The sequence below is a fragment of the Streptomyces specialis genome, from assembly GCF_001493375.1.
Taxonomy (GTDB): Bacteria; Actinomycetota; Actinomycetes; order Streptomycetales; family Streptomycetaceae; genus Streptomyces; species Streptomyces specialis.
On record NZ_LN929895.1, the window covers coordinates 692608 to 744660 of the forward strand.

Consider the following 52053-nt stretch of genomic DNA (forward strand, 5'->3'; position numbering starts at 1 on the left):
GCTGGGCCTGGCCCGCGGCTCGGGCACCCGGTCCCTCGCCGGTATGGCCGCCGTCTCCGGCGGGCTCTCCGGCGCCTCCGGCGCGGACCGCCGCTACCGGCGGCCGTTCCTCGCCATCGACCGCCAGACCACCCGCAAGGCGTGCCTCGTCCAGGCCCTCCCGGTCTGGGACGACCCGCACAACGCCGACCCGTCCTTCACCCGCTCCCGGGTGCGGCACGAGGCCCTGCCCGTGCTGGAGAAGGCCCTCGGCCGCGGCGTGGTGGAGGCCCTGGCCCGCACCGCCCGGCTCTCCCGGGACGACGCCGACGCGCTCGACACCTGGGCGCAGGAGGCGCAGCGGGCGGCGACCCGCCCCGACGGCACCCTGGACATCGCCGCGCTCCACGCGCTGCCCCCCGCGGTCCGCCGCCGCGTGCTGCGCCGCGCGGCGATCGCCGCCGGTGCCCCGGCGGGCTCGCTGTTCGCGCGGCACATCGAGGAGACCGACCGCCTGATCACCGCCTGGCGCGGCCAGCGCCCGCTGAACCTGCCGGGCCGCGTCGAGGTGAAGCGGCAGGGTGGCAGACTGGTCCTCCAGCAGGCGAACCAGTAGAGCCGGGCGCGTCCCGGCAGGGAGCAGTGGCACGGGTGCGAGAGACGGACCTGGGGGCCGACCTGGAGTCGGTGCTCATCACCAAGGAAGAGATCGACGCCAAGCTCGTGGAGCTGGCCGCGAAGATCGACGCTGAGTACGCGGGGAAGGACCTGCTCCTCGTCGGGGTCCTCAAGGGCGCGGTGATGGTCATGGCCGACCTCGCCCGTGCCCTCGCGTCGCCGGTCACCATGGACTGGATGGCGGTGTCCTCCTACGGCGCCGGCACCCAGTCCTCGGGTGTGGTGCGGATCCTCAAGGACCTCGACACCGACATCGCCGGCCGGCACGTGCTGATCGTCGAGGACATCATCGACTCCGGGCTGACCCTCTCCTGGCTGCTGTCGAACCTCGGGTCCCGGGAGCCCGCCTCGCTGCGGGTCTGCACCCTCCTGCGCAAGCCGGACGCCGCCAAGGTCGACATCCACGTCGAATGGGTCGGCTTCGACATCCCGAACGAATTCGTGGTCGGATACGGCCTCGACTACGCCGAGAAGTACCGCAACCTCCCCTTCGTCGGGACGCTCGCGCCGCACGTCTACAACGGGTAGCCGGGAACACCGGGCGATGCCCTACCGTTGACCCGGGGAGAGGCGGCGGCACCCCGCGCTGGGGTACCGTCGCGATAGGTCAAGCTGAGACAAGGCCGGGCGCGATTCGGCCGACACCGCGCGCACAGCGGATCCCTTCCGGGGGCTGTGCCTCTATGTGTGGCAGGAGGGACGGGGCCGCGCCGCCCCGTATGGATAGACGTGAAGCGCTATTTCCGTGGGCCAGTGATGTGGATCGTGCTGGCCGTCCTCGCCGTCATTCTGCTGATGCAGGTGTTCAGCTCGTCCGAGGGCTACAAGAAGGTGGACACCGGCGAGGTCGTCCAGGCGATCAGCCAGAACCGTGTGCGGTCCGCCGAGCTCACGACCGGTGACGAGCAGATGATCCGGGTCGAGCTCCGCGACGGCCAGAAGATCGAGGGAAGCAGCAAGGTCCAGGCCAGCTACATCGACGGCCAGGGCGAGCTTCTCGCCCGCGACCTCCAGGCCAAGTTCCAGGACGACCAGCTTCCCGACGGGTACACCGTCTCGCCCAAGTCGCAGAACCCCTTCGTGGGCATGCTGCTGTCGATTCTGCCGTTCCTCCTGATCATCATCGTGTTCCTCTTCCTGATGAACCAGATGCAGGGTGGCGGCTCCCGGGTGATGAACTTCGGGAAGTCCAAGGCCAAGCTCATCACCAAGGACACCCCCAAGACGACGTTCGCCGACGTGGCCGGCTCGGACGAGGCCGTGGAGGAGCTCCAGGAGATCAAGGAGTTCCTCCAGGAGCCCGCGAAGTTCCAGGCCGTCGGCGCCAAGATCCCCAAGGGCGTGCTGCTCTACGGCCCGCCCGGCACCGGCAAGACGCTGCTGGCCCGCGCGGTCGCGGGCGAGGCGGGCGTCCCGTTCTACTCGATCTCCGGCTCCGACTTCGTGGAGATGTTCGTCGGTGTCGGCGCCTCCCGCGTCCGCGACCTGTTCGAGCAGGCCAAGGCGAACGCCCCGGCGATCGTCTTCGTCGACGAGATCGACGCGGTCGGCCGCCACCGGGGCGCCGGTATGGGCGGCGGGCACGACGAGCGGGAGCAGACGCTCAACCAGCTCCTGGTGGAGATGGACGGCTTCGACGTCAAGGGCGGCGTGATCCTGATCGCGGCGACCAACCGGCCGGACATCCTCGACCCGGCGCTGTTGCGTCCCGGTCGCTTCGATCGGCAGATCGCCGTGGACCGCCCCGACATGAACGGCCGGCTGGAGATCCTCAAGGTCCACCAGCGGGGCAAGCCCGTCGCGCCCGATGTCGACCTGTCGGCCGTCGCCCGGCGGACCCCCGGCTTCACCGGCGCCGATCTGAACAACGTGCTGAACGAGGCGGCGCTGCTGGCCGCCCGGGGCAACGCCAAGCTGATCGACAACAAGTTCCTCGACGAGGCGATCGACCGCGTCGTGGCCGGTCCGCAGAAGCGCACCCGGATCATGAGCCAGAAGGAGAAGATGATCACCGCGTACCACGAGGGCGGACACGCCCTGGTCGCGGCGGCCTCTCCCAACAGCGACCCGGTGCACAAGGTGACGATCCTCTCCCGCGGCCGTGCCCTCGGTTACACGATGGTGCTGCCCGAGGAGGACAAGTACTCCACGACGCGGAACGAGATGCTCGACCGGCTGGCCTACATGATGGGCGGCCGGGCGGCCGAGGAGCTGGTCTTCCACGACCCGACCACGGGCGCCGGTGACGACATCGAGAAGGCCACGTCCACGGCGCGCGCCATGGTCACCCAGTTCGGCATGACCGAGCGGCTGGGCGCCATCAAGTTCGGCCAGGACACCTCCGAGCCGTTCCTCGGCAAGGACATGGGCCACCAGCGCGACTACTCGGAAGAGGTCGCCGGGCTGGTGGACGAGGAGGTCAAGAAGCTGATCGAGGGCGCGCACAACGAAGCCTGGGAAATCCTGGTGGAGAACCGCGACGTCCTGGACAACCTCGTCCTGGCGCTCCTGGAGAAGGAGACGCTGAACAAGGAGGAGCTGGCGGAAATCTTCCAGCCCGTCGTCAAGCGCCCGCCGCGCCCGGCGTGGACCGGCTCCACCCGCCGCACCCCCTCGACCAGGCCCCCGGTCACGTTCCCGACCAAGGGGATCAACCTGGCCAACGGCAGCCTGGAGAAGGGCAAGGCACCGCTCGAATCCGTGGACGAGAACGTGTCGGCCCCGGGCGGCGGCTCCGGCCAGGGATCCGGCTCCGAGGACTGACCACCCGCACCGGCGCCGACCGGTGGACCGGAATGCCCTCCGCGCCCCTCACGTTCTACTGTGAGGGGCGCGGCCGTGTGCGGAGCGGGCGCCGGGATGAGGAGTGATGATCACATGACCGACCCGTTGACCCTGACGGGCCACGGCCCTGGGACCAGACAGCAGCAGGTCGGCGAGTTCGACGAGAAGCGGGCCGAGGCGGCCGTCCGGGAGCTGCTGATCGCGGTCGGGGAGGACCCGGACCGCGAGGGGCTGCTGGACACCCCCGCCCGGGTGGCGCGCGCCTACCGGGAGATATTCGCCGGGCTGTGGCAGCGGCCGGAGGACGTGCTGACCACCACGTTCGACCTGGGCCACGACGAGATGGTGCTGGTGAAGGACATCGAGGTGATGTCGACCTGCGAGCACCACCTCGTGCCGTTCGTCGGCCAGGCCCACATCGGCTACATTCCGGCCGCCAGCGGGAAGATCACCGGCCTGTCGAAGCTGGCCCGGCTGGTGGACGTCTTCGCCCGCCGCCCGCAGGTGCAGGAGCGGCTGACCACGCAGATCGCGGACTCGCTGATGCGGATCCTGGAGCCGCGCGGGGTGATCGTGGTCGTGGAGTGCGAGCACATGTGCATGACGATGCGCGGGGTGCGCAAGCCGGGGGCCAAGACCACCACGTCGGCCGTCCGGGGCCAGCTCAGGGACGCGGCCACCCGCGCCGAGGCGATGAGCCTCATCCTCGCCCGCTGACGCCCCCGGGTGCCCCCGGCCCCGGCCCTAGCGCTGCTGGGCGCCCGTGCCGAAGAAGTCGAAGCCGCCCACCCGCCGCGAGGTCGGCGGGGCCGGGGAGCGCTGCGGGAGCCTGGGCTGCTCCCGGGCAGCCGCCGGGGCCGGCTGTGCCGGCAGCTCGGGTGCCGGGCGCTCCCGCGGCGGCTCCGTCGGGGTCGGCTCCGTCTCCCGCGCCCGGAGGGCCGCTTCCCGCTGGCGGGCCACGTTGCGGGAGAGACGGCCGAGCGCCTCGTACGCCTGCCGGTAGGTGAGCTGGGTCGGGGCGCCGCGCGGGGTGCGGTGGTCGGTGGCGTCGGCGGTGAGCGCCTTGGCCGGGGCCGCGGCCTCCAGGGCCAGCAGCCGCCGCCCCTCCAGCGCCTTGGCCCGCTCGCTCTCCGCCGTGGCGTAGCGGCGGAGCAGGTCGGCGTGCTCGGTGCGCAGCCCGGCCAGCTCCAGCCGTGCCGTGCCGAGGTCGGCCCGCTTGGCGCGGAGCTTGGCCTCCAGCACGGTGATCAGCTCCCGGGCCTCCTCCAGTTCGGTGTGCTTCTCCTCGACCTGCCAGGTCAGACCGGCCTTGGCGGCGCGTTCCCGCGCGACCTGCCGCCCCGCCTCCAGGTCCCAGCGGCGCAGCAGGGCCGCGCAGGTCGCGGCCGAGGCGGCGGCCACGGCGACCAGGACGCGCAGAACGGGCGCGTCCTCGTCGCCGAGCAGAAGGGCCCCTCCGGCGCACAACAGCGCCAGGCCGCCCAGAGTGGCCGGGGCCAGCACCTGATGAAGTGCCGATGAGCGGTGACGTCCACGTGCCATGGGCGAAACTTACCGTGACGTCGACAGCGGACGGGAGGGTGTCCAGTCGGTTGTGGCCTGGGAGTTATGCGCGGGTGGTGGACCGGCTCAGTTCTCCAGCAGGCCGTGCTCCTCCAGGTAGTCGCGGGCGACGTCCTCGGCCTGGCGGCGTTCGGAGTCCACCTGCCGGTTCAGCTCGATCAGGTCGTCGGTGGTCAGCTCGGCGGTCAGCCGGTTCAGGGCGGTGGCGATGCCCTCGTCGCTCGCGCTCCCGGTGTTCAGCACGGGCAGGAGGTTGTCGGCGAGCTGGAGGTTCTTGTCGTCCTCCAGCAGGACCAGGTCGAAGTCCTTCAGGGTGGCGTCGGTGGTGACCACCAAGGCCATGTCGTCGTCGCCGTTCTGGACGGCCTGCTTGCCCTGGACGGTGCCCACGCCCTGGGGATCGACCTCGGTGATGTCGATGCCGTACGTCTCCTCAAGACCCGGTTGGCAGAACGGCCGTTCGGGGCAGTCCTCACCGGCCGCCAGGCGGATCGGCAGGCCCGACTCGCCGAGGTCGGTCAGGGTCGTCAGGTCGTGCTCGTCGGCGAACTCCTCGGTGACGGCGAACGCGTTCTGGTCGACGGCCTCCCCGGCGTCCAGGACGGTCAGGCCCCGGGGCTCGGCCAGCTCCCGCAGCGCGGTGACGGTGGCCTCCACGTCGGAGGAGGCGACCGGCTCGGCGTCGGCGCCGTTGACCTGGGCGTTGAGGAACTCGGCGGCGGTCGCGGCGTATTCGGGGACGATGTCGATGCCGCCGCTCTCCAGCTCCGGCCAGTACAGCTCGCGGCCCTCGACCGTCTCGATCGTGGTGGAGTACCCGGCGTCCTCCAGGATCTGCGCGTAGAGCTGGGTCATGATCGTGGCCTCGGTGAAACCGGCGCCGCCGATCGTCAGCGAGCCGCCGCCGCCTTCCTCCCCGCTGCCGCCCTTCTCCTCCAGGTCGTCGCCGCCGCAGGCGGCCAGGGACAGGGACAGGGCGGTGAGGGCGCTCACGGCCAGGAGCGTGCGGCGTCTGTGGGAGGGGGAAGTCGCGGTCACGGGAGTCTCCGTCCATCGGGTCGGGGCTGCGTCGAGGGTCGCGTCGGGAGCTGTGTCGGGTGGTGGGTCGGTCGGGGCGGCGCGGCGTCGCCGGGCCGGGGGCGGCGGCGGTTGGGGTCGAACAGGCGCTGGGCCAGCACCAGCAGGCCCTCGACGGCCAGCGCGAGCAGCGCCACGACGACGGCTCCGGCGACGACCTGCTCGGTGTGGTAGCGGGCGAAGCCGGCGGTGATGACGCGGCCGAGCCCGCCGCCGCCGGCCAGCGCGGCGAGGGTGGCGGTGGCGACGATCTGCACTGCCGCGGTGCGGACGCCGGTCATGATCAGCGGGAACGCCAGCGGGAGTTCGACTCGCGCCAGCACCTGTCGGCGCGACATGCCCATGCCGCGGGCGGCCTCCACGACGCCTCGGTCGGCCTCGGAGACGCCGACGTAGGCGTTGGTCAGCAGGGGCGGGATCGCGAAGAGGACCAGCGCCAGGATGGTGGGCAGCTCGCCGTGGCGGCCGAGCGGGCTGAGGGTCAGCAGCACCAGGACGGCGAACGTGGGGATGGCGCGTCCGGCGTTGGAGATGTTGATGGCCAGGGCGCCGCCGAGCCGCCGTCCGCCGCCGTGGCCGAGCCAGAAGGCGACGGGGAGGGCGACGGCGCAGGAGATCAGCAGGCAGACGCCGGTGAGGTAGAGGTGCTCGCCCAGCCGGTGGGTGATCCCGGACTCGCCGGACCAGTGCGATCCGGTGGTCAGCCAGGTCCACGCTTCGCCGATCACGTCCATGTCACACCGTCCCCGGGACGTCCAGGACCGAGTCCCGGGGAACGGGCCCGCGCCGTTTCGCGCCGCCCGCGCGGGTCCACGGGGTGATCAGCCGCTGCACGGTCAGCAGCGCCACGTCGGCCAGCACGGCGAGGGCGACGCACAGCGCCGAGGCGGTGAGCACCTGAGCCTTGAAGTAGCTGTGCATGCCGCTGTAGATGAGGTTGCCGAGGCCGCCGTAGCCGACGATGGCGCCGACCGTGGTCAGGGAGACGGCGGAGACGGTCGCGATCCTTATGCCGGCCATCAGGGCGGGCAGCGCGAGGGGCAGCTCGATCGCGAACAGCATGCGCCCGCGGCCGTAGCCGAGTCCGACGGCGGCCTCGCGGGCCTCCTCGGGAACGGACTGGAGGCCGGTCAGCATGTTCCGCACCAGGATCGTCAGCGAGTAGAGCACCAGACCGCAGATGACGACCGACATCGAGATGCCGAAGACGGGGAGCAGCAGGGCGTACATCGCTAGCGTCGGCACGGTGTAGAGGACGGTGGTCAGGCCCAGGATGCCGCCGGCCGCGAACCGCCAGCGGCGGGCGAGGAGCGCGAGCGGCAGGGCGACGAGGACGGCGATGGCGACGGCGGTGACCGTGATCAGGACGTGCTCCACGGTGGCGTCGGTCAGTTCCTCGGCGCGGCTGCTCACATATTCACCGCAGATCCACTCGTTCGCCGTAAGACAGCTTTCGGCAGTGGCCGCACTCATGTTCCGACACCCTAGCCGCTGAATCTGACAACATGATGAACATGCTGCGCTTCGAGCACGTGTCCAAGCGGTACCCCGACGGGACCGTGGCCGTGGACGACCTCGACCTCGATGTGGCGGAGGGCGAGCTGGTCACCCTGGTCGGCCCCTCCGGCTGCGGCAAGACCACCACCATGAAGATGGTCAACCGCCTGGAGGAGCCCACCGAGGGCCGCGTCCTGCTCGACGGGCAGGACGTCGCCTCCTACGACCCGGTGAAGCTGCGCCGCCGCATCGGCTACGTGATCCAGCAGGTCGGCCTCTTCCCGCACCGGACCGTGCTCGACAACACCGCCACCGTCCCGCTGCTGCTCGGCCGGCGGCGCGCGGACGCCCGCAGGCGGGCGGCGGAACTGCTGGAACTGGTCGGCCTGGACCCGTCGGTGTACGGGAGCCGCTACCCGGACCAGCTCTCCGGCGGCCAGCGGCAACGGGTCGGCGTGGCGCGGGCGCGGGCGGCGGCCCCGCCGGTGCTGCTGATGGACGAGCCGTTCGGCGCGGTGGACCCGGTCACGCGGGAGCGGCTCCAGGACGAGTTCCTCGACCTCCAGGCCAAGATCCGCAAGACCATCGTGCTCGTCACCCACGACGTGACCGAGGCGGTCAAACTCGGCGACCGGATCGCCCTGTTCGGCGAGCAGGCCCGCATCGCGCAGTACGACACGCCCGCCGCGATCCTCGCCGCCCCCGCCGACGACTTCGTCGCGTCGTTCATCGGTTCGGGAGCCGCGATCCGCGGACTGCGCCTGGTGCCCGTCGGCACCCTCCCGCTGGACCCCGTCGACGTGGTCACCGAGGATCCGGCCCGCGACGACCCGGCCCGCGAGGACATGGCCCGCGAGGACCCGGCCGGGGCCGGAGCGGAGGACGCCGGCGGTGCCCCGCGCGCCGTCCTGGTCGGCGCGGACGGCAGGCCGCGCCGCTGGCTGCGCCCGCCCGCCCGGCCCGACGCCGGCACGGACCCGGCCGCCGCCCTCGTCCGGGAGGCCCCGAGCCCCTACGACGCGCTGGGAGCCATGCCTCCTCGCTGGCGTCGGACGGGCTGCGCGGCGGGGGCGGCCGCGGGGCCTTGTCGCTGGACGGGGACGACGGCCTGCACGGCTGGCTCCCGCTGCCGGAGCCCGGCGACGGCGGCGGGGGCGGCGCGGACGCGGGGGACGGGCGGGTCGCCGACCGCGCGCGGCGGATGGAGGCGTGGCTGCCGCTGGGCTCGTCGCTGAAACAGGCGTTCTCCACGATGCTCCAGTACGACGCGGGCTGGATCGCGGTGCTCGACGAGGACGACCGCTTCCTCGGCGTGCTGACCCCCGGCGGCCTGCACGAGGCGCTGCGGCGCTCGATCGAGGCGGACGCGCGGGCCGTGGACCGCGCGGCGGTCGAACTGGACATCGCCAAGGGCCCGTAGCCGGTGGCTCAGACGGGCGAGCCCACCGGGCCGTTCCCGCCCTCGTCGTTCTCGTCGCCGTCCGGCAGGCGGCAGACCCGTTCCAGCAGCAGGGCCGCCGCCACCACCGCGAAGCCCGCCAGCACCGCGAGCCCGGCGTACAGCGCCTGGTCCCGGCGGTTGGGCACGTCCAGCCGCTCCATCGCCAGATAGAGGCCGAACCCGCCGTACCCGCCGGCCATCAGCGCCGAGACCAGCGCGCTGGCCTGGCCGAAGACGACCGCGCGGGCCGCCATCAGCCGGTCCACCGGCCTGGCGCCCGGCCGCCGCTCGCGCTGCGCCCGCAGGCGCGCGCGCAGCGACAGGGCCGTCGCCAGCAGAGTGGCGGCGATCAGACCGAGGATGACGGGCGCGAGCAGCGGCACGGCGGGCAGCGTGTTGCCGAGGGAGTCCCACAGGCCGGCCCCCGCCCAGGCGAGCGCCGTCGCCGCCGCGAACAAGCCGGCCAGTGTCGCGATCCGCAGTTGGTTCACCGCTGTGCGCGCCCCTCGTCGTGAATGGTCCGAAGTCGTAGTCTGCCGCAGCCACCCGGCTCAGGACCCGGTCGGCCCCGGGGTCAGTCCGGGACGACGAGCCCGAGGTCCGACCGGAGCGTCACGCCCTGCCCCGCCACCTCCGACAGCAGCCCGGCGACCGTGCCCCGTCCGGGGACAACGGCGTCGGGCTGGACATCGTGCCACGGCGCCAGCACGAAAGCCCGTTCGTGGGCCCGTGGATGGGGCAGGGTGAGCGCCGGGTCGCCGGAGACGATGCCCTCGTACGCCACGATGTCCACGTCCAGGGTCCGCGGACCCCAGTGGCTGTGGCGGACCCGCTGGTACGCCTCCTCCACCGCGTGGGCCCGCTCCAGCAGCGAGGACGGCGGCAGCGTGGTCCGCAGCAGCACCACGGCGTTGAGGTACGCGCCCTGGGTGCCGGGCTCGACGCCCCACGGCTCGGTCTCGTAGACGGGGGAGACGGCCTTCACCTTCAGGCCCGGGGTGTCGGCGAGCGCGTCGACCGCGCCCTGAAGGGTCTCCAGGCGGTTGCCGAGGTTGCTGCCGAGGGACAGCACGGCGGTCCTGGGGTTGTGGAGCGTCGAGTCGGCGGCGTCCACCTGCCGCACGACGGACGCGGGCACCGGCTGGACGGTCGGATCGGGGGAGGACGGGGCATCGGGGGTCATGCTCGGCTCCGCGTGATGGTGAGGGACACGTCGTCGAAGGGAACGGTGATCGGCGCCTCCGGCTTGTGCACCGTCACCTCCACCTCCCGCACGGCGTCGTGCGTCAGGCAGCGGTCGGCGATGCGCTGGGCCAGCGTCTCCAGCAGGTCACAGGGCTCGCCCGCGATCAGGGCGGTGACCTCCTCGGCCACGACGCCGTAGTGCACGGTCCTGGCCAGGTCGTCGGTCTCGGCCGCGGGACGGGTGTCGAGGCCCAGGACGACATCGACGACGAACGGTTGTCCCTCGGCACGTTCCCTCGGGAGCACGCCGTGAAAGCCTCTGGCACGCAGTCCGCGCAAGGCGATTCTGTCCACGGCGGTCACTCCCTCGGTCGGGTGGCGGCGGCATGACGCCTCGGTCCGGTATTCGAATCTACCTGCGAGACCTCGACCCCCCTGTCAGCACCGTCCGCCCCGGCGGTGTTCCCGCGCGGCCCGGGGCCGGGACCGCTGCCCCTACCCTGGTGGCATGAGCATCTCGCACGGCCAGGTGACCGGTCTGCCCCGGTGGGACCGCTGCGCGGTCATGGGGGTGGTCAACGTCACACCGGACTCCTTCTCCGACGGCGGGCGGGGGTTCGACGTCGAGTCCGCGGTCAAGCGCGGCCTGGATCTGGTGGCCGAGGGCGCGGATCTCGTGGACGTCGGCGGGGAGTCGACGCGGCCCGGCGCGACGCGGGTGGACGAGGCGGAGGAGTTGCGGCGGGTCATCCCCGTGGTGCGGGAACTGGCCGGTGAGGGCGTCGTCGTCAGCGTGGACACCATGCGGGCCTCCGTCGCCGAGCGGTCGGTCGCGGCGGGCGCCCGGCTCGTCAACGACGTGAGCGGCGGACGCGCCGACGCCCGGATGGTGCCGGTGGTGGCGGACGCGGAGGTGCCGTTCGTCGTGATGCACTGGCGCGGCCAGAGCGTCGACATGAACGACCGCGCCGTATACGGAGACGTGGTGACCGAGGTGATCGGCGAACTGCGCGCGAGCCTGGACGCCGCGGTGGCGGGCGGGATCGCGGCGGACCGGATCGTCACCGACCCCGGCCTGGGGTTCGCCAAGCGGGCCGGGCACGACCTGGCGCTGGTGGCCGCCGTGGACCGGCTGCGCGCCGAACTGGGCCTGCCGCTGCTGATCGCGGCCTCCAGAAAGCGGTTCCTGGGCCGGGTGGTGGCCCGGCCCGACGGCACCCCGCCGCCCGCCCGCGAGCGGGACGCGGCGACCGCCGCCGTCACCGCGCTGGCCGCCCGCGCGGGCGCCTGGGCGGTGCGCGTGCACGAGGTGCGGGCCAGCGCCGACGCGGTACGGGTGGTGCGGGCCGTCACCGGCGCGGGCGGGGAGGGAGCCGCGTGAGCGGCGCCCCGAAGGACGTCGAGGCGGTGTCCGCCGCCAACACCGCGCTGTACGACGCGCTGGAGCGCGGCGACCTGGAGGCGATGTCCGAGCAGTGGCTCGACGACGGCGTCAGCGTCGTCCACCCCGGCTGGCCGGTGATCAGCGGGCGCGGCGAGGTGATCCGTTCCTACGCGCTGATCATGGCGAACACCGAGTACATCCAGTTCTTCCTGACCGATGTCGAGGTCTCCGTACTGGGCGACACCGCCCTGGTGACCTGCACCGAGAACATCCTCAGCGGCGGCCCCGCCGAGGCCGACGGCACCGCCGGGCCACTGGTCGGCGGGCTCGTCGTGGCGACCAACGTCTTCCGCCGCACCGGGGACGGCGCGTGGAAGCTCTGGTCGCACCACGGCTCACCGGTGCTGATCGACGACGACGAGGAGGAAACGGACGGCGACGAGGACGCCCTCGGCACCTCCCCGGACGAGGACCTCTGACCCGGCCCGGTGCGGCAGTTGCCGGGCGTGCCTCACCGCCGTCCTGACGTGCCCGGAGTGCCGGGCGGCAGACAGGGCGCGGCGGACGCCGCAGGGGGAACGGCCCGGCCCGCGTCGTCCCCGTGCGGCCTCGTCGTGCTGACCGTCGTCCGGGCCGCCCCGGCGAGCGGCGGCGTGACGACGCCGGGTGCGAGCGCGTACGCGGGGCACGGGTCAGGCCGTGTCGTTCGTGCCGTCCGTGGCCTCCGGCGCCGCCGGGGGGCCCGTCAGCCAGCGTTCCGGGGTGGCCCGGCGGCGGCTCAGGCGGGAGCGGGTGGCCTGGGCGGCGACCTCGCGGGTGGCGTGGTCGGCGTCCTGGAGGCGGGCGGTCGCCGTGCCGTTCGCGCCGTGGTCCACGTGGATGTGGGCCAGCCGCAGCTTCCGCGCCCACGGCCCCTGCGTCAGCCGCACGCTCTGCACCTTCGCGTGCGGCACGAGCGTGTGCCGCAGCCGCAGCCGGCCCTGGCGGGCCACGAACACCGCGTCCGTCACGCCGTGTCCGTAGCCGACGCGCCAGACCGGGACCGCCCAGCGGGCCCGGCGGGGCGCGCGGTGGACCGAGGCCAGGGCCTGTTCCAGGTCCACCGCGGGCAGGATGCGGCCGATCAGCGCGCCGGCCACCGCGCGGGGCGCGACCGGCAGCAGCAGGCCGCTCTCGTTGCCCGCGCCCGCGACCTCCAGCTCCACCCGGACCCAGCCGCGCGCCCGCCACAGCAGCGGCTCCACGATCCGCACCGACTGCACCCGGCCCGGCGGCACGGTGGCGTGGTCGCGCTGGAGCAGGCCGTGGTCCAGGCGCAGCCCGTCCGGTGATTCGCTGACCGTCCAGCCGTACTGCGTGAGGAAGGCGCCCAGGCTGCCCCGCCAGACCGCGGCCAGCATCGGCAGCACGACCACCAGCGCCGCGAAGAGGCTGCCGGTCGCCACCCACACCAGCGGCGCCAGGACCAGCGCCCCCAGCAGGAACCCCCACGCGCTGCCCAGCAGCGCCAGCGCCCACGCCAGGTCCTCGGTCCGCACCCGGTACAGCGCCCGCGCCGGCGCCTCGCCCGCCGTGGGCGCCGCCTCCGGGGCGATCCCGGCGGCGCGGGCCAGCAGCTCCGCGCGCAGGTCACGCGCCTCGTTCTCGTCGAGGAACGCCAGCTCGTCCGCCGAGCCGGAGCCGACCACGTCCATCTTCAGCTTGGCCACGCCCAGCGCCCTGGCCAGCAGCGGCCGGGTGATGTCCACGGACTGGATTCGGTCCAGGCGCAGGTGCGCGCTGCGGCGGAACAGCAGCCCGGTCCTGATGCGCAGTTCGGTGTCGGTCACCAGGTAGCGGGTGACGCGCCAGGACAGCCAGCCGTAGCCGGAGGCGCAGACCAGGACGGTGGCGACCAGCGCCAGCGACCGGCCGGTGCCGAGCGAGGCGGTCCAGGTGCGGAGCTGGTCGGCGTTCTGCGCGACGACCGCGAAGAGGCCCGCCAGCGGTGCCCATGCCCGCCGCCACGGGGTCAGCGGGTGGAGCCGCTTGCCGCTCCCGGCGGGGATGCCGTCCCCGGGCGCGGGGGGCACCGGGGTCACAGCCCCGCCGAGCGGGCCTCGCCCAGCTCGGTGAGCCGGTCGCGCAGCCGTTCCGCCTCGGCGGGGGCGAGGCCGGGGACGGTGGCGTCGGGGGCCGCCGCCGCGGGGTGGAGCTGGAGCCGGGCCAGGCCGAAGCGGCGCTCCAGCGGCCCCGACGTGACCTCCACCAGTTGCATCCGGCCGTAGGGGACGACCGTGAGCTGCCGCCACAGGACGCCCCGGCTGATGAGGAGGTCGTCGTCGCGTTCGAGATAGCGCCAGGACCGCCAGTTGCGGCCGAGCGCCGGCCAGCTCCCGGCCGCCACCGCCACCGGCGGCACCGCGAGGAGCGACCAGAGGCCGTCCGTGAAGAGCGGCGGCAGCACGGCGGCGGCCAGCGCGGGCGGGCCCAGCCACAGGACGAGGAGCAGCCGTCGCATGCGGAGCAGGCCGGGTTCGATCGCCCGCCAGCGCTCACCGCCCGCCGCCTCGGACCCCCCGTCCGGTGCCGGTCCCTGTGCCACCGTGTCCATGCCGGAAAGCTTAGAGCGGGGACGGGGGCTGGAAGAGGGCGGAGAAGGTGCGAGACTGGCGCGCATGGCGGAGACGGCGCACACGACGGTCGGGATCGGCGGGGCCGCCGAGAGCACCGACATGGTGCTGAACATCGGCCCCCAGCACCCGGCCACCCACGGTGTCCTGCGGTTGCGCCTCACGCTGGACGGGGAGCGCATCTCGCGCGCCGAGCCGGTCGTCGGCTACATGCACCGGGGCGTGGAGAAGCTTTTCGAGGCGCGTGACTACCGGCAGATCATCGTGCTGGCGAACCGGCACGACTGGCTGTCGGCGTTCTCCAACGAGCTGGGCGTGGTCCTCGCCGTCGAGCGGATGCTCGGCATGGAGGTCCCCGAGCGCGCGGTGTGGCTGCGCACGCTGCTCGCCGAGCTGAACCGGGTGCTGAACCACCTGATGTTCCTCGGCTCCTATCCGCTGGAACTGGGCGGCATCACACCGATCTTCTACTCCTTCACCGAGCGCGAGAGCCTCCAGCAGGTGATGGAGGAGGTGTCCGGCGGCCGGATGCACTACATGTTCAACCGCGTCGGCGGCCTGAAGGAGGACCTGCCGGCCGGCTGGACCGGCCGGGCCCGGCAGGCGGTCGCGGCGGTCCGCACGCGGCTCGCGCAACTGGACGATCTGGTGCTGGGCAACGAGGTGTTCCTCGCCCGCACCACCGGCGTCGGCGTGCTCAGCCCCGAACTGGCCTGCGCCTACGGGGTGTCCGGCCCCATCGCGCGGGCCCGCGGCGTCGACTTCGACCTGCGCCGCGACGAGCCGTACCTGGCGTACGGGGAGCTGCGGGACGTGCTGCGCGTCGCCACCCGGGAGGCCGGGGACTGCCGGGCCCGGATGGAGGTGCTGTTCGAGCAGACGGCGAACGCGCTGGATCTCGCCGACGCCTGCCTCGACCGGCTCGCCGAGCTGCCGCCGGGCCCGGTGAACCAGCGGCTGCCCAAGGTGCTGAAGGCGCCGGAGGGCGCCACGTACGCCTGGACGGAGAACCCGCTGGGCGTCAACGGCTACTACCTGGTGTCGAAGGGCGAGAAGACGCCGTACCGCCTGAAGCTCCGCACCGCCTCGTACAACAACATCTCGGTGCTGGGGGAGCTGCTGCCGGGGACGCTGGTGGCCGACATGGTCGCGATCCTCGGCTCGTTCTTCTTCATCGTCGGCGACATCGACAAGTAGCCGGCACGCGGCCGGCGCGGCCGGGCCGACTCAGAGCGGCGGGGCGCCGATGCCCACCGGCTGGATCAGCCAGGTGAAGCCGCCGAGCCCCGCCGGGTCGGTCAGCTCCGCCGCCTCGCCCGCTGCGGCCAGCGCCCGTACGTACCCGGCGGGGTCGGCCGTGGCCATCGCCAGCGGCGGGCGCCCCCCGGTCACGCCGAGGGCGCGCAGCGCCCGGCGCTGCGGCAGCAGCACCGCGCCGGGCCCGGCGCACGCGTCCAGCGCCACGTGCGCGGTCAGGTCCCGGGTGCCGTCCGGGACGGGCGGCACCGCGCGCCCGTGCCGGTAGCCGGTGAGCGTGCCGAACGGCGGCCGGTCCGCGCGCAGGTGCGCGTAGTCCACGGCCACCGCGAGACCCCGGGCCAGGCTGCCCACCGCCCGCGCCCACGCGAGGTCGCGCGGCAGCCCGATCTCCGCGCGGGCGCCCTCCTCGCGCGGCAGCGGCCACCAGCGGCGCAGCCCCGCCGCGTCCGGGCCGGTCACGGGCGCGCCGGGACGTTCCTCGCCGGTGGACGGGACCACCAGGACGTACCGGACCACGCCGTCACCGCCGCGCTCGGCGATGTCGAGCGGCACGTTGTCCAGCCACTCGTTGGCGAACAGCAGGCCCTCCGCGCCCGGCGGCGGCTCCGCCCGCCAGTCGATCCGGGGGTCGAGCCCCGCCGGGCGGGGGGCCCGTTCCACCGCGCACGGCCGCACCCGCGCCGCGACGGCGGGCGGCAGCGCGGCCAGCACCCCGGCGACCAGCTCGCCCCGGCCCGCACCGACGTCGGTGAACGCCAGCTCCGCCGGGCGGCCCAGCGCCTCGTCCACCCGCGTGAGCAGCTCGGCCACCGCCCGCGCGAACAGCGGCGAGGCGTGCACCGCCGTCCGGAAGTGCGCCGCCGGTGCCTCCCGCAGGAAGAACCCGTTCGGCCCGTACAGCGCCCGCTCGGCCGCCGCGCGCCAGCCGACGGCCTCGCCGGGCGTTTCCTCGGGCGCTTCGCCGTCCACGCGCCGTCCCGCCTCCCCGTTCGCCGTGTCACCGGCCTCGTCGCCCCTGACCGTCTCCACCCCACCGTCCACCTTGAGGAGTAGTTGAGCGCTTCACGTATCGGCCGTCCGGTTGACTCCCCAGCCGCACGCAGTGCCTACTCTGGGTGACGTGAACAGGCTCTACGATTTCCTGCGCCGGCACCCGACATGGGTCGACGGCTTCTGGGCCTTCGTATTGCTGATGTCATCCTTCCTGACAATCGCCGTGCAGGGCGAGACGGGGTACGAGGGGCCGGAGCTGCGCGGCATGGCCGTCTCCCTCGTCCACGCCGCCGTCGTCACCTGGCGCCGCGCGGCGCCGCGGAAGATGCTCGGACTCGCCTTCGCCGGCGGCCTGTTCCAGCTCGTCGCCGACGTGCCGCCGCTCCCGTCGAACTTCGCGTTCCTCATCATCACCTTCACCGTCGCCTGCGGCACCGACCGCGGCCTGTCGCGGCTGGCGCTGGCCGGTGCCCTGCTGGCGCCCACGGTCTCCACGCTCCGCTGGCCCGGCGAGGCCGAGGGTGAGACGCCGGTCGAGACGGTCGTCTCCGTGCTGTTCCTCACCATCGCGTTCTGCCTCGCCTGGGTGCTCGGGGACTCGCTGCGCACCCGCCGGGCGTACTACGCGGAGCTGGAGGAGCGCGCCGCCCGGCTGGAGCAGGAGCGGGAGACGCAGGCCCGGATGGCCGTCGCGGCCGAACGCGCCCGGATAGCCCGCGAGCTGCACGACGTCGTCGCGCACAACGTGTCGGTGATGGTCGTCCAGGCCGACGGCGCCGCCTACGTGCTGGACACCGCGCCGGAGCAGACCCGCAACGCGCTGCACACCATCTCCGGCACCGGCCGCCAGGCGCTCACGGAGATGCGCCGGCTGCTGGGCGTGCTGCGCGGCGAGGACCCCGCCGCCGGCTCCCTGGACTACGTGCCGCAGCCCGGCGTCGAGCAGCTCGCCGATCTCGTGGACCAGGTCAGGGACACCGGGCTGCCGGTGGACTTCCGCATCGACGGCACGCCCAGGCCGCTGCCCAGCGGCGTGGAGCTGACGGCGTACCGGATCGTCCAGGAGGCCCTGACGAACACCCGCAAGCACGGCGGCCCCGACGTCGGCGCGACGGTCCGGCTGGAGTACGGCAGCGACGCGCTGACCGTTCTCGCCGAGGACGACGGCCGCGGCGCGCAGCACGAGCTGTACGGGGAGCGCGGGGCCGACGGCCTCGGCCAGGGGCTGATCGGGATGCGGGAGCGGGTCGGTATGGTCGGCGGCGTCCTGAAGGCGGGCCCCCGGCCGGGCGGCGGTTTCCGGATCAGTGCCACGCTGCCGCTGGCAGCCAACGACTAACCGAGGGGGACCGGCCATGCCGATCCGGGTCATGCTCGTGGACGATCAGGTTCTGTTGCGAACCGGGTTCAAGATGGTGCTGGCCGCCCAGCCCGACATGGAGGTGGTGGCGGAGGCGGGGGACGGCCTGGAGGCGCTGGACGTGCTGCGGTCCACCTCCGTGGACGTCGTGCTGATGGACGTGCGCATGCCGCGCCTGGACGGCGTCGAGACCACGCGGCGCGTCTGCCAGGAGGGCGGCGGCGGCCCCGGCGACCCGAAGGTGCTCATCCTCACCACCTTCGACCTCGACGAGTACGCGTTCTCCGGGCTCAAGGCGGGCGCGGCCGGTTTCCTCCTCAAGGACGTGCCGCCGGACGAGCTGCTCGGCGCGATCCGGGCCGTGCACAGCGGCGACGCCGTCGTCGCCCCCTCCACCACCCGGCGCCTGCTGGACCGGTTCGTGACGCTGCTGCCGACGTCCGACGTCGCGGCCCACCCGGAGATCGACCAGCTCACGGACCGCGAGCGGGAGGTCCTGATGCTGATCGCGCAGGGCCTGTCCAACGGCGAGATCGCCAAACGGCTGTTCGTCTCGGAGGCCACGGTCAAGACCCATGTGGGGCGCATCCTGGCCAAGCTCGGCCTCCGGGACCGCGTGCAGGCGGTCGTCCTGGCGTATGAGACGGGCCTGGTGCGGGCCGGCGGGCGCTGACGCCGTACGCCCGGGGGCGGCGGGCGGCCGTAGCATGGAGCGACGTCCGGTACCGAAGACACGGACCGGAACGCCTGACCGAAAGAGGCACGAGCCGTCGTGAACGCCGCCAACGCCCCCCGGGGCACCGAGGCGCGTGACCGCCCCGCCCGGCTGCGCGTCGGCGTCGTGGGCGCCGGCCGCGTCGGGCCGGCGCTCGCCGCCGCGCTGCGCATGGCGGGCCCCCGGCCGGGGGCCGGGGCCGGCGTCTCCGACGCCGCCCGCCGCCGCGCCGAGGCGCTGCTGCCCGGCGTGCCGCTGGTCGCGCCCGACGAGGTGCTGGCCCGCGCCGATCTGGTGCTGCTCACCGTCCCCGACGACGCGCTGCCCGGGCTGGTCGCCGGGCTGGCCGAGACCGGCGCGGTCCGGCCCGGCCAGTTGGTGACGCACTGCTCCGGCCGGTACGGCACCGGCGTGCTGGACCCGGCACTGCGGGCGGGGGCGCTGCCGCTGGCGCTGCACCCGGTCATGACGTTCACCGGCACGCCCGTGGACGTGCAGCGGCTGGCGGGCTGCTCGTTCGGGGTGACCGCGCCGGCCGAGCTGCGGCTCGCCGCCGAGGCGCTGGTCATCGAGATGGGCGGCGAGCCCGAGTGGATCGAGGAGAGCGCCCGCCCGCTCTACCACGCGGCCCTCGCGCTGGGCGCCAACCACCTGGTCACCCTCGTCGCCCAGTCCCTCGAACTGCTGCGCACCGCGGGCGTGACCGCCCCCGACCGGATGCTCGGCCCGCTGCTGGGCGCCGCCCTGGACAACGCGCTGCGCTCCGGCGACGCCGCCCTGACCGGTCCGGTCGCCCGGGGCGACGCCCGCACGGTCGCGGCGCACGTCGCCGAGCTGCGCGCCCACGCCCCGCACGCCCTGGCGGGATACCTGGCGATGGCCCGCACCACCGCCGACCGGGCGCTGGACCACGGGCTGCTGAAGCCGGAGCTGGCCGAGGCGCTGCTCGGCGTCCTCGCCGACGGCGAGCGGGGCACGGGCGGCCCGGGCCCGGGCACGGACGGAGGAGAGCGATGACCCTGCCGGTGGCGCGCCGCGCCGAGGAACTGCGCGAGCTGTACGCGCCGGACGCGCCCGGCACGCGCCGGGCCGTCGTCATGACGATGGGCGCCCTCCACGAGGGCCACGCCGCGAACATCAGGGCCGCCCGGGAACGGGTCGGCCCCGGCGGCCGGGTCGTGGTGACGGTCTACGTGAACCCGCTCCAGTTCGGCGCGGGCGAGGACTTCGACCGGTACCCGCGCACGCTGGACGCCGACGTGCGGGTCGCTGCGGCGGCCGGCGCCGACGCGGTGTTCGCCCCGGCCGACTCCGCGATGTACCCGGGCGGCGCGCCGCAGGTGCGGCTCGCCGCCGGGCCGCTGGGGGAACGGCTGGAGGGCGCGTCCCGTCCCGGGCACTTCGACGGGATGCTGACCGTCGTCGCCAAGCTGCTCCACCTCACCCGGCCGGACGTCGCGCTGTTCGGCGAGAAGGACGCGCAGCAGCTCGCCCTGATCCGCCGCATGGTCGCCGACCTGGACTTCCCGGTCGAGATCGTCGGCGTTCCCACCGTGCGCGAGCCGGACGGCCTGGCCCTCTCCAGCCGCAACCGGTACCTGTCCGGGCCCGAGCGCCGCACCGCGCTGGCGCTGTCCCGGGCGCTGGCCGCCGCCGCGCGGCACAGCGACGCGACCGGCGCGCGGGCCGCGGCCCGCGCCGTGCTGGACGAGGCCGCCGCCGCCGAGCCGCCGCTCGCCCTGGACTCCCTGGCGCTCGTGGACCCCGCGGACTTCCCCGAGGCCCCCGCCGGCCACACCGGCGCGGCGATCCTGGCCGTCGCCGCCCGCGTCGGCACCACCCGCCTGATCGACAACGCGCGCCTCACCCTGGGAGCAGCCGCATGACCACCCCCGGGGCGATACCCGCTCTGCCGCTCCCGGCTGTCCCGGCCGCGCTGCCCGCGCCCGCCCCCGGCTGGGCCGTCGAGGCGGAGGTCGTCGTCGTCGGCTCCGGCGTGGCGGGCCTGACCGCCGCCCTGCGCTGCGCCGCCGCCGGCCGCCGGACCGTCATCGTCACCAAGGCGCGGCTGGACGACGGCTCCACCCGCTGGGCGCAGGGCGGCATCGCCGCCGCGCTCGGCGAGGGCGACACCCCCGCCCAGCACCTGGCGGACACGCTGGTCGCGGGCGCCGGGCTGTGCGACGAGACGGCCGTCGAGGCGCTGGTCACCGAAGGCCCGGCCGCGGTGCGGCGGCTGATCGCGCTCGGCGCGCGGTTCGACGCCGACCCGGACGGGGCGATCGCGCTGACCCGCGAGGGCGGCCACCACCGCCGCCGTATCGCGCACGCCGGGGGCGACGCGACCGGCGCGGAGATCTCCCGCGCGCTGGTGGCCGCGGTGCGCGCGGCCGGCATCGAGACGGTCGAGAACGCCCTCGTGCTCGACCTGCTCAAGGACGCCGCCGGCCGCGCCGCCGGGGTGACGCTGCACGTCATGGGCGAGGGTCGGCACGACGGCGTCGGCGCGGTCCACGCGCCGGCCGTCGTACTGGCGACCGGGGGCATGGGCCAGATCTTCTCCGCGACCACCAACCCGCCCGTCTCCACCGGCGACGGCGTCGCCCTGGCGCTACGGGCCGGGGCGGAGGTCTCCGACCTGGAGTTCGTCCAGTTCCACCCGACCGTCCTGTATCTCGGGCCGGACGCGGAGGGCCAGCAGCCGCTGATCTCGGAGGCCGTGCGCGGCGAGGGCGCGCACCTGGTGGACGCGGACGGCGTGCGGTTCATGGCCGGGCAGCACGAGCTGGCCGAACTGGCGCCGCGCGACATCGTCGCCAAGGCCATCACCCGGCGCATGCGCGAACGAGGCACCACGCACATGTTCCTCGACGCCCGGCACTTCGGCGCCGCGATGTGGGAGAGCCGTTTCCCCACCATCCTCGCCGCCTGCCGCGCCCACGGCATCGACCCGGTTGCCGCCCCGATCCCCATCGCCCCCGCCGCGCACTACGCCTCCGGCGGGGTCCGTACCGACCTGTCCGGCCGCACCACCGTGCCGGGCCTGTACGCCTGCGGCGAGACCGCCTGCACGGGCGTGCACCCGACTCTTTTACACATCTCCGCGCCCACGAGACAGGCAGCAATCTCCTATGCCGTATCCTCCTTGAAAAAAAAACAGCCCACGTTCTCCCCTCTTACTCCTCCTTACACGCTCTTCTCGTCTTTATCACCACGCACTTACATGGATCGTGGCGCGGGCCTCCGGCGGCAGCAGTCCCGGGCCGGGTCCGGCGGGGGCCCGCGCCACGATCCAGCGGGTCATGACCGAGGGCGCCGGAGTGCTGCGCTCCGCCGGGAGCCTGGCCGCCGCCGCCCGGGCGCTGGACGCGCTCGCGGGCGGCGAGGACCGCAAGCCGGCCGAGCCGGGCACCGACACCTGGGAGACGGCTAATCTGCATCTGGTCGCACGGGTGCTGGTCGCCGCCGCCGGGCACCGCGCGGAGACGCGCGGCTGTCACTGGCGCGAGGACCACCAGGGGCGGGACGATGCCCACTGGCGGCGCCACCTCGTCCTCACCCTGCGGCCCGGGGACGCGGGCCCGACCCTGCACGCCGCCCCAACCGAGACCACCGCGTTCCCGCCGACGGACGCCACCGCCACCGAGGAGACCCACCAGCCGTGACCAGCCCCGAATCCCACCGGGCCCTGCCCGTAGAGCTGACCCTGCTGCCCATCGGCAGCAGGCCGGGCGAGGACGAGCCGGCCGGTGGCTGCGGCGACGACTGCGGCTGCGGCGGCGAGGACTTCGCGGGCCACGACCCGCTGGAGTGCGGCCTCGACCCCGACCTGGTCGCGCTGCTGGCGGCCGGGGGACTCGACCCGGTACAGGTCGAGGACATCGCGCACCTCGCCGTCGAGGAGGATCTCGACAACGGCGTGGACGTGACCACCGTGGCCACCGTGCCGGAGGACTCGGTCGCGACCGGCGACTTCGTGGCCCGCCGGGCCGGTACCGTCGCCGGGCTGCACATCGCGGAGGCCGTGCTGTCGATCGTCTGCACCGACGAGTTCGAGGTGGAGCGGCACGTCGCGGACGGCGACCGCGTCGAGCCGGGACAGGTGCTGCTGTCCGTCACCACCCGCACCCGTGACCTGCTCACCGGCGAACGCAGCGCCCTCAACCTGCTGTGCCACCTCTCCGGCATCGCCACGGCCACCCGCGCCTGGGCCGACGCGCTGGAGGGCACCCGCACCCGGGTCCGCGACACCCGCAAGACGACGCCGGGCCTGCGCGCCCTGGAGAAGTACGCCGTCCGCTGCGGCGGCGGCGTCAACCACCGCATGTCCCTGTCGGACGCCGCGCTGGTCAAGGACAACCACGTGATCGCCGCCGGCGGGGTCGCGGCGGCGTTCCGCAAGGTCCGCGAGGAGTTCCCCGGCGTGCCGGTGGAGGTCGAGGTGGACCGCCTGGACCAGATCGAGCCCGTCCTCGCCGAGGGCGCGGACCTGATCCTGCTGGACAACTTCACGCCCGACGAGACCAGGCGGGCCGTGGCCCTCGTCGCCGGCCGCGCGGTCCTGGAGTCGTCCGGCCGCCTCACCCTGGACGACGCCCGCGCCTACGCCGAGACCGGGGTCGACTACGTGGCGGTCGGCGCGCTCACCCACTCCGCCCCGATCCTCGACATCGGGCTCGACCTCCGCCCCGAGAGGCGCGACTGACCATGCTGCTCACTATCGACGTCGGCAACACCCACACGGTCCTCGGTCTCTTCGACGGCGAGGAGATCGTGGAGCACTGGCGCATCTCCACCGAGTCCCGCCGTACCGCCGACGAGCTGGCCGTGCTCCTGCAGGGCCTGATGGGCATGCATCCGCTGCTCGGCGAGGAGCTGGGCGACGGCATCGACGGCATCGCCATCTGCTCCACGGTCCCCTCCGTGCTGCACGAGCTGCGCGAGGTGACCCGGCGGTACTACGGCGACATCCCGGCCGTGCTGGTCGAGCCTGGCGTCAAGACGGGGGTGCCGATCCTCACCGACAACCCCAAGGAGGTCGGCGCCGACCGCATCATCAACGCGGTCGCGGCGGTCGAGCTGTACGGCGGCCCCTGCATCGTCGTGGACTTCGGCACGGCCACCACCTACGACGCGGTCTCCGCGCGCGGCGAGTACGCGGGCGGGGCGATCGCACCCGGCATCGAGATCTCCGTCGAGGCCCTGGGCCTGCGCGGCGCCCAGTTGCGCAAGGTGGAGCTGGCCCGGCCGCGCCACGTCATCGGCAAGAACACCGTGGAGTCGATGCAGTCCGGCATCCTGTACGGATTCGCCGGACAGGTGGACGGCATGGTCGAGCGCATGTCGCGGGAGCTGGCCGACGACCCGGACGACGTGACGGTGATCGCGACGGGCGGGCTCGCCCCGATGGTCCTGCGCGAGTCCACGGTCATCGACGAGCACGAGCCCTGGCTGACCCTGGTGGGCCTCCGGCTGGTCTACGAGCGGAACGTCTCCCGTTCCTGACCCGGTTCCCCGCCGCCCGGCGCGCGGGGAGCCGGAACACGCCGCCGCCGACGCAATGGCGAGCGATTTGTCTGCTTACCACTTAATGTCGGTTTATGGTTACGTCCAACGGTTCCCAGGGTTCCCCCACCCCAGGCGGTGACGGGGACCAGAACGCCGAACAGCGCCCGCGCCGCCCCGTGCCGACCCCCGCGGAGGTCTTCCCGCCGCGCCGCAAGCGGCCGGCGGCCCCCGTCGCGCCGCCCGCGCCGCCCGGCGAGGGGCCGGGCGGAGGAAGCGAGGGACGCGGGGAGAACTCCGCCCAGAGCGGTCGGTAGTCTGTCGGACGGCTCAAACCGAGCGCGTCCAAGGAGGCCGACCGCTGTGGACTACGTCGCCGCACTCTTCCCGCCCACCGTGATGACCCGTGTATGGGAGTGGAACCGGCCCGTCACCGTGCGGGAAGTTCTCGAAGATCTGCGGCGTGAGCGTTCGATCGCCTATACGACGGTGATGACCGTCCTGGACAACCTCCATCAGAAGGGCTGGGTCCGCCGCGAGCAGGAGGGGCGGGCCTATCGCTATGAGGCGGGCTCCACTCGCGCCGCCTACTCGGCGGCTTTGATGAATGACGCATGGACCGAGAGCGACAAGGCCGCGGCGGCGCTCGTCGCTTTCTTCGGGATGATGTCGGCCGAGCAGACGGAGGCATTGCGCGACGCGCTGCGCGTCGTGGATGTCCCCGGTGTACAGGTCGCCGCCCCCGAAGGCGAAGGCGAAGCCACGCAGCGATAGCCTCCGGCTTGTGCCCGAAACCTCAACGGAAGTCACCGTCCGCCGCGCCAGGACCACGGATGTCCGCGCGGTGCGCCACCTCATCGATGTCTACTCACGCGACGGGTTCCTGCTCGACAAGGCGACGGTGACGCTTTACGAGGACATTCAGGAGTTCTGGGTGGCCGAGCGGGACCACGACGCCCGGGTGGTGGCCTGCGGCGCTCTGCACGTCATGTGGGAAGACCTGGCCGAGGTGCGCACGCTCGCGGTGGATCCGCTCCTGAAGGGCCAGGGAGTAGGGCATCGCGTGCTGGAGAAGTTGCTCCAGACGGCACGGTGGCTCGGTGTCCGGCGCATTTTCTGCCTCACCTTCGAAGTCGAGTTCTTCGCCCGGCACGGCTTCCGCGAGATCGGTGAGACCCCGGTGGACGGTGATGTGTACAGCGAGCTGCTGCGTTCCTATGACGAGGGAGTAGCCGAGTTCCTGGGGCTGGAACGGGTCAAGCCCAACACATTGGGTAACAGCAGGATGCTGCTGCATCTCTGACGGAAGCGACGCATGGCCGTTATGTCCGGATCGTCCGCCCGTGTCTTATCGGATGCCCGGTAATCCCGCACCTGGGGTTTGTGTTTTCCCAGCCCTAGCGGTTTGATTACGTCCGCAGTACAACAGCAGTGGTATTCGGCGACATGAATGAGGAGTAGCCCCGTGGCACAGAAGGTTCAGGTCCTTCTCCTCGATGACCTCAGCGGCGGCGAGGCGGACGAGACCGTAACGTTCGCGCTCGACGGCAAGACTTACGAGATCGACCTCAACTCCGATAACGCGGACAAGCTCCGTGAGGCCCTTGAGCCCTATGTCAAGGCCGGCCGCCGCGCCGGTGGGGCGCGGGCCGCCCGTGGCCGTACCCGTACCCCGGCGGCTCCCGCGGCCGGTGGCGGCGCGAGCCAGGACACCGCGAAAATCCGCGCCTGGGCCAAGGAAAACGGATACGAGGTCAATGACCGCGGCCGTGTTCCCGCCAACATTCGCGAGGCGTACGAGAAGGCAGGCGTCTGAAGTCGCACACCGGCCGGAGCGCGTCCGGCGAGTCCGGGCAGGCCGTTCGGCCGGGTCCCGGGTCCGGGGGGCCGCGATCATGTGAGCGGCCCCCCGAGGTGTGCCCGGGGGCCGAATCGCGAGTGTCCTGCGTGGGCGACCCGCTCCCGTACGGAAGAGTTACGCGGTGTCTGCGACCGACCGCGTCAGGTGTTCGCGTTCGCCTGTAGCGGATGTCCGTGGCTGATGCGGCATGGAGTGTCAGCCTGGAGGGGTAGGCAGTTCATAACGGACGATGGGCCACTCACGGATGAGGGGGCGGTAGCGGTGGGTCCGGGTGTGTCGCGCGGCGGCGTTCGCCGACGGCGTAGCCATCCGGAGTGCTGGTACTTGGCCTGCGGGAACATCGTCTCGCACCATCGGGTTGGAACTGTTGTCGCCTGTTCGGGGCACGCCGCCGGGGACAGGAGCAGACAGTTGGAATGAGCGGTCCCCCGTTGCGGGACTAAGCTGCGGAAGGACAGGGAGGGGACCGACCCCTTTACTGCCTGACCGCTCTGAGGAGCGATTAACGATGTTCGAGAGGTTCACCGACCGCGCGCGGCGGGTTGTCGTCCTGGCTCAGGAAGAAGCCCGGATGCTCAACCACAACTACATCGGCACCGAGCACATCCTCCTGGGCCTGATCCACGAGGGTGAGGGTGTCGCCGCTAAGGCCCTGGAGAGCCTCGGGATCTCGCTTGAGGCGGTCCGCCAGCAGGTCGAGGAGATCATCGGCCAGGGCCAGCAGGCCCCGTCCGGGCACATCCCCTTCACCCCCCGGGCCAAGAAGGTTCTGGAGCTCTCGCTCCGCGAGGCCCTCCAGCTCGGCCACAACTACATCGGCACCGAGCACATCCTGCTCGGCCTGATCCGCGAGGGCGAGGGCGTCGCCGCCCAGGTCCTGGTGAAGCTGGGTGCCGACCTCAACCGGGTGCGGCAGCAGGTCATCCAGCTCCTGTCCGGTTACTCGGGCGGCAAGGAGGCCGCGACCGCGGGCGCCCCCGCCGAGGGCACCCCGTCGACCTCCCTGGTGCTGGACCAGTTCGGCCGCAATCTCACCCAGGCCGCCCGCGAGACCAAGCTCGACCCGGTCATCGGGCGCGAGAAGGAAATCGAGCGGGTCATGCAGGTGCTCTCCCGGCGCACCAAGAACAACCCGGTCCTCATCGGCGAGCCCGGCGTCGGCAAGACGGCCGTCGTCGAGGGGCTGGCCCAGGCCATCGTCAAGGGCGAGGTGCCCGAGACCCTCAAGGACAAGCACCTCTACACCCTGGACCTCGGCGCCCTGGTCGCCGGCTCCCGGTACCGCGGTGACTTCGAGGAGCGCCTGAAGAAGGTCCTCAAGGAGATCCGCACCCGCGGCGACATCATCCTGTTCATCGACGAGCTGCACACCCTGGTGGGCGCGGGCGCGGCCGAGGGCGCGATCGACGCCGCCAGCATCCTGAAGCCGATGCTGGCCCGGGGCGAGCTGCAGACCATCGGTGCCACCACGCTGGACGAGTACCGCAAGTACCTGGAGAAGGACGCGGCCCTGGAGCGCCGCTTCCAGCCGATCCAGGTCGCCGAGCCGTCCCTGCCCCACACGATCGAGATCCTGAAGGGCCTGCGCGACCGGTACGAGGCGCACCACCGCGTCTCGATCACCGACGCCGCGCTGGTGGCCGCGGCCCAGCTCGCGGACCGGTACATCTCGGACCGGTTCCTGCCCGACAAGGCGATCGACCTCATCGACGAGGCGGGCTCCCGGATGCGCATCCGCCGGATGACCGCGCCGCCGGACCTGCGGGAGTTCGACGAGAAGATCGCCAACGTGCGCCGCGAGAAGGAGTCCGCGATCGACTCGCAGGACTTCGAGAAGGCCGCCTCGCTCCGCGACAACGAGAAGCAGCTCCTCGCCGCGAAGGCCCAGCGGGAGAAGGAGTGGAAGTCCGGCGACATGGACGTCGTGGCGGAGGTGGACGAGGAGCTGATCGCCGAGGTCCTGGCCGCTTCCACCGGCATCCCGGTCTTCAAGCTCACCGAGGAGGAGTCCTCGCGTCTGCTCCGCATGGAGGACGAGCTGCACAAGCGCGTCATCGGCCAGGAGGACGCCATCAAGGCGCTCTCCCAGGCCATCCGGCGGACCCGGGCCGGTCTGAAGGACCCCAAGCGCCCCGGTGGCTCGTTCATCTTCGCCGGCCCGTCCGGTGTCGGTAAGACCGAGCTGTCCAAGACGCTGGCGGAGTTCCTCTTCGGCGACGAGGACGCGCTGATCTCCCTCGACATGTCGGAGTTCGGCGAGAAGCACACCGTCTCCCGGCTGTTCGGCTCCCCCCCCGGCTACGTCGGGTACGAGGAGGGTGGCCAGCTCACGGAGAAGGTGCGCCGGAAGCCGTTCTCGGTGGTGCTGTTCGACGAGGTCGAGAAGGCCCACCCGGACATCTTCAACTCGCTGCTCCAGATCCTGGAGGACGGTCGTCTGACCGACTCCCAGGGCCGGGTCGTCGACTTCAAGAACACCGTCATCATCATGACGACGAACCTCGGCACCCGGGACATCTCCAAGGGCTTCAACATGGGCTTCGCGGTGGCCGGCGACGTGACCACCGGGTACGAGCGCATGAAGGCCAAGGTCAACGACGAGCTGAAGCAGCACTTCCGGCCCGAGTTCCTCAACCGTGTGGACGACACGGTCGTCTTCCACCAGCTCACCCAGGACGACATCATCAAGATCGTCGACCTGATGGTGGCGCAGGTGGACGACCGCCTGCGGGACCGGGACATGGGCATCGAGCTGAGCACCGAGGCCAAGCAGCTCCTCGCCAAGCGCGGCTACGACCCCGTGCTCGGCGCCCGGCCGCTGCGCAGGACGATCCAGCGGGACATCGAGGACATCCTGTCCGAGAAGATCCTCTTCGGTGAGCTGCGCCCGGGCCACATCGTGGTGGTGGACACCGAGGGCGAGGACAAGGACCAGGTCTTCACCTTCCGGGGTGAGGAGAAGTCCTCCCTGCCGGACGTGCCGCCGGTGGAGCAGGCGGCCAAGGGCGGTCCGAACCTCTCCAAGGGCGAGTGACCCCCCGCTGATCGGCTGAACGACACCGACGCCCCCGTGGCCCGCTTCAGGGTCACGGGGGCGTCGGCGCGTCCGGGCGCGGTGGGCGTCAGGGGCGGAACGGGTTCCGTACGCGGCAGCCCGTGTGTGCGACATCCTTCACGTTCCGCGTGACCAGGGTCAGGTCGTGGACCAGGGCCGTCGCCGCCAGCAGGCCGTCTATGGCGGGGACCCGGCGGGCGGCGCTCAGGCGGCCCCACGCTTCGGCGATGTCGGCCGTCACCGGCAGGACGCGGTCCGCGTAACGGTGGCGCAGGTCGTCCAGCCACAGGTCCAGCGCCGCGGCCCGGGCGGCGTCGCGGTGCCGGATGTTCTCCACACCCTTGCGGATCTCGCCGACGATCAGCGTGCTGAGATGGACGGAACGGTCGGGGACGCCACGGATCCACGCGGCGACCCGCGGATCGGGGCGGTGCCTGCGCAGCTCGGACACCACGTTCGTGTCGAGCAGGTACATCGCCCGCTCAGTCCTCTCCGAAGTCCACGGCGCGCGGCAGGTCGCGGGCGGCCACGGCGGCCTCCAGCTCGGCCGCCAGCTCGTCGTCATGGCCTTCCAGCAGGAAGTCCCGCAGGTCGAGGCGCTCGCCGCGCAGACGGTGATACTCCCGGATGTCGAGGATCACGGCGACCTCCTCGCCGTGCCGGGTGACGAGCTGGGGCTCCCCGGCGGTCGCCTGCCGGAGCACCTCGCTGAACCGCTGCTTGGCTTCCTGAACCTGCCAGTGCATCGCGTCCACGCCCTTCGCGCTCGCTTCTCACTCCCGATTCTGTCCAGTCTGGACAGAGCCGAACCCACGGTAGCAGGGTGCGGTCCCGGCGGACCGGACGGAGGATGGGGGGTGGGGGCGGGCCGGACGCTGGGACGCGGTGAGGACGGAGGTCGGTCGCCATGCGGCATCTGATGCGCGCCGAGTACGAGAACGCGGAGCCGGAGGCCGGCCGGCCGGGGCCGGTGAAGACCTGGCACATGGTGCGCGGGGAGGAGGCCGTCGCGATGTGCGGGCGGGCGCTGCGGCCCGGGGCGCGGTCGCTCTCGGACGAGGAGTGGGGCCGGACGGCGGAACCGTTCTGCCACACCTGCGGCGCCCTGTATCTGCGTGAGGTTCCCTGACTGTCAGACCCCTGCGGCAGACTGCGGGGTATGGAGACGACGCTGGCGTCGGCGGTGGCCGGGGCGGACGGGCTGCCGCGCTGCCCCTGGGGCGTGGCCCCGGAGGACTACCGGGAGTACCACGACACGGAGTGGGGGCGCGCGGTCCGGGGGGACGACGCGCTGTTCGAGCGGCTGTGCCTGGAGGCGTTCCAGTCCGGCCTTTCCTGGCTGACGATCCTGCGCCGCAGAGAGGGCTTCCGGGCGGCGTTCGACGGGTTCGTGGTCGCCAAGGTCGCGGCGTTCACCGAGGAGGACGTGGAGCGCCTCCTGGGCGATCCGGGGATCATCAGGAACCGGGCGAAGATCGAGGCGACCGTGGGCAACGCCCGGGTGGCCGCCGGGTGGGCCGAGGGCGAGCTGACGGACCTGATCTGGTCCTTCGCGCCGGAGGCGGAGGGCCGGCCCGCGCCGCGCGGCCCCGGGGAGATACCGGCGACGACGCCCGAGTCCGTGGCGCTGTCCAGGACGCTGAAGAAGCGCGGCTTCCGGTTCGTCGGGCCCACCACGGCGTATGCCCTGATGCAGGCGTGCGGGCTGGTCAACGACCATCTGGCCGAGTGTCATGTCAGGGAGCGGATATGAGCGACTGGCAGCGGCGGGCCGCGCGGCTGTGGGACGCCTTCGACGCGCACGACCCGGCCGGTTTCCGGGACGCCATGCGGCGGCTCGTCGCCGAGCTGCCCGTGGACGACCCGGTGGGGCTGTTCGAGCTGGCCTCCGCGCACGACGCCACGGACCGGGAGTCCGAGGCCGCCGTGCTGTACCGGCGGGCGCTGGCCGCCGGGCTGGGCGGCGCCCTGCGGCGGCAGGCGGTGATCCAGCTCGCCAGCACCCTGCGGAACCTGGGGGAGGCCGAGGAGAGCGTCGCGCTGCTGCGGCACGAGCGGGCGGAAGGCTCGGACGAGCTGGACGGCGCGGTGGACGCGTTCCTCGCCCTGGCGCTGACGGACACGGGCCGGGAGCGGGAGGCGGTGGCGCTGCTGCTGCGGGCCCTCGCGCCGCACCTGCCGAGGTACCGGGAGCCGGTGGAGAGCCGGGCGGCGGGACTGACGGGCTGACCGGGCCCGTGGGCCGGGCGGGCCGTCCCGCCGCTCAGTGCGGGGCGCCGCGCCGGTAGCGGCCGGGGGCCAGCCCGTAGGCGCGTTTGAACGCCTTGGCGAAGGCGAACTCCGAGGAGTACCCGACGCGCTGCGCCACCGCGCTGAGCGGCGCGTCCGACTCGCGCAGCAGCCGCCCGGCGATCGTCATCCGCCACCAGGTCAGATAGGCCAGCGGGGACTCGCCCACGAGCGTGGTGAAGCGCTGTGCGAAGACCGACCGCGACAGCCCGCCGCGCATGCCCAGCTCCTCCACCGTCCAGGGGCGGGCCGGCTCGGCGTGGATGCCCTCCTGGCTCTTATCAACATATTCGAGCCCCCGGGACAGGCCGGAAGCTCGCATGCCGCCTTCTGTTTCAAGAAAATAATCACTCAAATCATTGGTCTTCTCATAAAACACATCTAATCTGTCGTCCGCCACACTAAGCCTGTCACAAACGATTCACTAACCTGTATTCAGATTAACGCTAGAACCAACGTCATTACGTTGGTTGATGTTATGTAGTCAGCCAGAAGTCGGCATACGATATTTCTGCCTGTCTCGTGGGCTCGGGAATGTGTATAAGAGACAGGGATGTACAGCAGCATCGCGTCCACCAGGGCGGGCACCACGCCGTCGCGGCCGGGCCTGCGCTCGTCCAGCTCGGCGCCGAGCAGCCCGGTCATCGCGTGCAGCGCGCCGTGCCGCCCCGGCCGGGCGGGCAGGTGGACGACGCGGGGCAGCTCGCACAGCAGCGGGTGCGGGCGGCCGTTCCCCAACTGGTAGGCGCCGCACAGCAGCATGGTGCGGGCCCCGGGGCCGTCGATGCGGACCTGCCCGATCGGGGACGTCGGGTCCTGGCGGTCCGGCATGAAGTCGGCCAGCGGCGTGGCCGGGTCGTCGGCCAGCCCGTGGGCGCTTCCGTCCCGGAGGAACACGATGTCGCCCGTCGTCAGCGGCAGGGGAGCGCCGCCCTCGTGCGGCACCAGCCAGCAGGTGCCCTGGAGAACCACGTGGAAGGAGGCCCCGTCGATGGCCGGGAACCGCAGCCCCCAGGGTGCCCGCGCCTCGGTCCTGGCGGAGGTGGACGTGCCGACGCGCATCGCGGACAAGGCATCGGCCAGGACATCCATGGGGCTGATTCTACGGTCAACGATCCACCCTCGACGGAGGATCGGATATGAAACTAGGGTGTGGGGATATTCATCGTCCGTGAAGGTGCCCCCGGATGGGCCGCACGTTCTCCTCACACGATGAAGGGACCAGGCCATGACCACGCCGGTGACGGGGGCGGCGCTCCTCGCCCTTGGCGCGTGCCGGCGGATTCACGCCGGTCACCGGCGCGGTGGTACGGGTGACGGGCCGTCCGGTCCTGACCCTCGCGGCCCACGCGGCGGAGCGGGCGCCGCGCCGGAAGTTCACTCCCCGGTAAGAAATCCGGCCAGGAAGAGGGCGAAACGGGTTGGTCCGGGCAGGAGATGGCACACGTAAGGAGGTTGACGGCTGAGTAACTGAGGAGCACGGCATGTGCCTTGTCCCCGTGCGGTCCGGGACCGCCGACTTCGCCCTGCGCTTCCCGGCCCACCCCGTGTGGGTGCGCAACGCCCGCGACGCCATGCGCACGGCGCTGAGCACGGCCGTGCCGGGCAACGAAGAACTCATCGACACCGCCGTCCTGCTGACGTCGGAGGTCGTGAGCAACGCGATCAAGGCGTCCCGGCACTGCCCGACGCCGCCCCCCGTCGATGTCCACGCCTGCTGGTCCCCGGAGGGAGACCTCCAGGTGCACGTCTACGACCGCGCCCCCGGCGAACCCGACGTCCCCGACCGCTCGCCGTCAGACGACCGGGAGCACGGCCGCGGCCTGCTGCTCCTGACCCGCTGCGCCCGCAAGTGGGACGTCTGCCACCACGCCCCCGGGCCGGGGAAGATGGTCTGGTTCCAGTTGTAGGAGCGACGTCCCGCAAGTCCCGATCAGCGTGGGGCGCATGGTCGAGATCAGCAGGGTGACCAGGGTCGCCGGCGTCGTCGCCGCCGGGGGTCTGTTCGACGGGCCGGTGCGCGAGGAGTGGGCGGAGCGTTTCCTCGCCCTGCCGGGGCACCACCTGCTGGTCGCCCGTGAGCCGGCGACGGGCACCCCGGTCGGCATGATCACCGGGATCGGGATGAGCCACCCCGACAAGGGCACCGAGATGTGCCTCTACGAGCTGGGCGTCGAGGAGGACCACCGGCGCCGGGGGCATCGGCCGAGCCCTGGTCGAGGCCCTGGCGGAACTCGCCCGGGAGCGGGGCTGTTACGGGATGTGGGTGCCCGTGGACAGCGGCAACGCCGCGGCCCAGGCCACCTACCGCGCCGCGGGCGGTGTCACCGAGGGCCCGGTGACCGTCCAGGTCTGGGAGTTCGGCGAGCGATAGCCCCGCCTCTCGCCGTTCCCGCCATAGCCACCGTTGTCCGTCGTTGTCCACCGTTTCCGCTTCCGTTTCCGCGCCTCCCGGCGTGGCGTCAGCCGGTGCCCGGCAGCCGGTATCTGCCGTCGGGGAGGCGCTCCGCCAGGCCGTCGCCGACCAGTCCGTTGAGGGCGCGGATCCGCTGTTCCGGGTCGTGCCACACGCGGTCCAGGACGGAACGCGGCACCGGCGCGACCGCCTCGCGGAGCACGGCGAGCAGCTTGCCCCGCACCTGACGGTCCGTCCCGGCGTACGTCTGGCCGCGGCGGGGCGGACCCGCGTGGGCGGGGGACCCGGCCTGGCGCCAGGCGCACTGCTCGGCGATCGGGCAGCGCGCGCACTCGGGGCCGCGCGCCGTGCACAGCAGTGCGCCGAGTTCCATCGTGGCTGCCGCCCAGCGGGCCGCCGTGGCCGCCTCCTCGGGCAGGAGCATGCGGGCCAGCTTGCGTTCAGCGGCGGTGGTGGCGTTCGGCGGGTACTCGGTGCCGGTGACCGCGCGGGCGAAGACCCGCCGGACGTTGGTGTCCAGCACCGCGTGCCGCTGCCCGTAGGCGAACGAGGCGACCGCCGCCGCCGTGTACTCGCCGACGCCGGGCAGCGCGAGGAGCTGGTGATGGTCCGTGGGGACCTCGCCGCCGTGCCGTTCCGCTATGGCGGCGGCGGCGCTGTGCAGGCGCAGCGCACGGCGGGGGTAGCCGAGGCGGCCCCAGGCGCGGACGGCCTCGCCCGGCGCCTCGGCGGCCAGGTCGGCGGGGCGCGGCCAGCGGCGCAGCCACTCCTCGTACACGGGGAGCACGCGGCTGACGGGGGTCTGCTGCAGCATGAACTCGCTGACCATGACGCCCCACGCGCCCGCCTCGGGACGGCGCCAGGGCAGGTCGCGGGCGTGCTGGTCGAACCACTCGATGACCGGGGCGTGCAGGGTGGTGTGGGCGGGGGCGCCGGCTTCCGGATCGGTGATCGCCGCCGCTGTCGCTGTCGTCGTCGCTGTCGTCGATGTCGTCGCAGTCATGGCAAGGGCGATCCTGGCACGGCCTGGGCACGGCACAAAGCGGCCCGCCCCTCCCGCGTGTTGACGCGTGTTGACGGCCGTTGATACAGAACGGTGCCCTGGGAAGCGGAGGGTAGGGGGCTTTCGGGTGACAGAAGTCTCGTAAGGTTTCCGCGTGGGATCTCTGCGCACACCGGTCGGCCCGCTGCCCTCCTCCATCTACTGGCGGCGGAGGGCCGTCGTGATCGCGTTGGTCGCGCTGATCGCGGTGCTCGTCCTCTGGGCGCTGCTCTCCGGAGGCGGTGACGACGAACCCGCCGGACACGACGACGGCGCGGGCGGTCCCGCCGAATCCATCACGCCGGGACCCACCCCCTCGGAGTCCCTGATCGACGAACGGCCCGGCGGCCGTGAGGAGTCGGACTCCTCGGGCGGCGGGGACGAGGAGAGCGACGGCACCGGCGACGACGAGACCGGCGACGGCGGTGAGCAGGACGGCGGCGAGCAGGCCGGGGACGGCGCGGGCGCCGAGGAGGACGAGGCGGCGGCCGACGGCGCCGGGAGCGGCGACGGCGGCGGCCTCGATCCGGCGGGGGTGCCCCTGTGCGAGACCTCCGACCTGGAGCTCTCCCTGGTCCCGGCCGTCAACGCCTATCCCCCCGGCGAGGAGCCGGAGCTGCTGCTCACCGTGGAGAACACCTCGGGCAGCGCCTGCCGCGTGGACTTCGGCCACGGCGAACTGACCGTCACCGTCGCGGACACCGCCGACGAGCGGGTCTGGACCTCGGACCACTGCCCCGAGGGGCCCGCCTCCGAGCCCGCGGTCGTCCCGGTCGGGGGTTCGGTGACGCACCCCGTGACGTGGGACCGCAGGCACAGCACCGACGACTGCGATACCAGGGGCGACGAGGCGGCGTTCGGGACCTACGTGGCCGAGGCGGAGCTGTCCGGCCTCCCGGCGGGGCCCACGTCGTTCCGCCTGGACGAGGACTGACCGGACGAGGACCGGGGCGCGCGCCGCTACACGTACCGTTCGAGGATCGAGGACTCGGCGAGGCGGGACAGGCCCTCGCGGACCGAGCGGGCCCGCGTCTCGCCGACGCCGTCCACCGTCTGGAGGTCGTCCACGCTGGCGGCCAGCAGCTTCTGCAACCCGCCGAAGTGGTCCACCAAGCGGTCGATGACCAGCCCCGGCAGGCGCGGCACCTTCGCCAGCAGCCGGAAGCCGCGCGGCGAGACGGACGTGTCCAGGGACTCGGGGGAGGCGCTGTACCCCAGGGATCTCGCCACCAGCGACAGCTCGATCAGCTCCGCGTGGCCGAGGCCGTCCAGCTCGGCCAGCGCCGTGCCGACCTTGCGGGACCGCTTGCCCCCGGCGCCCGTGTCCGGCAGGTAGTCCCGGACGACGAGCTGCCGCTCGGGCTCCACGCCCGCGATCAGCTCGTCCAGTTGGAGCGACAGCAGCCGCCCGTCCGTGCCCAGCTCCACCACGTACTCGGCGATCTCGGCGGCGATCCGCCGCACCATCTCCAGGCGCTGCGCCACCGCCGCGACGTCCCGGACGGTGACCAGGTCCTCGATCTCCAGCGCGGAGAGCGTGCCCGTCACCTCGTCCAGCCGCAGCTTGTACCGCTCCAGGGTGGCCAGCGCCTGGTTGGCCCGGGACAGGATGGCGCCCGAGTCCTCCAGAACCCGCCGCTGGCCGTCCACATAGAGCGCGACCAGCCGCATGGACTGGCTCACCGACACCACCGGGAACCCGGTCTGGATCGAGACGCGCTGCGCCGTGCGGTGCCGGGTGCCGGTCTCCTCGGTGGGGATGCTGGGGTCGGGCACGAGCTGCACACCGGCCCGCACGATCCGGGAGATGTCGCGGTCCACGATGACCGCGCCGTCCAGCTTGCACAGCTCACGCAGCCGGGTCGCGGTGAACTCGACGTCCAGGACGAAGCCGCCCGTGCACAGGGACTCCACGGTGCGGTCCACGCCCAGGACGATGAGACCCCCGGTGTTCCCCCGCAGGATCCGCTCCAGGCCGTCGCGCAACTGCGTCCCCGGGGCGACCGCGCTCAGCGTGGCCCGCAGCAGGCCGTCCCCTCCCCGTCCCTTATACCCATCTGACGCTGCCGACGCAGCGGCGCCTGCGTACCCCCCCGCCCGCCGCACCGCCGCCCGCCGGGCGCGCCCCCGCCCCCCGGGCCCCCCCCCCCCCCGCGCCCCCCCGGGGCCGCCCCCCGCCCTGCCCGGACCCGCCGGCCGGTCGCTGGCTGCCATGCAATCCTCCGGGGGACGAGTCCGCGCTGTGCGCGTCCGAGTCTACCGGCGCACCTCCTCCCGCCCGCTTGACTCGGGGGAGCGGCCGGGCAGCACCCTGAGCGCCTCCCCGATGTCCGCGACCTCCCGCACCCGCATGCCCGGCGGGGCCTCGCCCGAGTCGGCGGGCACCAGCGCCCGTGTGAAGCCGAGCCGCGCCGCCTCCGCCAGCCGCCGCTGCACGCCCGTCACCCGGCGGACCTCGCCCGCGAGCCCGACCTCGCCGATCGCCACCAGGTTCTTCGGGAGCGGGGTGTCGCTCGCCGCGCTGGACAGCGCCAGCGCCACGGCCAGGTCGGCGGCCGGCTCCGACAGCCGCACGCCGCCCACGGTCGCGGTGTAGATGTCGTTCTTCCCCAGGGCCGATATCTGGCCGCGCTGCTCCAGCACGGCGAGCATCATCGACACCCGGGACGTCTCCAGACCGGACGTGGTGCGCCTCGGTGACGGGATCTGGCTGGCCACCGTCAGCGACTGCACCTCGACCACCAGCGGTCGGCGCCCCTCCAGCGTCACCGTCAGGCAGGTCCCCGGCACGGCCTCGTCGCGCCGGGTCAGGAACAGGCCCGAGGGGTCGGCCAGCGACGTGATGCCCTCGTCGTGCAGCTCGAAGCAGCCCACCTCGTCGGTCGCGCCGTACCGGTTCTTCACGCCGCGCACCAGGCGCAGTCGCGCGTGCCGGTCGCCCTCGAACTGGAGCACCACGTCCACCAGGTGCTCCAGCAGACGCGGCCCCGCGATCGTGCCGTCCTTCGTCACATGGCCGACCAGCAGCGTGGACATCCCGCGCTCCTTGGACGCCCGGATCAGCGCCCCGGCCACCTCCCGCACCTGCGCCACCCCGCCCGGCGCGCCGTCCACCTCGGCCGAGGCGACCGTCTGCACCGAGTCCAGCACCAGCAGCGCCGGCTTCACCGCGTCCACCTGTCCGAGCACCGAGCCCAGGTCGGTCTCCGCCGCGAGATACAGGTGGTCGCTCAGCGCGCCGATCCGGTCGGCCCGCATCCGCACCTGCCCGGCGGACTCCTCGGCCGTCACATACAGCGTCCGGTGCGACTCCGACGCCGCCTTGGCCGCCACGTCCAGCAGCAGCGTCGACTTCCCCACGCCGGGCTCACCGGCCAGCAGCACCACCGCGCCCGGCACCAGACCGCCGCCCAGCACCCGGTCCAGCTCCGGCACGCCCGTGCCGCGCGCGGTCACCGCCCGGCCGTCCACCTGGCCGATCGGCAGGGCCGGCGACGCCACCCGCGCGACCGGCACCGTCCGCACGGCGGCGGTCGCCCCGACCTCCTCGACCGTGCCCCACGCGTGGCACTCGGGACAGCGGCCCAGCCACTTCCCTGTCGTCCAGCCACACTCGCCGCACCGGTACGCCGGACGGTCGGATTTACGCGCCATGCCGGGAACGTTATCGCCCGCCACTGACACCCAACGCCCGCGCCCGCCGCGCCGGATCACCCGATAGGGGGAACATCGCGGCGGCGGCCCGGGCGGGCCCGTCCCCTATACACATCTGACGCTGCCGACGAAGAGGGTAGGGTGGAACGAGGGGCGCGACGGGCCATCGACGAGCAAGTAGCACAGCGAAGACCGTGGGCGGCCCGGGCGGGCGGGCGATGGGCGCCTAACGCCCCCCGGTGATGCCCGGTTGCCGCGAACGCCCCGCCCACGCCGCCGCCCGCGCCCCGCGCGGCGCGGACACCGCGCACCCCGCCGGGGACCGCGCCGCGGCGGCGTGGGACGACGCCCATCTGGACGGCCTGTTCACGTACTGCCTGTCCCTGATGGGCGAGCACGCCGCGGCCCCCGCGGCGCTCGGCGAGGCCCTGGCCCAGGCCGAACGGCGGCACGAGCGGGGCCGCCCGCCCGCCGACCCGGCGCTGCTGCGCCCCTGGCTCTACGCGCTGGCCCGCTGGTCCTGCCTGCGCCGCCTCGGCGCGGGCGACGGCCGGGCGGCGGCCCGGACCGTGCCGCGCGCCGCCGGCGAGGACGCCGCGCAGCGCCGCCGCGAGCTGGCGGCCCTCGGCTGGCCCGAGGCGGCGGGGGCCACCGCCGGGCAGCGGGAGGCGCTGGAGCTGGCGGTGCGGCACCAGCTCACGCGCCGCGAGGTGGCCCGGGTGCTGCGGGTGCCCGAGCAGACCGCGCGGACGCTGCTGGCCGACGGCGCCCGCGAGGTGGAGCGGACCCGCGCGGCGCTCGCCGCCGTCTCCGCGGCGAGCTGCCCGGCCGCCGCCGCGCTCTCCGGGGACGATCCGGGCCTGCTGCTCGGCCCCGGGCTCCGCCGCGAACTGCTGCGGCATGTCGCGGAGTGCCCGTCGTGCCGGCTGATCGCCCAGCGTGCCCTCGCCGGCGCGGACGGCGCCGGTGCCGCCGCGGGGGCGTCCCGGCTCGCGGTCCTGCCCGCCCCGCGCGCCGCCGTGCACGCGGCGACGCTCGCCGTGCGGCGGGCCCGCGCGCAGCACGCGCCGCGCTACGACCGGTCCGGCTTCCCGGTCACCGACCGGGACCGTGCCGCGCGCCGGGAGCGGCTGCGCGGCCGGGTCGTGACGACGACGGTGGTGGCCGCCGCGCTGGCCGCGCCGGCGCTCGCGCTGTGGGCGGCGTACCGGGCGGCGCCGGTGATCGGCGAGGCGGCGGGCCGGGACGACCCGGCCGCGGCGGCGGCCGAGGACGGGGAGTACCGGGCGGATGTCGTCCGGGAGTACCCGTACGAGAACGCGGGCCGCGCCGAGCCGGATCCGTCCGGCGCGGACGACGCCCCGGGCGGCGAGGAGCGGGACGGGAGCGAGGAGGCGGACGGCGAGCGCGCCGGGGAGGACGGCGACCGGGACCGTTCCGGCGAGGGCCAGGACCAGGACGGGGCCGTCGCCGACGGCGTGGGCGTGGACTCCGGCGGCGCGGAGCGGCCCGCGCCGGGACGGCTCGCGGTGGACGCGGTGCCGACCGAGTCGGGCTCGCGGATCACGCTGACCGCGTCGGGCGACGAGCCCGTGCGGTGGTCGGCGGCCACGGACGCCGACTGGCTCACGCTCAACCAGACCTCCGGCACGCTGAACCCGGGCGAGACCGCCGTGATCATGGTCACCGTGGACCACGCGCGGGAGCCGTCCGGCCCGTGGCAGGGGCGGATCACCATCGACCCGGCCGCGGCGGTGATCCCCGCCGAGGGCCCCGGACCCGCCGACGCCGGGCCGTCCGAGCCGCCGCCGCCCGAGCCCGCGCCCCCCGACCCGCCGCCCGCGGGCGAGCCGCCCGCGCCAGGACCGGACCCGGCGGAGGTCTGAGAACCGCCGGGTCTCAGAGACCCGGGGCCTCCCCGGTGAGGTGCTGCTGCACGACGGGGGCGACGCGGCGGATCAGGTCCTCCGCGTCGGCGTCGGCGATCGGCTCGGCCTGGAAGACCCAGCGCAGGAACGCGACGCCGATGAGCTGGGCGGCGGCCAGCTCCGTCCGCAGCTCGGCGTCGGGGGCGTCGAGGCCGTCGGTGATCCGGCCGAGGAGCTGGCGGGCGACGAAGGTGCGGAAGATGGCGGCGGCGGTCTCGTTGCTCACGGCGGAGCGGACGACGGCGAGCAGCGGGCGGCGGGTCGCCGGGTTCTCCCAGACGCCGAAGAACACGCGGGTGAGGCGCTCGCCAAGCTCCTCGGGCGGGTAGCGGGTGGCGGCGGGCAGGTTCTGCGTGGCGGGCGCGGCGGCGGCGGCCACGGCGGCGGCGAACACCTGGTCCTTGGTGCCGAAGTAGTGGTGGACGAGCGCCGGGTTCACCCCGGCGCCGCGCGCGATGGCGCGGATCGACGCCTTGTCGTAGCCGCGTTCGGCGAACTCGGTGCGCGCCGACTCCAGGATCAGCTCCCGGGCGCCCGGCCCGCCCTCGGCGGTCTGGGCGCGCGAGGGGCGGCCCCGCCCCCGGGCGGGGCGACGGGGGGCGTCCGGGGTGGACGTCCTGCCGGCTCCCCGCCGCCGGCCGGCGCGGCGGGGGCGAGGGGGGGCCGGGGGGACGCCCGGGGCTCGGGGAGGGCGGCGCGGCGGGGCGGGGGGGGGCACGCGGGGGCGGGGCGACGGGGGGCGTCCGGGGTGGACGTCATGCCGTCTCCCCGCCGCCGGCCGGCGCGGCGGCGGCGAGGTGGAGCCGGGTGAACGCCAGGGCCTCGGCGAGGTCGGCGCGGCGGGCGGCGGCGGTCATGGCGCGGCGGGTGTTGACCTCGACCACGACGTGCCCGTCGTAGCCGGTGGCGGCGAGTTGTTCCAGCAGGGCGGCGCAGGGCTGGCCGCCGCGCCCGGGGACGAGGTGCTCGTCCTTCCCGGAGCCGCGCCCGTCGGCGATGTGCACGTGCCCGAGCCGGTCGCCCATCCGGGCCACCATCGCCAGGGCGTCGTTGCGGGCGGTCGCGGTGTGCGACAGGTCGATCGTGAAGTGCGGGAAGTCCTCTTCCGTCGGGTCCCAGCCGGGCGCGTAGGCGAGCATCTCGCGGTCGCGGTAGCGCCAGGGGTACATGTTCTCCACGGCGAACCTGATGTCGGTCTCGTCCCCGAGGCGCTGGATGCCCTTGACGAAGTCGCGGGCGTAGCCGCGCTGCCAGCGGAACGGCGGATGGACGACGACGGTGGTCGCGCCCAGCCGCGCGGCTGCGTCGCGGGTGCGGAGCAGCTTGCGCCACGGGTTGGTGCCCCAGACGCGCTGGGTGATCAACAGGCAGGGCGAGTGGATCGCGAGGATCGGGACGCCGTGGTCGTCGGAGAGGCGGCGCAGGGCGTCGAGGTCCTGGCTCACCGGGTCGGTCCACACCATGACCTCGACCCCGTCGTAGCCGAGGGATCCGGCTATCTCGAAGGCCGCCGCGGTGTTCTCCGGGTACACCGACGCGGTCGACAGCGCGACCTTGGCGTCCGGAACACGAACCTGATGTGCCACGGCGCCAAGCCTACGTGTCCCCGCTTGACCGGGGGCGGTGCGCGGGTGGATATTAAACGCATGATGAATAAAACTGGCGCGGGCGCCCCCGGACGGGAACCGGCGGTGCGGGCGAGCGGCCTGCGCGTCGCCCGCGGCGGCGCCGAGGTGCTCAGAGGGCTGGACTTCACGGTGGAACGCGGCACCGTCACCGGACTGCTCGGGCCCTCCGGCTGCGGCAAGACCACGCTGATGCGGGCGGTCGTCGGCGCCCAGGCGCGGGTCACCGGCTCGCTGGAGGCGCTCGGCCGCCCGGCGGGCAGCCCGGCGCTGCGGCGGCGGCTCGGCTATGTCACGCAGGCGCCGTCCGTCTACACGGACCTGACGATCCGGCAGAACCTCGACTACTACGCGGCCGTCCTCGGCGTCCCGCGCGCCGGGCGGCGCGACGCGGTCGACGCGGTGCTCGCCGACGTGGACCTCACGGCCCGCGCCGACGCCCTCGCCGCCGACCTCTCCGGCGGCCAGCGCTCCCGCGTCTCCCTCGCCGTCGCCCTGCTCGGCACGCCCGAGCTGCTGGTGCTGGACGAGCCGACCGTGGGCCTGGACCCGGTGCTGCGGCGGAGCCTGTGGGGGCTGTTCCACCGGCTCGCCGCCGAGCGCGGCACCACGCTGCTGATCTCCTCGCACGTGATGGACGAGGCCGACCGCTGCGATCGGCTGCTGCTGATGCGGGCCGGCCGCATCCTCGCCGAGGGCACCCCGGACGATCTGCGGGAACGGACGGGCGCGGCGTCGGTGGAGGAGGCGTTCCTGCGGCTGGTGGACGCCGACGAGAAGGAAGAGAACGAGAACGAAGAGGGCGAGCGGAAGGCGAAGGTGACCCCGTGAACGCGACCCGGACCCTGGCGACGGCACGGCGCGTGCTGCTCCAGCTCCGCCACGACCCGCGCACCATCGCGCTGCTGCTGCTGGTGCCCGTGCTGCTCCTGGTCCTCCTCCACTACGTCTACGACGCCGACCGCGGCGCGTTCGACTTCATCGGCTCCTCGCTGCTGGGCATCTTCCCGATGGTGACGATGTTCCTGGTCACGTCGATCGCCACGCTCCGCGAGCGCACCTCCGGCACGCTGGAGCGGCTGATGACCATGCCGCTGGGACGCGGCGACCTCATCGCCGGATACGCGCTGGCCTTCGGCGTCCTCGCCGTCGCCCAGGCCGGGCTGGCGACGGGCGTGGCGCTGTGGTTCCTCGACCTGGACATCGCGGGCTCGCCGTGGCTGCTGCTCCTGGTGGCGCTGCTCAACGCGCTGCTGGGCACCGCGCTCGGCCTGTTCGTGTCGGCGTTCGCCGCCTCGGAGTTCCAGGCGGTGCAGTTCATGCCCGCGATGATCTTCCCGCAGTTGCTGCTGTGCGGCCTCTTCGCGCCGCGCGACAGCATGCAGCCGCTGCTGGAGTACGCGTCGAACGTGCTGCCCATGTCGTACGCGGTGGACGGGATGACCGAGGTCCTGCGCCACCCGGACGTCACCGGGGACTTCACGCGGGACGTGATCGTGGTGGCGTCGGTGGCCCTCGGCGTGCTGGCGCTCGGCGCGGCGACCCTCCGCCGCCGCACGGCATGAGCCGCACGGCATGACCGGCCGGGCGGTCAGGCGGAGCGCATGTGGTCCAGGTTGCGGAGGATCACGCCCTCGCGCAGGGCCCACGGACAGATCTCGACGCTCTCCACGCCGAACAGGTCCAGCGCCGCCTCCGCCACCAGCGCCCCCGCCGCGAGCTGATGGGCGCGGCCCTCCGAGACGCCGGGCAGCGCCAGGCGCTCCCGTCCCGGCATCTCCGCCAGCTTCTGGCCCCACGTGCGCAGGTCCTCGCGGCTCAGCACCCGCCGCACGTACAGACCGTCGGCGGTGCGGGCCGCGCCCGCGAGGCGCGCGAGCTGCTTGAACGTCTTCGACGTCGCCACCACCCGGTCCGGCGTCCCGAAGCGGGTGAAGTCGCCGACGACGCCCGCGATCCCGGTACGGATGTCCCGCCGCAGCGACCTGACGTCCGCCGGCGACGGCGGGTCGCCGGGAAGCCGGGCCGCCGTCAGACGGCCCGCGCCCAGCGGCAACGAGGCCGCCACGTCCGGCGCCTCGTCCACACCGAGGGCGATCTCCAGCGAGCCGCCGCCGATGTCGAACATCAGCAACCGCCCCGCCGACCAGCCCAGCCACCGCCGCGCCGCCAGGAACGTCAGCCGCGCCTCCTCGGCGCCCGACAGCACCTGGAGCTCCACCCCGGTCTCCTGGGCGACCCGCGTCAGCACGGCGTCCGCGTTGGTCGCCTCCCGCACCGCCGACGTCGCGAACGGCAGCAGATCCGCGACCCCTTGCTCCTCCGCGACCTCCAACGCCTCGCGCACCGTGGCCACCAGCCGGTCCACGCCCTCGGCGCCGATCGCGCCGTCCGCCTCCAGCAGCTCGGCGAGCCGCAGCTCCGCCTTGTGCGAGTACGCGGGCAGCGGGCGCGCGCCGGAATGCGCGTCCACGACCAGCAGGTGGACCGTGTTGGAACCCACGTCGAGAACACCGAGCCTCATGAACGTCAACGCTACCCCGCCCTCTACCCTGTCGGTGTGGCGAAGACGAAGAGGGCGAAGCCGGGCAGAACAGCCAGCACGGCCACGGCGTCCACGGCGGTCACGGCCGTCGAGCCGCTCGACGGCGCGCGGCGCAGGGCCGCCGGGGACGAGGTCCCGCTCGATCACCCCAGGGCGTGGGTCGAGTTCCCCGACCCCGCCGACGCGGAGCAGGTCTTCCGCTGCGACCTCACCTGGCTCACCTCCCGCTGGCAGTGCGTCTTCGGCCGAGGCTGCCAGGGCATCGAGGCGGGCCGCACCGCCGACGGCTGCTGCACCCTCGGCGCGCACTTCTCCGACGAGGACGACGAGCGCCGGGTCGCCGGGCACGCGGCCCGGCTGACGCCCGCCACCTGGCAGTTCCACGCCGAGGGAACCGGCGACGGCGGCTGGGTCGAGCTGGACGACGAGGGCGACCGGCGCACCCGCCGCCACCAGGGCGCCTGCATCTTCCTCAACCGCCCCGGATTCCCCGGCGGCACGGGCTGCGCGCTGCACACGCTCGCCCTCGGCGAGGGCCGCGAGCCGCTGGAGACCAAGCCGGATGTCTGCTGGCAGCTTCCTGTCCGCCGGACCTACGAGTGGGTCGAACAGCCGGACGGCGAGCAGCTCCTGTACGTGTCGATCGGCGAGTACGACCGGCGCGGCTGGGGCCCTGGCGGCCACGACCTGCACTGGTGGTGCACGGGCGCGCCCGCCGCGCACGGCGCGGCAGAGCCGCTGTACGTCACCTACCGCCCCGAGCTGATCGAGCTGATGGGCGAGCAGGGGTACGACCGGCTCGCCGACCTGTGCGCCGTCCGCCTCGCCGCCGGGGCCGCCGTACTCCCGCCCGGCGCGAAGCCGTTGCCGCTGCTCGCGCCGCACCCGGCCGACCCGGTGTGCGGGGCGTCACACCCCGCCGGGGAACCCGCACGGTGAGCGGCGTCTCGCATCCCGGTATCCGCGTCCCGGACGCCGGGCCGGAGGCGTAGCCTCGACAAGGTAGCTCCAGCCTCCTTCGAGAGAGGACGAAAGACCATGGCGACGCTGAGGTCCCGCACAGTCACCCACGGCCGCAACATGGCGGGGGCCCGCGCCCTCCTGCGGGCCGCCGGCGTAGCGCGCGAGGACTTCGGCAAGCCGATCATCGCCGTGGCCAACAGCTTCACCGAGTTCGTCCCGGGCCACACCCACCTCCAGCCGGTCGGCCGGATCGTCTCCGAGGCGATCTCCGCGGCGGGCGGCATCCCCCGCGAGTTCAACACGATCGCCGTCGACGACGGCATCGCCATGGGCCACGGCGGCATGCTCTACTCCCTGCCGTCCCGCGACCTGATCGCCGACTCCGTGGAGTACATGGTGGAGGCGCACTGCGCCGACGCCCTGATCTGCATCTCCAACTGCGACAAGATCACCCCGGGCATGCTGATGGCCGCGCTGCGGCTGAACATCCCGACCGTCTTCGTCTCCGGCGGCCCGATGGAGGCCGGCAAGACCACCCTGGTCGACGGCACGGTCCGCTCCAACCTCGACCTCGTCCACGCGATGTCCGAGGCCGTCGCCGACACCACCTCGGACGAGGACCTGCTGCGCATCGAGGAGGCCGCCTGCCCGACCTGCGGCTCCTGTTCCGGCATGTTCACCGCCAACTCGATGAACTGCCTGGTCGAGGCCCTGGGCCTGGCCCTCCCCGGCAACGGCTCGGTGCTCGCCACCCACACCGCGCGCCGCGCGCTGTACGAGGCGGCGGGCCGCACCGTCGTCGAGGTCACCCGCCGGTACTACGAGCAGGACGACGCCACGGTCCTGCCGCGCGCCGTCGCCGGCCGCGCCGCGTTCGAGAACGCGATGGCCCTCGACGTCGCCATGGGCGGCTCCACCAACACGGTGCTGCACCTGCTGGCCGCCGCCCGGGAGGCCGGGCTGGACTACACGATGGCCGACATCGACGCCGTCTCGCGCCGTGTGCCCTGCGTCTGCAAGGTCGCCCCCAACGGCTCGTACCACATGGAGGACGTCCACCGGGCCGGCGGCATCCCCGCCATCCTGGGCGAGCTCCAGCGCGGCGGCCTGCTCAACGAGGACGTGCACTCCGTCCACTCCGACTCGCTCGGCGAGTGGCTCAAGCGGTGGGACATCCGCGGCGGCTCGCCGTCGCCCGAGGCGGTCGAGATGTTCCACGCGGCGCCCGGCTGCGTCCGGTCCGCCACCGCGTTCTCCCAGTCCGAGCGGTGGGAGACGCTGGACACCGACGCCGCGAAGGGCTGTATCCGCGACGTCGCGCACGCCTACTCCCAGGACGGCGGCCTCGCCGTCCTGTCCGGCAACCTCGCCGTGGACGGCTGCGTCGTGAAGACCGCCGGCGTGGACGAGTCGATCTGGACCTTCGAGGGGCCCGCGGTCGTCGTGGAGTCCCAGGAGGAGGCCGTCGACGCGATCCTCACCAAGCGCGTCACCGAGGGCGACGTGGTCGTCGTCCGCTACGAGGGCCCGCGCGGCGGCCCCGGCATGCAGGAGATGCTCTACCCCACGGCGTTCCTGAAGGGCCGCGGCCTGGGCGCGAAGTGCGCGCTGATCACCGACGGCCGGTTCTCCGGCGGCACCTCCGGCCTGTCCATCGGCCACGTCTCCCCGGAGGCGGCGGCCGGCGGCACGATCGCCCTCGTCCGCGACGGCGACCGCATCCGCATCGACATCCCCGGCCGCGCCATCGACCTGCTGGTGCCCGAGGAGGAGCTGGCGGCCCGCCGGGAGGCGCTCGGCGGCCGGTACGCGCCCGTCGCCCGTGAGCGCAAGGTGTCCCCGGCGCTGCGCGCCTACGCGGCGATGGCCACCAGCGCCGACAAGGGTGCCGTGCGGGACATCTCCAAGCTGGAGGGCTGACCGGCCGGGGGCCTCACAGCTCCCGCAGCGCGTCCAGCGGCGTGGCGTACAGCGTGTTCCCCAGGGTCACCACGTACGCCACGCCGTCCGCGATCAGCGGCGCCGGGGCCCAGGCGTCCGAGCCGGGGCCCGGGGTGCCCGGGTGCGGCTCCCCGCCGCGCAGCACCTCGCCGTCGGCCGCGTCCACCTCGTACAGCCGGCCGTCGCCGTCCGACAGGTACAGCCGCCCGTCCGTGAACGCCGGCTCGGAGGCCGTGCCGATGCCGGTCTCCGCCGTCCACAGCTCCTCGCCCGCCGCCGGGTCCACGGCCGTGATCGCGCCCGCCGTGTCCGAGGCGTAGACGATGCCGTCCGCGACGACCGTGCGCGGGTCGGCGGGCCGCGACAGCGGGGTCCTGGTCCACGTGCCGTCCGTCAGATCCAGCCGCAGCACGGCCGTGACCACCGGCAGCTCGGTGTCGAACTCCTGGAAGTACGCGGCGTCCCGGTCCATGCCGACCGACTCCAGGTAGCCGGCGGCGTCCTCCGGCGGACGCCGGGGCGCGCTCCACGCCTCCCGGCCGTCCGCGTCGATCAGCATCAGCTCCGGATCGGCGCCGGTCTCGTCCACGCGGGTCTCCACCAGGGCGTACGAGCCGCTGCTCACCGTCCGGGTGATGTACCGGCCCGGCGCCGACCACTCGCCGACCTGCGTCGGCGAGTCCACGTCGTAGAACCGCAGGGTGCTGTCGCCGTTCTGGAGGACCAGCGTGCCCCGGACGCGCAGCAGGTCACCGGTCAGCTCGGGGGCGTCGATCTCCCACAGCTCCTCGCCGTCCTCGGAGTACGTCACCACGCCCTTGTCCGAACGCGCCAGGACCGCTCCTCCCGTGCTGAACGCCGACGGCCCGCCGACCGCGTCGCGCGGACCGCTGTGCCGCCACAGCTCCGTCCCGTCCCGGCCCAGCACCACGGCCAGCGTGCCGCCCGCCGAGCAGAGCACGTGCGCCGTGGTCGGTACGCAGGAGAAGCCCTCGGTGGCCGCGTCGCGCACCCCGAGGTCCTGGAGGTCCAGCTCCCAGGGCCCGGACGGGCCGTCCACCCCGGTGGTGCTCCCGGCGGCGTCCCCGCCGGTGTCCACCGCGCTGTCCGCGGTGCCCTGGTCCGTACCGGCCGTCCGGGCCAGCCAGATCCCCACGCCGGCGGCGACCACGGCCAGCGCCGCCGCCGCGGCGGTCAGGCGCCGCCTGCGGCGTGCCCCCGGCGAGGCCCGGGTCTCCGCCGTGTCCGCCGTGCCCGCCGTGTCCGACGGGTCGCGCGGGCGCCGCGCCGCCAGGCCGTCGCGCCACACGGGGGACTCGCGGACCACCGCGGCCTGCGCGCGGGTGTCCGCCCACTCCGCCATCCGCAGCAGCGCCGACACCTCCGGCCGCCGCTCGGGGTCCTTCGCCAGGCACAGCCCCACCAGATCGCGCAGCGCCTCCGGCAGGTCGCCCAGATCGGGCTCCTCGTGCACCACCCGGTACGCCACCGCCAGCGGGTCGGCGCCCGGCGGCCCGCCGGCCTCGAACGGGCTGCGCCCGGTCACCGCGAACGCCACCACCGCGCCCAGCGCGAACACGTCCGCCGCCGCCGTCACCTCGCCGTCCCCGGTGAGCTGCTCGGGCGCCATGAACGGCGGCGACCCCAGCACCGCGCCGCGCTCCGTCAGCCGGTGGCTGTCGCTGAGCGCCCGGGAGATGCCGAAGTCGATGACGCGGACACCGTCGTCGGCCAGCAGCACGTTCGCCGGCTTCAGGTCCCGGTGCACCAGCCCGGAGCGGTGGATGTCCTGCAACGCCTCGGCGAGCTGCGCGCCGACGCGGGCCGCCTCGCGGGCGGTCAGCGGCCCCTCGCGCTCGACGCGGTCGGTGAGCGAGCCGCCCGGCACGTACAGCGTCGCCAGCCACGGCGGGTCGCCCTCGGGGTCGGCGTCGACGACGGGCGCGGTGAACGCGCCGCTCACGCGCCGGGCCGCCGCCACCTCACGCCGGAACCGGTCGCGGAAGCCGGGGTCCTCCGCGTACTCGCGGCGGATCATCTTGATGGCGAGCTGCCGGCCCGTGACCGTCCGGGCGAGGTGGACCACCCCCATGCCGCCGCTGCCCAGCCGCCGTTCCAGCACGTAGTCGCCCAGCCGCTCGGGCGGGGCGTTCCCGCCCGCCGTCCCGCGGTGGTCCGTCATGACGCCCCCCGAATGCCCGTCTGCCCGCAACAGCGTACGACGCGCGCCGGCCCGGCCACCGGCCCAGGTCCGGGCGGGCCGGCGTACGCCTGGGAAGGGTTGGCCATAATCGACCGCATGTCCACCTCACAGCCGCAAAGTCCCCAGAACCCGCACACCGGCGCCCCCGGCGACGCACCCCGGCCGGACCCGATCCGGTTCTACGGCACGTCGTGGGTCGAGCACACCGGCGGCTACGCCGCGCGCCGCGCCGGGCTGGCGGTCGCGACCGCGCTGCTGACGGCGGCGGGTGCCCTGGTGCTGTGGCTCGGCTACCTCGGGCTGCGGAACTCCGAGACGGCCGGCTGGCTGCGGGCCCTCGTCGTGCTGGCGTTCGTCATCTGCACGGTCATGGCGTTCATGCGGACCTGGGCCGGTTACGCCAGGCCCGCCGACGACACGGTGGACGAGTCGGCGTTCCGCAGCATCAAGGTGGTCGGCTTCGTCGGCGTGCTCCTGGCGTACCTGCTGCGCACGCTGGTGGAGGCGCCCGGCGAGAAGCTGCGGCGCATGGACTACGACGCCGCGCTCGACCGCCACCGGCGGCTGACCTCGAAGCGGTCCCGCAATCCCGCCCGGCGCAAGCGGCGCGGAGCCGCCTGACCGGGGAAGGCGTCCTAGGGGACATCCCTGAGCGGCCCCGGACATGTGTCAGACCGAATTGACACGTCACTCGCCGCGCTGCCAGCCTGAAGCCGCACCACCTGGGAACGGAAGGGTCGCCATGAGCGGGGACGAGCTGCTGAAAGTCCTTTCCGCGCTCGGCAATCCGCACCGGATGCGGATCATCGCCGCGCTCGCCGCCGAACGGAACTACGTCAGCAGACTGGCCCGCGAGATCGGCATGAGCCGCCCCCTGCTGCACATGCACCTCCAGCGTCTGGAGGCGGCCGGACTGGTCGTCGGCTCGCTCGAACTGTCGCCGGACGGCAAGGCCATGAAGTTCTTCGAGGTGGCGCCCTTCATGTACGAACTGACGCCGCGCACTGTCGCGGAGGCGGCCGGGACGCTCACGGTGGCGGACCCGCGGGGGAAGAAAGAGGACGCGCGGTGAACGACTCACTGACCACGATGGCGGACGACGCGGCCGGCGTCTGGGCGGCCGGCCTCGGCACGGCCGGCCTGTTCGCGCTGCTGATCGTGATCGTCTGGCAGATCGCCTCGACGTGGCGCGCCCGGATGCTGGCGACGCGCGAGGAGGAGTACAAGCGGCTGACCGTGAAGTACGCGGAGCTGCTGGAGGACAACACCGAGATCCTGCGCCGCTACACCGACGAACTCGGTGAGACCCGCAAGTCCGTGGCCGCGATGGAACGGATGCTGCGGGAGGTCGAGTGACGCCCGCCCCAGGGGAGGAACGAAGAACGATGCGTGGCCTGAACAGACTCGTCCCCCGCCTGCTGCCCGCGCCCCGCGGCGACTACGCCAACGACGGCTTCCCCGTCGAACACCCCCGGCCCCGCGTTCCCGCGCCACGCGACGCACGCGACCCTCGGCGCGAGCACCGGGCGGGCTGACCTCGAAGCCCGGCCGGGCCGGGTGGGAGGATGGCACGGACCCCCGTCCCTCCTCCCGCACGGACAAGGTGAGCCGCGTCATGACCCAGAAGATCGCCGTCCTCGGCACCGGAAAGATCGGCGAGGCGCTCCTCGGCGGCATGCTGCGCGCCGGCCGGGCGCCCGCGGCCCTGCTGGTCACCGCGCGCCGGGCCGAGCGCGCCCAGGCGCTGCGGGCCCGTTACGGCGTGGACGGCGTCGGCAACGCGGAGGCCGCCAAGACCGCCGACTTCCTCATCCTCGCCGTCAAGCCGCAGGACATGGGCACGCTGCTCGACGAACTGGCCGCGCACATCCCCGCCGACCGCCTGGTCATCTCGGCGGCGGCCGGGATCACCACGGACTTCGTGGAGTCCCGCCTCACACCCGGCACCCCCGTGGTGCGGGTGATGCCCAACACCCCGGCCCTGGTCGACCAGGCGATGTCCGTCATCTCCGGCGGCACGCACGCCACGCAGGACCATCTCGCGCACGCCGAGGCCATCTTCGGCGGCGTCGGCAAGACGCTGCGGCTGCCCGAGTCCCAGCAGGACGCGGCGACCGCGCTCTCCGGCTCGGGACCGGCCTACTTCTACTACCTCGTCGAGGCGATGACCGACGCCGGCATCCTCCTCGGCCTGCCGCGCGACAAGGCCCACGACCTCATCGTGCAGGCGGCGGTCGGCGCGTCCGTGATGCTGCGCGACAGCGGCGAACACCCCGTGACCCTCCGCGAGGCGGTCACCTCCCCGGGCGGCACGACGATCAGCGCGATCCGCGAGCTGGAGAACCACGGCGTCCGCGCCGCCCTGATCGCCGCCCTGGAAGCGGCCCGTGACCGCAGCCGCGAACTGGCCTCCGGCGCGTAACCCCGCCCCCACGGCGAACCCGTTCCCTCTACACCTCTGCTGCCTGCGCCGACGAGGACTAGCCGCCCCCCCTGCG

General features: G+C 73.7%; 53 protein-coding genes and 2 pseudogenes (1 of these 55 only partly in view). 35 read left to right on the forward strand and 20 right to left on the reverse strand.

All coding sequences use genetic code 11. From position 1 onward, the window contains the following. The 4 genes from tilS to folE all read left to right on the forward strand — a co-directional run. On the forward strand, nt 1-595 hold the 3' portion of the coding sequence (gene tilS, locus BN2279_RS17885; protein ID WP_059010749.1) for a tRNA lysidine(34) synthetase TilS. The gene continues 431 nt to the left of window position 1, outside the view; only the last 595 of its 1026 coding nucleotides appear in the window; its start codon lies beyond the left edge, outside the window; it ends in the stop codon at nt 593-595. 35 nt (nt 596-630) lie between these two features. Further along, nucleotides 631-1185: a hypoxanthine phosphoribosyltransferase gene (gene hpt, locus BN2279_RS17890; protein WP_059010752.1), complete on the forward strand. Its 555-nt coding sequence runs from the start codon at nt 631-633 to the stop codon at nt 1183-1185. Between the two features lie 195 nt (nt 1186-1380). Further along, nucleotides 1381-3420, forward strand: a complete 2040-nt coding sequence (ftsH, locus tag BN2279_RS17895; RefSeq protein WP_079032289.1) for an ATP-dependent zinc metalloprotease FtsH — start codon at nt 1381-1383, stop codon at nt 3418-3420. A 114-nt stretch (nt 3421-3534) separates the two neighbouring features. After that, a complete protein-coding gene (folE, locus tag BN2279_RS17900; protein WP_059010756.1) occupies nt 3535-4158 on the forward strand; it encodes a GTP cyclohydrolase I FolE in 624 nt (207 codons plus the stop codon). A gap of 27 nt (nt 4159-4185) precedes the next feature. Here folE and BN2279_RS17905 read toward each other — a convergent pair whose 3' ends face one another. From BN2279_RS17905 to BN2279_RS17920, 4 genes are all read right to left on the reverse strand, one after another. Beyond that, nucleotides 4186-4983: a hypothetical protein gene (locus tag BN2279_RS17905; RefSeq protein WP_159037260.1), complete on the reverse strand. Its 798-nt coding sequence runs from the start codon at nt 4981-4983 to the stop codon at nt 4186-4188. A gap of 87 nt (nt 4984-5070) precedes the next feature. Next, on the reverse strand, nt 5071-6003 hold the full coding sequence (locus BN2279_RS17910; RefSeq protein WP_407702266.1) for an ABC transporter substrate-binding protein: 933 nt from the start codon (nt 6001-6003) through the stop codon (nt 5071-5073). A gap of 35 nt (nt 6004-6038) precedes the next feature. Continuing rightward, the gene (locus BN2279_RS17915; RefSeq protein ID WP_079032255.1) at nt 6039-6815 is read right to left on the reverse strand and encodes an ABC transporter permease; all 777 of its coding nucleotides are present in this window, start codon (nt 6813-6815) and stop codon (nt 6039-6041) included. 1 nt (nt 6816) lies between these two features. Beyond that, nucleotides 6817-7554 carry an ABC transporter permease gene (locus BN2279_RS17920; protein WP_059010762.1) on the reverse strand — a complete coding sequence of 246 codons (738 nt, stop codon included), beginning with the start codon at nt 7552-7554 and terminating at the stop codon, nt 6817-6819. A gap of 41 nt (nt 7555-7595) precedes the next feature. Between BN2279_RS17920 and BN2279_RS17925 the strand changes: the two genes are divergently transcribed. After that, on the forward strand, nt 7596-8813 hold the full coding sequence (locus BN2279_RS17925) for an ABC transporter ATP-binding protein (protein WP_234347982.1): 1218 nt from the start codon (nt 7596-7598) through the stop codon (nt 8811-8813). Continuing rightward, the gene (locus tag BN2279_RS29975; RefSeq protein ID WP_059010764.1) at nt 8780-8998 is read left to right on the forward strand and encodes a CBS domain-containing protein; all 219 of its coding nucleotides are present in this window, start codon (nt 8780-8782) and stop codon (nt 8996-8998) included. The genes BN2279_RS17925 and BN2279_RS29975 overlap by 34 nt, the downstream gene beginning before the upstream one ends. An 8-nt stretch (nt 8999-9006) precedes the next feature. On the opposite strand, the gene BN2279_RS17935 is transcribed toward BN2279_RS29975, so the two are convergent. From BN2279_RS17935 to folB, 3 genes are all read right to left on the reverse strand, one after another. Further along, nucleotides 9007-9510 (reverse strand): DUF3180 domain-containing protein, encoded by a 504-nt coding sequence (locus tag BN2279_RS17935; protein ID WP_059010766.1) that lies wholly within the window; start codon nt 9508-9510, stop codon nt 9007-9009. An 83-nt stretch (nt 9511-9593) separates the two neighbouring features. Further along, nucleotides 9594-10202 carry a 2-amino-4-hydroxy-6-hydroxymethyldihydropteridine diphosphokinase gene (folK, locus tag BN2279_RS17940; protein ID WP_059010768.1) on the reverse strand — a complete coding sequence of 203 codons (609 nt, stop codon included), beginning with the start codon at nt 10200-10202 and terminating at the stop codon, nt 9594-9596. Next, a complete protein-coding gene (folB, locus tag BN2279_RS17945) occupies nt 10199-10558 on the reverse strand; it encodes a dihydroneopterin aldolase (protein ID WP_059010966.1) in 360 nt (119 codons plus the stop codon). Before folB ends, folK begins: the two co-directional genes overlap by 4 nt. A 154-nt stretch (nt 10559-10712) precedes the next feature. Here folB and folP point away from each other — a divergent pair, with 154 nt between their 5' ends. Then, nucleotides 10713-11585, forward strand: coding sequence for a dihydropteroate synthase (gene folP / locus BN2279_RS17950; protein WP_234347983.1), 873 nt, complete (start codon nt 10713-10715; stop codon nt 11583-11585). Further along, the gene (locus tag BN2279_RS17955) at nt 11582-12067 is read left to right on the forward strand and encodes a nuclear transport factor 2 family protein (RefSeq protein WP_059010771.1); all 486 of its coding nucleotides are present in this window, start codon (nt 11582-11584) and stop codon (nt 12065-12067) included. The genes folP and BN2279_RS17955 overlap by 4 nt, the downstream gene beginning before the upstream one ends. A gap of 213 nt (nt 12068-12280) precedes the next feature. Here the strand turns inward: BN2279_RS17955 and BN2279_RS17960 are convergent, their stop codons facing one another. Together BN2279_RS17960 and BN2279_RS17965 are read right to left on the reverse strand one after the other, a co-directional pair. Next, a complete protein-coding gene (locus BN2279_RS17960; RefSeq protein ID WP_059010773.1) occupies nt 12281-13669 on the reverse strand; it encodes a PH domain-containing protein in 1389 nt (462 codons plus the stop codon). Then, a complete protein-coding gene (locus tag BN2279_RS17965; protein WP_059010774.1) occupies nt 13666-14181 on the reverse strand; it encodes a PH domain-containing protein in 516 nt (171 codons plus the stop codon). Before BN2279_RS17965 ends, BN2279_RS17960 begins: the two co-directional genes overlap by 4 nt. Nucleotides 14182-14245: 64 nt before the next feature. On the opposite strand from BN2279_RS17965, the gene BN2279_RS17970 reads away from it, so the two are divergent. Continuing rightward, nucleotides 14246-15397, forward strand: a complete 1152-nt coding sequence (locus BN2279_RS17970) for an NADH-quinone oxidoreductase subunit D (RefSeq protein WP_059010776.1) — start codon at nt 14246-14248, stop codon at nt 15395-15397. Nucleotides 15398-15427: 30 nt separating this feature from the next. On the opposite strand, the gene BN2279_RS17975 is transcribed toward BN2279_RS17970, so the two are convergent. Then, nucleotides 15428-16489: an SAM-dependent methyltransferase gene (locus BN2279_RS17975; RefSeq protein WP_407702263.1), complete on the reverse strand. Its 1062-nt coding sequence runs from the start codon at nt 16487-16489 to the stop codon at nt 15428-15430. Nucleotides 16490-16580: 91 nt separating this feature from the next. On the opposite strand from BN2279_RS17975, the gene BN2279_RS17980 reads away from it, so the two are divergent. From BN2279_RS17980 to BN2279_RS18035, 11 genes and pseudogenes are all read left to right on the forward strand, one after another. Then, a complete protein-coding gene (locus BN2279_RS17980) occupies nt 16581-17792 on the forward strand; it encodes a sensor histidine kinase (protein WP_059010778.1) in 1212 nt (403 codons plus the stop codon). A gap of 16 nt (nt 17793-17808) precedes the next feature. Beyond that, nucleotides 17809-18486: a response regulator gene (locus tag BN2279_RS17985; protein ID WP_059010779.1), complete on the forward strand. Its 678-nt coding sequence runs from the start codon at nt 17809-17811 to the stop codon at nt 18484-18486. A gap of 99 nt (nt 18487-18585) precedes the next feature. Next, nucleotides 18586-19545, forward strand: a complete 960-nt coding sequence (locus BN2279_RS17990) for a Rossmann-like and DUF2520 domain-containing protein (protein WP_059010781.1) — start codon at nt 18586-18588, stop codon at nt 19543-19545. Then, on the forward strand, nt 19542-20414 hold the full coding sequence (gene panC / locus BN2279_RS17995; RefSeq protein WP_079032259.1) for a pantoate--beta-alanine ligase: 873 nt from the start codon (nt 19542-19544) through the stop codon (nt 20412-20414). Before BN2279_RS17990 ends, panC begins: the two co-directional genes overlap by 4 nt. Next, nucleotides 20411-22193 (forward strand): annotated as a pseudogene (locus BN2279_RS18000) (L-aspartate oxidase). Before panC ends, BN2279_RS18000 begins: the two are co-directional and overlap by 4 nt. Continuing rightward, complete coding sequence (gene nadC / locus BN2279_RS18010; protein WP_059010784.1) at nt 22190-23233, forward strand: carboxylating nicotinate-nucleotide diphosphorylase; 1044 nt, start codon at nt 22190-22192, stop codon at nt 23231-23233. The pseudogene BN2279_RS18000 and the gene nadC overlap by 4 nt, the downstream one beginning before the upstream one ends. A gap of 2 nt (nt 23234-23235) precedes the next feature. Beyond that, a complete protein-coding gene (locus BN2279_RS18015; RefSeq protein ID WP_059010786.1) occupies nt 23236-24033 on the forward strand; it encodes a type III pantothenate kinase in 798 nt (265 codons plus the stop codon). Between the two features lie 399 nt (nt 24034-24432). Next, on the forward strand, nt 24433-24807 hold the full coding sequence (locus BN2279_RS18020) for a BlaI/MecI/CopY family transcriptional regulator (protein ID WP_059010974.1): 375 nt from the start codon (nt 24433-24435) through the stop codon (nt 24805-24807). Nucleotides 24808-24817: 10 nt separating this feature from the next. Then, nucleotides 24818-25336, forward strand: coding sequence for an amino-acid N-acetyltransferase (locus BN2279_RS18025; protein ID WP_059010788.1), 519 nt, complete (start codon nt 24818-24820; stop codon nt 25334-25336). A 162-nt stretch (nt 25337-25498) separates the two neighbouring features. Beyond that, nucleotides 25499-25849, forward strand: a complete 351-nt coding sequence (locus BN2279_RS18030) for a histone-like nucleoid-structuring protein Lsr2 (protein ID WP_059010790.1) — start codon at nt 25499-25501, stop codon at nt 25847-25849. 553 nt (nt 25850-26402) lie between these two features. Then, complete coding sequence (locus BN2279_RS18035; protein WP_059010792.1) at nt 26403-28928, forward strand: ATP-dependent Clp protease ATP-binding subunit; 2526 nt, start codon at nt 26403-26405, stop codon at nt 28926-28928. A gap of 88 nt (nt 28929-29016) precedes the next feature. On the opposite strand, the gene BN2279_RS18040 is transcribed toward BN2279_RS18035, so the two are convergent. Further along, the gene (locus tag BN2279_RS18040) at nt 29017-29424 is read right to left on the reverse strand and encodes a type II toxin-antitoxin system VapC family toxin (protein ID WP_059010794.1); all 408 of its coding nucleotides are present in this window, start codon (nt 29422-29424) and stop codon (nt 29017-29019) included. A gap of 7 nt (nt 29425-29431) precedes the next feature. Continuing rightward, nucleotides 29432-29695 (reverse strand): type II toxin-antitoxin system Phd/YefM family antitoxin, encoded by a 264-nt coding sequence (locus BN2279_RS18045; protein WP_059010975.1) that lies wholly within the window; start codon nt 29693-29695, stop codon nt 29432-29434. A gap of 161 nt (nt 29696-29856) precedes the next feature. Between BN2279_RS18045 and BN2279_RS18050 the strand changes: the two genes are divergently transcribed. Genes BN2279_RS18050 through BN2279_RS18060 form a run of 3 tightly spaced genes read left to right on the forward strand, consistent with a single transcriptional unit; the run spans nt 29857 to nt 31178 of the window. Then, nucleotides 29857-30078 carry a hypothetical protein gene (locus BN2279_RS18050; RefSeq protein ID WP_059010796.1) on the forward strand — a complete coding sequence of 74 codons (222 nt, stop codon included), beginning with the start codon at nt 29857-29859 and terminating at the stop codon, nt 30076-30078. Between the two features lie 30 nt (nt 30079-30108). Further along, on the forward strand, nt 30109-30702 hold the full coding sequence (locus tag BN2279_RS18055) for a DNA-3-methyladenine glycosylase I (protein WP_059010797.1): 594 nt from the start codon (nt 30109-30111) through the stop codon (nt 30700-30702). Beyond that, nucleotides 30699-31178 carry a tetratricopeptide repeat protein gene (locus BN2279_RS18060; protein ID WP_059010799.1) on the forward strand — a complete coding sequence of 160 codons (480 nt, stop codon included), beginning with the start codon at nt 30699-30701 and terminating at the stop codon, nt 31176-31178. Before BN2279_RS18055 ends, BN2279_RS18060 begins: the two co-directional genes overlap by 4 nt. A gap of 34 nt (nt 31179-31212) precedes the next feature. Here the strand turns inward: BN2279_RS18060 and BN2279_RS18065 are convergent. Beyond that, nucleotides 31213-31503: pseudogene (locus tag BN2279_RS18065) on the reverse strand (helix-turn-helix transcriptional regulator); the annotation flags it as partial. 1219 nt (nt 31504-32722) lie between these two features. On the opposite strand from BN2279_RS18065, the gene BN2279_RS18075 reads away from it, so the two are divergent. Beyond that, nucleotides 32723-33148 carry an ATP-binding protein gene (locus BN2279_RS18075; protein ID WP_059010805.1) on the forward strand — a complete coding sequence of 142 codons (426 nt, stop codon included), beginning with the start codon at nt 32723-32725 and terminating at the stop codon, nt 33146-33148. 552 nt (nt 33149-33700) lie between these two features. Here BN2279_RS18075 and BN2279_RS18085 read toward each other — a convergent pair. Next, complete coding sequence (locus BN2279_RS18085; protein WP_059010807.1) at nt 33701-34657, reverse strand: HhH-GPD family protein; 957 nt, start codon at nt 34655-34657, stop codon at nt 33701-33703. A 154-nt stretch (nt 34658-34811) separates the two neighbouring features. On the opposite strand from BN2279_RS18085, the gene BN2279_RS18090 reads away from it, so the two are divergent. Beyond that, on the forward strand, nt 34812-35630 hold the full coding sequence (locus tag BN2279_RS18090; RefSeq protein ID WP_059010809.1) for a DUF4232 domain-containing protein: 819 nt from the start codon (nt 34812-34814) through the stop codon (nt 35628-35630). Between the two features lie 26 nt (nt 35631-35656). Here BN2279_RS18090 and disA read toward each other — a convergent pair whose 3' ends face one another. Together disA and radA are read right to left on the reverse strand one after the other, a co-directional pair. Beyond that, nucleotides 35657-36721 (reverse strand): DNA integrity scanning diadenylate cyclase DisA, encoded by a 1065-nt coding sequence (gene disA / locus BN2279_RS18095; protein ID WP_059010978.1) that lies wholly within the window; start codon nt 36719-36721, stop codon nt 35657-35659. Nucleotides 36722-36952: 231 nt separating this feature from the next. After that, entirely contained in the window at nt 36953-38350 is a 1398-nt protein-coding gene (radA, locus tag BN2279_RS18100; RefSeq protein WP_059010811.1) for a DNA repair protein RadA, read from the reverse strand. A 242-nt stretch (nt 38351-38592) separates the two neighbouring features. On the opposite strand from radA, the gene BN2279_RS18105 reads away from it, so the two are divergent. Further along, complete coding sequence (locus BN2279_RS18105) at nt 38593-40236, forward strand: BACON domain-containing protein (RefSeq protein WP_059010813.1); 1644 nt, start codon at nt 38593-38595, stop codon at nt 40234-40236. A 13-nt stretch (nt 40237-40249) separates the two neighbouring features. Here the strand turns inward: BN2279_RS18105 and BN2279_RS18110 are convergent, their stop codons facing one another. Both BN2279_RS18110 and BN2279_RS18115 read right to left on the reverse strand, forming a co-directional pair. Further along, complete coding sequence (locus BN2279_RS18110; RefSeq protein ID WP_079032264.1) at nt 40250-40996, reverse strand: TetR/AcrR family transcriptional regulator; 747 nt, start codon at nt 40994-40996, stop codon at nt 40250-40252. Between the two features lie 37 nt (nt 40997-41033). Then, a complete protein-coding gene (locus BN2279_RS18115; RefSeq protein WP_059010815.1) occupies nt 41034-41864 on the reverse strand; it encodes a sugar phosphate isomerase/epimerase family protein in 831 nt (276 codons plus the stop codon). 60 nt (nt 41865-41924) lie between these two features. On the opposite strand from BN2279_RS18115, the gene BN2279_RS18120 reads away from it, so the two are divergent. Continuing rightward, nucleotides 41925-42734 (forward strand): ABC transporter ATP-binding protein, encoded by an 810-nt coding sequence (locus tag BN2279_RS18120; protein ID WP_059010817.1) that lies wholly within the window; start codon nt 41925-41927, stop codon nt 42732-42734. Continuing rightward, nucleotides 42731-43468: an ABC transporter permease gene (locus BN2279_RS18125; RefSeq protein ID WP_059010819.1), complete on the forward strand. Its 738-nt coding sequence runs from the start codon at nt 42731-42733 to the stop codon at nt 43466-43468. The genes BN2279_RS18120 and BN2279_RS18125 overlap by 4 nt, the downstream gene beginning before the upstream one ends. A gap of 26 nt (nt 43469-43494) precedes the next feature. Here BN2279_RS18125 and BN2279_RS18130 read toward each other — a convergent pair whose 3' ends face one another. Then, entirely contained in the window at nt 43495-44427 is a 933-nt protein-coding gene (locus BN2279_RS18130; protein WP_059010820.1) for a Ppx/GppA family phosphatase, read from the reverse strand. Between the two features lie 36 nt (nt 44428-44463). On the opposite strand from BN2279_RS18130, the gene BN2279_RS18135 reads away from it, so the two are divergent. Then, on the forward strand, nt 44464-45387 hold the full coding sequence (locus BN2279_RS18135; RefSeq protein WP_059010822.1) for a DUF3109 family protein: 924 nt from the start codon (nt 44464-44466) through the stop codon (nt 45385-45387). 99 nt (nt 45388-45486) lie between these two features. Then, nucleotides 45487-47331 carry a dihydroxy-acid dehydratase gene (gene ilvD, locus BN2279_RS18140; RefSeq protein WP_059010824.1) on the forward strand — a complete coding sequence of 615 codons (1845 nt, stop codon included), beginning with the start codon at nt 45487-45489 and terminating at the stop codon, nt 47329-47331. Between the two features lie 13 nt (nt 47332-47344). Here ilvD and BN2279_RS18145 read toward each other — a convergent pair whose 3' ends face one another. Beyond that, complete coding sequence (locus tag BN2279_RS18145; RefSeq protein WP_059010826.1) at nt 47345-49534, reverse strand: protein kinase domain-containing protein; 2190 nt, start codon at nt 49532-49534, stop codon at nt 47345-47347. A 117-nt stretch (nt 49535-49651) separates the two neighbouring features. On the opposite strand from BN2279_RS18145, the gene BN2279_RS18150 reads away from it, so the two are divergent. The 5 genes from BN2279_RS18150 to proC all read left to right on the forward strand — a co-directional run bounded on the left by BN2279_RS18150 (nt 49652) and on the right by proC (nt 51977). Next, nucleotides 49652-50176, forward strand: coding sequence for a hypothetical protein (locus tag BN2279_RS18150; RefSeq protein ID WP_059010828.1), 525 nt, complete (start codon nt 49652-49654; stop codon nt 50174-50176). A 121-nt stretch (nt 50177-50297) separates the two neighbouring features. Next, nucleotides 50298-50627: an ArsR/SmtB family transcription factor gene (locus BN2279_RS18155; RefSeq protein ID WP_059010830.1), complete on the forward strand. Its 330-nt coding sequence runs from the start codon at nt 50298-50300 to the stop codon at nt 50625-50627. Beyond that, the gene (locus BN2279_RS18160) at nt 50624-50911 is read left to right on the forward strand and encodes a hypothetical protein (protein WP_407702264.1); all 288 of its coding nucleotides are present in this window, start codon (nt 50624-50626) and stop codon (nt 50909-50911) included. Before BN2279_RS18155 ends, BN2279_RS18160 begins: the two co-directional genes overlap by 4 nt. A 29-nt stretch (nt 50912-50940) precedes the next feature. Beyond that, nucleotides 50941-51090, forward strand: coding sequence for a hypothetical protein (locus tag BN2279_RS29465; protein ID WP_159037261.1), 150 nt, complete (start codon nt 50941-50943; stop codon nt 51088-51090). An 80-nt stretch (nt 51091-51170) separates the two neighbouring features. After that, on the forward strand, nt 51171-51977 hold the full coding sequence (gene proC / locus BN2279_RS18165) for a pyrroline-5-carboxylate reductase (protein ID WP_059010832.1): 807 nt from the start codon (nt 51171-51173) through the stop codon (nt 51975-51977). The last annotated feature ends 76 nt before the right edge of the window (nt 51978-52053 follow it).

What these genes read in the sequence shown, in the direction of transcription:
- folE (WP_059010756.1), top strand. Translation starts at nt 3,535, where the DNA reads ATGACCGACCCGTTGACCCTGACGGGCCACGGCCCTGGGACCAGACAG.
- BN2279_RS17905 (WP_159037260.1), bottom strand. Translation starts at nt 4,983, where the DNA reads ATGGCACGTGGACGTCACCGCTCATCGGCACTTCATCAGGTGCTGGCC.
- BN2279_RS17915 (WP_079032255.1), bottom strand. Translation starts at nt 6,815, where the DNA reads ATGGACGTGATCGGCGAAGCGTGGACCTGGCTGACCACCGGATCGCAC.
- BN2279_RS17920 (WP_059010762.1), bottom strand. Translation starts at nt 7,554, where the DNA reads ATGAGTGCGGCCACTGCCGAAAGCTGTCTTACGGCGAACGAGTGGATC.
- BN2279_RS17925 (WP_234347982.1), top strand. Translation starts at nt 7,596, where the DNA reads ATGCTGCGCTTCGAGCACGTGTCCAAGCGGTACCCCGACGGGACCGTG.
- BN2279_RS29975 (WP_059010764.1), top strand. Translation starts at nt 8,780, where the DNA reads ATGGAGGCGTGGCTGCCGCTGGGCTCGTCGCTGAAACAGGCGTTCTCC.
- folK (WP_059010768.1), bottom strand. Translation starts at nt 10,202, where the DNA reads ATGACCCCCGATGCCCCGTCCTCCCCCGATCCGACCGTCCAGCCGGTG.
- folP (WP_234347983.1), top strand. Translation starts at nt 10,713, where the DNA reads ATGAGCATCTCGCACGGCCAGGTGACCGGTCTGCCCCGGTGGGACCGC.
- BN2279_RS17965 (WP_059010774.1), bottom strand. Translation starts at nt 14,181, where the DNA reads ATGGACACGGTGGCACAGGGACCGGCACCGGACGGGGGGTCCGAGGCG.
- BN2279_RS17970 (WP_059010776.1), top strand. Translation starts at nt 14,246, where the DNA reads ATGGCGGAGACGGCGCACACGACGGTCGGGATCGGCGGGGCCGCCGAG.
- BN2279_RS17985 (WP_059010779.1), top strand. Translation starts at nt 17,809, where the DNA reads ATGCCGATCCGGGTCATGCTCGTGGACGATCAGGTTCTGTTGCGAACC.
- panC (WP_079032259.1), top strand. Translation starts at nt 19,542, where the DNA reads ATGACCCTGCCGGTGGCGCGCCGCGCCGAGGAACTGCGCGAGCTGTAC.
- BN2279_RS18015 (WP_059010786.1), top strand. Translation starts at nt 23,236, where the DNA reads ATGCTGCTCACTATCGACGTCGGCAACACCCACACGGTCCTCGGTCTC.
- BN2279_RS18020 (WP_059010974.1), top strand. Translation starts at nt 24,433, where the DNA reads ATGACCCGTGTATGGGAGTGGAACCGGCCCGTCACCGTGCGGGAAGTT.
- BN2279_RS18035 (WP_059010792.1), top strand. Translation starts at nt 26,403, where the DNA reads ATGTTCGAGAGGTTCACCGACCGCGCGCGGCGGGTTGTCGTCCTGGCT.
- BN2279_RS18040 (WP_059010794.1), bottom strand. Translation starts at nt 29,424, where the DNA reads ATGTACCTGCTCGACACGAACGTGGTGTCCGAGCTGCGCAGGCACCGC.
- BN2279_RS18045 (WP_059010975.1), bottom strand. Translation starts at nt 29,695, where the DNA reads ATGCACTGGCAGGTTCAGGAAGCCAAGCAGCGGTTCAGCGAGGTGCTC.
- BN2279_RS18050 (WP_059010796.1), top strand. Translation starts at nt 29,857, where the DNA reads ATGCGGCATCTGATGCGCGCCGAGTACGAGAACGCGGAGCCGGAGGCC.
- BN2279_RS18055 (WP_059010797.1), top strand. Translation starts at nt 30,109, where the DNA reads ATGGAGACGACGCTGGCGTCGGCGGTGGCCGGGGCGGACGGGCTGCCG.
- BN2279_RS18060 (WP_059010799.1), top strand. Translation starts at nt 30,699, where the DNA reads ATGAGCGACTGGCAGCGGCGGGCCGCGCGGCTGTGGGACGCCTTCGAC.
- BN2279_RS18075 (WP_059010805.1), top strand. Translation starts at nt 32,723, where the DNA reads ATGTGCCTTGTCCCCGTGCGGTCCGGGACCGCCGACTTCGCCCTGCGC.
- BN2279_RS18085 (WP_059010807.1), bottom strand. Translation starts at nt 34,657, where the DNA reads ATGACTGCGACGACATCGACGACAGCGACGACGACAGCGACAGCGGCG.
- radA (WP_059010811.1), bottom strand. Translation starts at nt 38,350, where the DNA reads ATGGCGCGTAAATCCGACCGTCCGGCGTACCGGTGCGGCGAGTGTGGC.
- BN2279_RS18105 (WP_059010813.1), top strand. Translation starts at nt 38,593, where the DNA reads ATGCCCGGTTGCCGCGAACGCCCCGCCCACGCCGCCGCCCGCGCCCCG.
- BN2279_RS18120 (WP_059010817.1), top strand. Translation starts at nt 41,925, where the DNA reads ATGATGAATAAAACTGGCGCGGGCGCCCCCGGACGGGAACCGGCGGTG.
- BN2279_RS18130 (WP_059010820.1), bottom strand. Translation starts at nt 44,427, where the DNA reads ATGAGGCTCGGTGTTCTCGACGTGGGTTCCAACACGGTCCACCTGCTG.
- ilvD (WP_059010824.1), top strand. Translation starts at nt 45,487, where the DNA reads ATGGCGACGCTGAGGTCCCGCACAGTCACCCACGGCCGCAACATGGCG.
- BN2279_RS18145 (WP_059010826.1), bottom strand. Translation starts at nt 49,534, where the DNA reads ATGACGGACCACCGCGGGACGGCGGGCGGGAACGCCCCGCCCGAGCGG.
- BN2279_RS18150 (WP_059010828.1), top strand. Translation starts at nt 49,652, where the DNA reads ATGTCCACCTCACAGCCGCAAAGTCCCCAGAACCCGCACACCGGCGCC.
- BN2279_RS18155 (WP_059010830.1), top strand. Translation starts at nt 50,298, where the DNA reads ATGAGCGGGGACGAGCTGCTGAAAGTCCTTTCCGCGCTCGGCAATCCG.
- BN2279_RS29465 (WP_159037261.1), top strand. Translation starts at nt 50,941, where the DNA reads ATGCGTGGCCTGAACAGACTCGTCCCCCGCCTGCTGCCCGCGCCCCGC.
- proC (WP_059010832.1), top strand. Translation starts at nt 51,171, where the DNA reads ATGACCCAGAAGATCGCCGTCCTCGGCACCGGAAAGATCGGCGAGGCG.